This window comes from Erythrobacter sp. RANMB8, from assembly GCF_056848235.1.
Map to the genome: position 1 here is coordinate 1 of NZ_JBREHG010000014.1, position 54,857 is coordinate 54,857.

Here is a 54,857-nt window from a genome sequence, read left to right on the forward strand (position 1 = left end):
CTTCGACTTCGATAAGTCGGACATCACCTCGGAAGCAGCGACGATCCTCAACAACGCCGTCACCGCCTATGCCAACTGCGGCACGGCAAGCGTGATGCTGGCTGGTCACACCGACCGTGCCGGTAGCGTGAAGTACAACGTCGCTCTCGCAGAGCGTCGCAATGCTTCGGTTCGCAGCTACCTCACCGGCCGCGGCATCCCGGGTGCCCGCATCACCGGCGAAGCCTTCGGCGAATCGCAGCCGCGCGTCCCGACCGCGGACGGCGTGCGCGAAGCGCAGAACCGTCGCGTGGAAGTGACCTACGGTCCGGGTTCGGGCATGTAAGTCAACCCGCCAAGGGTATCGAAGGGGGGCCGGAGCAATCCGGCCCCTTTTTTGTTGGGCATGCGGCAGCGAAACAATGGGACGCCGGTAGGCGTAGCAGTAAAACCACGGTGCGATTGCATGATATGGCACGCACCCAGCGGCATGCCAGTGGCAAGAACCGGCAAAGGTCCCCAAAAGGTCTGTTCGGTGAACCCGGCGCGGCCAAACCGCTGTGCAGTTGAGCCGCGTCGGGCGGGTAGAAATCCCGATTACGCCTCGCTGGCTTACACGGTCCTCAGAGACCGCCTTCGCGCGCTGCTATTCCCCAGCGGCCGCGCGGGCGCGTTCTTCGATCGTGGCTTCCGCCTGCGGCAGGGCCCGATAGGCCCAGATCAGCAGCGCAAGCGAGATCGGAGCCACACCGATCAATGAAAGCACCCCGGTCCGCATGCTGCCGCTCAACTCGGATATCTGGCCGACCATGTACGGCCCGAGGCCGAGCCCCACCAGCGTCGTCGCCAGAAAGAACGATGCGGTTGCCGTCCCGCGCATCCGCGGCAAGACCAGATCCTGCGTGGTAGCCGCTGCTGCACCGAGAGCAGTGGCCGCGAACATTCCGGCAAGGAAGTTCATCGCGTAAAAGACCAGCGCATTTTCAGTCGTGAACCCGATCCAGATCGGGACCACCGGCGCCAGAATGCCGAACATGATCACCAGAATGCGCCCCGAGGGATTGCGCGAGCGAAGCCAGTCGGACAATCGCCCACCGAGAATAACCCCGAGGAAGCCGGAAACGGCGCCGCTCCCCCCAAGCACAAAGGCCAGTTCAGCTTTCGGCAGTTTCAGCACAGTTTCTGCATAGGGTGCCGACCAGAACGCCAGCGCATAGGCTCCAAGCGAGACAAGACCGTAGCCCAGTGCCGTGCAGATGAACGCCGGTGTGCCCCAGATCAGGCTGAATGTGGCAGGATCATGCCGACGCAAGGTGGCCGCCCAGGAAAAGACGGCATAATAACCGAAGGCGATCGCCGACCACTGCGGAATGTTGCCCGTCAGCTTGATCATCACCAGCGCGAAGCCGGTCATCCCTGCAGCCATCAGGACATTGATGAACAGCGCCATGGGTCCACGCAGCATGGCATGGATGAAGGTGAGCGGCGGCAACAGCATCGAAAGATCGATGAAAAAGTCGATCAGGGGGTGGCGCTCTTCAGGATTGCCCGCAGCCGGTCGCGCCGGTTCGCGCAGCGAGGCGACCCAAACGGCAAGCAGAACTCCGGGCAGACCCACCGCCATGAAGGCGGCCTGCCATCCGACCAGCCCTCCAATGCCTCCGCCCGGATAGGTTGCATCCCAGACCTGCGAAATCTTGGCGCCGATCAGCAGCGAGACCCCGCCGCCGATGTAAAGGCCGGACGAATAGATCGCCAGCGCCGTGCCGCGCTGGCGCGAAGGGAAATAATCGGAAATCAGCGAATAGGCGGTGGGGCTGGCCGTCGCCTCACCCACGCCCACGCCCATGCGGGCGAGCGACAAGGTCAGGTAATTGCGCGCGAGCCCCGACAGCGCGGTCATCGTCGACCACAGCACCAGCCCGATCGTCAGCAGCCGCACACGGTGCCAGCGATCCGCCAGCCGCCCAAGCGGCACCCCGAACAGCGCATAGAACACCGCAAAGGCGGCACCGCCCAGAAAGCCCAGCTGCCCATCGGTCAGCGCAAGATCACGCTTGATATCGACCGCCAGGATCGAGAGGATCTGCCGGTCGATGAAGTTGAGGATGTACACGACCACCAGCACGCCCAGCACATACCAGCTGTATGCCGATGCAGGACGCTCGCTACGATCCTGCGCCGCAGTCACTTCGTCACTCAATGATGATCCCCTATCCCGGATACCCGATCACGCAATGGCCCGATGGCCACTCAGGCTTTGTAGGCAGTGCTATCGACAATACCCGCTTCGGCAAAACCCTTTTTCCGCAAGCGACAGGAATCGCACAACCCGCAGGCCATGCCGTCGGGCGCGGGATCGTAGCATGACCAGCTCCATGCCGGATCGAGACCGAGCCGCGCGCACTCGCTCGCAATATCGGCCTTGGTCATGTGCTGCAAAGGCGCATGGATCGTGAAGGGCGCGCCCTCGACACCCGCCTTGGTACCAAGCCTTGCTGTTTCAGCGAAGCTGGCAATGAATTCCGGCCGGCAATCGGGATAGCCCGAATAATCCAGCGCATTCACCCCGATGAAGACATCGCGCGCGCCCGCAGCTTCCGCACAGGCGGTGGTCAGCGCAAGGAACACCAGATTGCGCGCCGGGACATAGGTGACCGGAATATCCTCCCCCACCCCGCCCTTGGGCACGTCGATCGCGTCGGTGAGCGCGGAACCGCCAAACGCTCGCAGGTCGAGCGCGATGCGGGTATGCCGTGCAAGCCCGAGTTGCCGGGCAATCCGGTCCGCCGATTCCAGTTCGAGCCGGTGACGCTGGCCATAATCGACTGTCAGCGCGTGAACCGCAAAGCCGCGTTCCTGCGCAAGCGCGGCGGTGACCATGGAATCCAGACCACCGGACAGCAGCACGACAGCTGTCGGCAAAACGGAATGATGTTCAGTCTTGGGCATCGCGCGGCCCTATCACGGGCGCTGGCAAAGGCAATCCGGCGCCCTCAGCACGATCCGGTGCGACGCGCCTCGGCCACCAGTTGGAACGGCATGCCTTCATGGATGCCCTGGCTTTCGAGCTGCACGAGCGAAGGCGTTTCGCGGCGGATGCTGGTGCGGCCATAGCCGTTGCCCGGGCAGGTATACTGCACGGTGACGCGCGCGGCGCCATCCTCCACCACAAATTGGTTGCACCCGCTGTCGCGATGCTGGAGCTGGATCAGCTCGGCCCCGGTCTTCACGCAAATCTTGCGATCCGGCGCGCCGCCGCGCTGCTTGATCGTCCATTCGCCCTTGGCGAGCGTCCCGAGCATGGCAAGCCCGTTGCCCTGCGCCTGCCCCGGCACTGATGACCACAGCACTGCCCCTACGGCCAGGCCGCCAAGCGCAAGTGCGCGTGCGAAGCTGTTCGAAGCGAAGTTCATGGTTCTCATCATGCCTGCTTTTGGCCTGTCCGAATTGCATATTTTCGCACTTCTGCGCGGTTCGCCGGAATTTTTCGACGAACCGTCAGATAGCGAGTGCAAATGTACGTGAGCAGAACGCGCAATCGACGGCGATGATGCCATCCTCGCCGCGCATCTCCTGCTGCTCCTCGGGCGGGAAGCGGGCGATGATCGTTTCGTAATGCGCCGCGCTGCAACGGCACCCGCGTGATAATGCCGCGCCCGCCTGAACCCGCACCTCGTCCTCCTCGTGAAAGAGACGCCAGGCGATGGCTTCGAGAGAGAGTGCGGGATCGAGCAGTTCATCGTGGCTGATCGAGCCGGTCATCACCGCGACATGCTCCCAATCGGGATGATCGAGCCGCGCATGCAGCCGCTCGCGCCCTTCCTCGCCATCGGCAAGGTGCTGGACAAGGATGCCGCCCGCTGCCTTGCCGCCGGCACCTGCGCGGCTGGCGACGCGGATCAGCGTCGGGATCTGTTCCGACTGGCTGAAATAGCTTTCGCAGGCTTCGGCAAGGCTCGCGCCCTCCAGCGGCACAATCCCCTGATAGCGCTGGTTGCCTTCAGTCTCGAAGGTGATCGCCAGATAGCCTTCGCCGAACAGCGCTTCGAGCGAGGGATTGGCACCCAGGGTGCCAAGCCGCTCCCCGTCGAAATCGACATAGCCGCGCACCGCACCGGCGCGGTAATCGCACACCAGCAGCTTCACGATGCCGCCCTGGGTCTGCGCCTGGATCGTCAGCTGCGCGGTATCGCCCTTGAGCAAGCCGCCCATCAGCGCGCCCAGCACCAGCGCTTCGCCAAGCAGGTGGGTAATCGGGGCAGGATAGTCATGCGCCGACAGCACGGCATCAAGCACGCCGTCCATCCGCACCATCCGGCCGCGGGCATTGCGTCCCGGCAGGGTGAAGCCCATCAGCTTGTCGGAAAAAGTCTCGGTCATTTCGGTCATGGGCGCGCATATGGGGACGGAGGGCACCCGGGCCAAGCCCTCGTGCCGCGATCCCGCCGTTCTAGTGGCCGCCGAGCAACCCGAAACTCCACAACAACACCGACTTCTGCGCATGGATGCGGTTTTCCGCTTCGTCGAAGACGACCGATTGCGGGCCTTCGAACACCTCCTCGCTGACTTCGTCGCCGACATGGGCGGGCAGGCAGTGGAGGAAGATGGCATCCGGCTTGGCTTCTGCCATCAGCGCCGCGTTGACCTGATAGGGTGCCATCGCCGCCTTTTTCTCTGCTGCGTCGGCCTGCCCCATCGAAATCCACGTATCGGTAACGAGCACGTCCGCGCCGCGTGCGGCGGCGGCTGCGTCCTGCGTCAGGGTGACAGTGGCACCGCCCGCCCGCGCCATTTCAACGAAAGCCGGATCGGGTTCATACCCCGCCGGCACCGCCACGCGCACGTTGAACTTGAATAGCCCTGCCGCCTCGAGGATCGAGTGCAGCACGTTGTTGCCATCCCCGAACCAGGCGACCTCCAGCCCCGGAAGCGCCTTGCCGTGTTCGATCACGGTCAGCAGATCGGCGACGATCTGGCAGGGATGCGACTGGTCGGTCAGTCCGTTGATCACCGGCACCGTGGCATGGCGGGCCATTTCCTCGATCTTGGCGTGATCATCGGTGCGCAGCATGATGCCATCGACCATCCGGCTGAGCACCCGTGCGGTATCGGCGATGGTTTCCCCCCGCCCCAGCTGGCTCGACGCCGAATCGAGGATCAGCACCGATCCGCCCAGCTGCCGCATTGCGATGTCGAAGCTGACGCGGGTGCGGGTCGAGTTCTTCTCGAACACCAGCGCCAGCACGCGGCCCGCCAGCGGCGCATCGGCATCGACCGCACCCTTGGGCTTGCCGGCACGCGCCGCCTTGCGATCGATCGCATCATTGATCATTGCCGCGATATCATTCGCGCCGGCATCTCCCAGATCGAGGAAATGCCGCAGCCGGGTGCCCGCGCCGGTCATGCTGCCTCGGGCACCTTGAAGCTGGCAGCGCCGGCCGACAGCTTGTCGAAGAACTCGTCGATCTCGGCATCGCCAATCACCAGCGGCGGGATGATGCGGATGGTGTTATCCCCTGCCGCAACGGTCAGCAGCTGGTGATGATCGCGCAGGTGGACGTAGAAGGGGCGGCTTTCCATTGTCATCTTGAGGCCCAGCATCAGGCCCTTGCCCCGCACCAGCTCGAACAGATCGGGATAGTTGCCGATGAACTGTTCCAGCCGCGCGCGCAGCCGCTCGCCCTTTTCGGCGACCGAATTGAGGAACGCCTCGTTCGCCACGGCCTCCATCACCGCCGTCCCTGCCGCCATCGCCAACGGGTTGCCGCCATAGGTTGATCCATGGGTGCCGAAGGTCATGCCGCGCGCGGCCTTTTCGGTGGCGATGCAGGCGCCCAGCGGGAAGCCGCCGCCGATGCCCTTGGCGGTCGCCATGATGTCGGGCTCGATCCCGTAATGCTCATAGGCGTAGAGCTTGCCGGTGCGCGCCACGCCGCACTGCACTTCGTCAAGGATCAGCATCAGATCATGCTCGTCGGCGAGCTTGCGCAGCCCCTGCATGAATTCGACCGACGCGGGACGGATGCCGCCTTCGCCCTGGATCGGTTCCACCATGAAGCCCGCGGTATGCGGCCCGATCAGCGCCCTGGCCGCTTCCAGATCGTCAAACGGCGCATATTTGAACCCTTCGAGCAGCGGCGAAAAGCCGTGGTGCATCTTGGTCTGGTTCGATGCCGAGATGGTCGCCATCGTGCGCCCGTGGAAGGCGTTGTGGAAGGTGATGATCTCGAACCGGCTGGCATCCCCCGCCTCGCCGGCGTTCTGGTGATAGGCGCGGGCGGTCTTGATCGCCGCCTCGCAGGCTTCCGCGCCGGAATTGGTGAAGAACACCGTGTCGCCGAAGGTCGTATCGACCAACATCTGCGCGAGGCGTTCTCCCTGCGGGCTGCCGTAAAGGTTCGAGACATGCATCAGGGTCGCGGCCTGCTGCTGGATCGCGCCGATCAGGCCTTCGTGCGAGTGGCCGAGCAGATTGACCGCAATGCCGCTGGCGAAATCGAGATAGCGCGTGCCGTTCTCGTCGATCAGATGGCAGTGCTCGCCGCGCACCGGCCGCACGCCGCAACGCGGATAGACGGGCATCAGCGGGGTAATCGACATGGGCATTTTCCTGAGTTGAGTGGTGTTGGGGACTGGAAACGCAAATGGCGGCCCTGAACCAGAGCCGCCATCTGCATTCCGTTTAATCTTCCGGCTCCCCCCGGTCAAACCGCGGGGAGCGGTCCGGGCTGGGTCAGCCTTCGATCGGTGCCAGATTGACGGCGGAATACTTTCCGCGTCGATCGACTTCGAGATCGAACTGGTAACGCTCGCCTTCGTTGAGGGCCGACAGCCCCGAACGCTCGACCGCGCTGATGTGCACGAAGGCATCGGGCTGACCATCATCGCGCACGAGGAAGCCGAAGCCCTTCATCGCGTTGAAGAACTTGACCGTGCCCGACACGCGCTCACCCGTCAGCTCGCGCTGGGGAGCGGCGGGCTTGGCCGCCACCGCGATCACATCACCCACGACCTGCAGATCCTGCGCCGACACCTTGCCGCCGCGATCCACGAGGTTGTACTGCAGCTCCTGCCCTTCGGCGAGACCTTCAAGCCCGGCACGCTCGACCGCACTGATGTGCACGAACACATCTTCGCCGCCGCCATCCTGCTGGATGAAGCCGAAACCCTTCTGGCTGTTGAAGAACTTTACCGTGCCCTTGCCGGTGCCGACGATCTGGGCGGGCATGCGCGGGGCGCCGCCACCGAAGCCACCGCCGCCGCCACGCGGACCGCCGCCGAAGCCGCCACCACGCGGAGCGCCACCGCCGCCACCGCCGCCGAAGCGATCACCGCCACCACCGAACCGGTCACCGCCACCGCCAAAGCGGTCGCCGCCGAAATCGCGCGGAGGCGAGTAACCATCGTTGCCGCCACCAAACGGATCGAAGCCATCTTCGCCAAACCCGTCACGCTTGTCGCGACCGCGCCGGCGTCCCCTATCGTAACCCATATATCAGAACGTACCTTGCCACACTGCCCGCCCTCCGATGCGCCGGTGGCGTGGACAGTGAGCCGCACCGGACACAGACGCGCCGAATGATTGGACCGGTGCGCACGTGTGCGAGGATATAGCGCACAAAGAGTTTCTTTGCGAACGATTTTACCGGCAGGCGCGGGGCCGCTCGCAAGCCATGCTGCGGCAGGTGCGAAAATGCCCGCAGGAATGCTTGTGCGCAAGGCGGCGGTTGGGCATGACAGGCGCGGGCACAGCACGAGGGAGCATCAGCGGCCATGGGCGAATTCCGCAAGCTGACAGAAAATATATCGGTAAGTCAGCAACTTGAAATTGAAGACGTGGCTGCCGCCGCCGCGCAGGGCGTGGCGCTGATCGTCAACAACCGGCCCGACGGGGAAGATCCCGGTGCGCCGCAAGGCGACGACATCGCGGCAGCCGCAGCGGCAGCCGGTCTCAACTATGTGGCCATTCCGATCGGCCATTCCGGCTTCAGCGAACCGCAGGTCGATGCGATGATCGCGGCGATGGAGCAGGCCGAGGGGCCGATTCTCGCCTATTGCCGGTCGGGCACCCGGTCGACCTTGCTGTGGGCGCTGGCGAGCGCGAAGCAGGGCATGACGCCCGAGACCATTGCCCGCACCGCCGCGCAGGCCGGTTACGATATCAGCCCGATTCGCCCCATGATCGACATGCTCAGCCAGCGCTGAGAGACCCCGGTGGAATTGCTGGTCCAGACGGCCGGATCGCTGGTCGCCATCCTCGCGCTGGCGGGCATTGCCTGGTGGATGAAGCTGGGCGGCGAGCCGCGCCTTGACAGCCCGGAGGCAGTCGCACGCGTTGCGGGCGAGGTGGAGGACGGCTTTACCCCCGTCACCATCGCCTGCGACACCGAAGGCGCGAGCGCGCTCGCCCGCGATGCAGCCGGCCGGATCATGGTCATCAAGCGGCACGGCAACCGCTTTGCCGGGCGCGTGCTCGGCCCCGGCGCGGCAGCGAGGGTCGCAGGAGGGCAGATCGAGGTCGCTCCGGGCGAGGCACGCTTCGGCACCGTCTTCCTGACCATCCCCGATGGCAAGGCTTGGGCTGACGCGATCAATGCGATAAACACACCGCAGCATGCCTGATTTCAACCCCACCCAATTCGCCGTGCCGCTGTTCGTGGCGCTGGTGCTGGCCGAGATGATCTGGGCGAAACTCCGCGCGCCGGAGGCCTACGAGCCCAAGGACACTCTCGTCAGCCTCGCCTTCGGGCTTGGCTCGACCGTGGCGGGCGCGTTGCTGGGCGGTTTTGCCGTCGCGGTGTTCATCGAGGCCTACGAATACCGGATCTTCGATTTCGGTCCCGAATGGTGGGCCGTGTGGTGGGCGTGGCCGCTGTGCTTCGTTCTCGACGATTGCAAATATTACTGGGTCCACCGCGCCGGACACCGCATCCGCTGGATGTGGGCGGCGCATGTGAACCACCATTCGAGCCAGCACTACAACCTCTCCACCGCGCTGCGGCAGACATGGACCGGCCCGCTGACCTTCGGCTTCCTGTTCGCGGTGCCGCTGGTGCTGCTCGGCTTCCATCCCGCGATGATCGCGATCTGCGGCGGGTTCAACCTGATCTACCAGTTCTGGATCCACACCGAGGCGATCAAGCGGATGCCCGCATGGTTCGAGGCGGTGATGAACACTCCCAGCCACCACCGCGTGCACCACGCCACCAATCCGCGCTATCTCGACCGCAATTACGCTGGCGTCTTCATCGTCTGGGACCGGATGTTCGGCACCTTCGAACCCGAGGTGGATGACGAGCCGATCCGTTACGGCATCGTCAAGCAACTCGGCAGCTTCAACCTCTTGTGGGCGGTGTTCCACGAATGGATCGGGATGCTGGCTGACATCTGGCGCGCTCCCTGGAAGCACAAGCTGTCCTACCTCCTGCGCGAACCCGGCTGGAGCCACGATGGCAGCCGCGAGACCAGCGACATGATCCGCGAAAGGTGGCGGGCGCGCACCGGACAGGCGACGCTACCTACAACAATGTCAGTGGCTGATCGAAACCCGATTGCAGGCGCGCACGAAGCTGCCTAATCTCGTCCCGTAAAGGGAGAGATCATGGAAAGTTTCGACTACATCGTCATCGGCGGTGGCAGCGCGGGCAGCGCTGTGGCCGGGCGTCTCGCCGTGGACGGCACCCGCCGCGTGTGCCTGCTGGAAGCGGGCGGGCGCAACGACAACGTCTTCATCAAGACGCCGGGCTTCATGCCCTTCATCCCCGAAAAGTCGAACTACCGCTACGAAACCGTGCCGCAGAAGGGCCTCAACGGCCGCACCGGATACCAGCCGCGCGGGCGCGGGCTCGGCGGCTCCTCGGCGATCAATGCGATGGTCTATATCCGCGGGCATCGCTGGGATTACGACAACTGGGCAGCACAGGGCTGCACCGGCTGGGCCTATGGCGACGTGCTGCCCTACTTCAAGCGCGCCGAATCCAATGAACGCGGCGCGGATGATTACCACGGAGCCGGTGGCCCGCTGTTCGTGTCCGACCAGACCGCCGCCAATCCTGCCAGCCATGCCTTCGTCGAGGCCGCAGCCGCGCTCCAGCTGCGCACCAATCCCGATTTCAACGGCGAGCGGCAGGAGGGCTTCGGCCTCTATCAGGTGACCCAGCGCAAGGGCGAACGCTGGTCGGCCGCCCGCGCTTACGTGGAGCCGATCCGCGAACAGGGCAATTTCGCAGTCCGCACCGATACGCTGGTCGAGAAGCTGGTGATCGAGACCGGACGCGTGACGGGCGTGCAGATCCGGCGCGGGGGCACATCCGAAACCCTGCTGGCCCGGCGCGGGGTCGTGCTCAGCGCAGGCGCGTTCAATTCACCCCAGATCCTGATGCTTTCGGGCATCGGCCCGGCCGACCACCTCAAGGCGCACGGGATCGACGTGGTGCTCGACCGGCCTGCCGTGGGCGGCAACCTGCAAGACCATATCGACTATGTCTCCGGCTGGGAGACACAAAGCGATGTGCCGATCGGCAGCACGCTGAAAGGCACGCTGCGGATGGCGGCGGCGGTGATCGAACACCGGCGCAAGCGCACCGGCGTGATGACCACGCCCTATGCCGAAGCGGGCGGTTTCTGGACCGTGATGCCCGATAGCCCTGCGCCGGACGTGCAATGGCACTTCGTCCCCGCCGTGCTGGAAGACCACGGGCGCGAGAAGGTAAAAGGCCACGGCTTCTCGCTCCACGCCTGTGTGCTGCGCCCCGAAAGCCGCGGCACGGTGCGGCTGGGCAGCAACGACGCCGCCGCCGCGCCGGTGATCGATCCCAACTTCCTCGACGACGAACGCGACATGGCGGTGCTGCGCGCCGGGGTGCGCCTGTCCCACCGTATCGCCGAGGCGCCGCCCTTGCAGGCTTTTGGCCCGAAGGATCGCCATCCGGTCGATCTCAATGACGACGCCGCATTGGACGCGCTGATCCGTTCCCGCGCGGATACGGTCTATCACCCCGTCGGCACCTGCCGCATGGGGAGCGATGCCGATGCCGTGGTCGATCCGACGCTCCGCCTCAACGGGCTGGAAGGCCTGTGGGTGGCCGATGCCAGCATCATGCCCAAGCTCGTCAGCGGCAACACCAACGCGCCCAGCATCATGATCGGCGAAAGGTGCGCCGATTTCGTGATGGCGCAGGAGCGGGCCTGAGCCCCAACTAGCCAAAAGCGCTGATCCGGCCCGCCGAAGGACGGGCTGCGAGGCCACGCGGCCGAGCCGCAGGCGCCCCGTAGCGAAGCGAAGGGAACAACGCCGAGGACGCTCGTCCGGAGGGGCGAGCGAAAAGCAAAAAAGGGCCGGAGCGCTTGCGCAGCTCCGGCCATATCAGTTTGTTCGTTCGCAGGAGGAACGTGGTGAGGCGGGAGGAGAGGAGAGGGAGAGAGAGGTCTCCCCCCGCCAAGCTTGGTGGAGAGGGGCTCAGTTGTAAGCCCGCTCCCCGTGTTCGGAGATGTCGAGGCCGTTGACTTCGCTTTCCTCGTCAACGCGCAGCCCCGTGATGGCCTTGGCGATGTACATGGCGATCGCGGTGCCGGCGGCGGAGATCACGATGGTCGCAGCCACGGCGGTAATCTGGGTCACCAGCTGCGCACCCATGGCGAAGTCTTCGCCGCCCGGGCCGCCCAGAGCGGGCGAGAACACGATGCCGGTACCGATCGCGCCGACGATGCCGCCCACGCCGTGGATGCCGAAAGCGTCGAGCGCATCGTCATAGCCCAGCTTCGGCTTCACCTTGGCCACGAAGAAATAGCAGATCACCGAGGCAATCGCGCCGAGCAGGATCGCGCCGAACGGGCCGGAGTTGCCCGCCGCCGGGGTCACGGCCACCAGACCGGCAATCACACCCGAGCAGAAGCCCAGCGCCGAGCCCTTGTGGCCCATGGCCCGCTCGGTCAGCATCCAGAACAGCCCGCCCGCAGCCGTGGCAACCAAGGTGTTGATCATGGCCAGCGCCGCCGAACCATTGGCTTCGAGCGCCGAGCCGGCGTTGAAGCCGAACCAGCCCACCCACAGCAGACCGGTGCCGACCATGGTCAGCGTCAGGCTGTGCGGCATCATCGGCTCGGTCGGGTAACCCTTGCGCTTGCCGAGGATGTAGGCGGCGACCAGCGCCGAGACACCGGCGTTGATGTGCACCACGGTGCCGCCGGCAAAGTCGAGCGCGCCCATCACGAAGAACACGCCGCGCGCTTCCCACACCATGTGGGCGATCGGGAAATAGACGATCGTCAGCCACACGAGGGTAAACACCATCGTGGCAGCGAACTTCATCCGCTCCACCACCGATCCCAGCACCAGCGCGGCAGTGATCGCGGCGAAGGTCATCTGGAAGCTGATGAAGATGTATTCGCTGATCACCTCGTCGGTGAAGGTCGCGGCCGTGGAGTCCGGCGTCACGCCCTGGAGGAAGAACTTGCCCCAGCTGATATATTCGTTGCCTTCCGGGCCGAACGCGAGGCCATAACCCCACATCACCCACACCAGCATCGCCAGCGCGGCAGCCGCGCCGACCTGGGTCATGGTGGACAGCATGTTCTTGGAACGGGTGAGACCGCCATAGAACAGCGCGAGGCCGGGCAGGATCATCAGCAGCACCAGCACAGTGGCGGTCATCATGAAGCCGTTGTTGCCCGGATTGGGAACAGCGGGAGCAGCTTCTGCTGCCACTTCGGCCACTTCGGCCACAACTTCGGCGGCTTCAGCCACCGGAGCGGCGAGCGCGGGCGCGGCGAGCAGCACGGCCCCCGTCATCAGCGCCGCAGCATTGAGGAAAATACGCTTCATTGCATGGGTCCCCTTACAGCGCGGTTTCGCCGGTCTCGCCGGTGCGGATGCGGGTGGCTGACGCGATATCGAGCACGAAGATCTTGCCGTCGCCGATGGCGCCGGTGTTGGCGGTCTGCTGGATCGTCTCGACCACCTGAGCGGCGATATCGTCGCTCGCGGCGATTTCGAGCTTCACCTTGGGCAGCATGTTGGTGGAGTATTCGGCGCCGCGGTAGATTTCGGTCTGGCCCTTCTGGCGACCAAATCCCTTGACCTCGGTCACGGTCATCCCGGCGATGCCGATCCCGCTCAACGCCTCGCGGACGCTGTCGAGCTTGAACGGTTTGATGATGGCGATGATGAACTTCATCTGTGGCCCCTGTTGCACCGGATCGTTCCGGCCAACGGAGTCACAGCAACAAGCGTGCCAGAATCGCAAAAGCGCGCTTTCGCGGGGCAAACAGCCCGTTTCTTCGCACCTGCGGGAGAAAACCTGCCTAAAAGTTAATCGCGTGATTACATTTTAGGCATTTTTCCGGGCCGCCTCAGAGGAAATCGCGCAAGGTCGCGATGAAGCGGTCAAACTGGTCGTGGTGCAGCCAGTGGCCCGCCTTCTCGAACTCGATCACCTTCGCCGTGCTGAAGTGGGCGATCCGCCCGTCCTTCTCGGGGTTCGAAGCCCAGCTGTCCGCGCCGTAGAGCAGCAGCGTCGGACACCGGATCGCGCCCCACAGCGCCTCGATGAATTCATCGCCGATATCCTCGACTGGCCACACATTGAGGTGCGGATCGAACTTCCAGCTATAGGTGCCGTCCTCGTTGCGATTGACCCCGTGAACCGTCAGATGGCGCGCCTGTTCCTCGGTGAGGTAGGCGTTCTCCTCGATCATGCGGGCGAACGCCGCCTCGATGCTCTCATACTTGCGCGGGGTGCGCCCGGCAGCCTTGCGCTTCTTCTCGATCCATTCGGCGAGGCGTTCGGGATAGGGCACGGACCGCTGCTTTTCGCGGTATTCGGGCGAAGGGCCGAGGCCTTCGATCGCCACCAGCTTCGTCACCATATCGGGGAAGGCCCCCGCATAGCGCAGCGCCACGTTCCCGCCCATCGAATGCGCCACCATCCGCACCGGGCCGACGCCGAGCTGGTGGATCAGCTGTGCCAGATCATAGACCATGTCGGCGGCCGAATAGACCCCGTCCGAGACCCAGTCGCTGTCGCCATGACCGCGGTGGTCCATGGCGATGACGTGGTAATCCTCGCGCAGCGCCTCGGCGGTCCAGTCCCAGCTGCGCGCATGATCGCGCCCGCCATGCACCAGCACAAGCGGCGGCTTTCCCCTGCCGCCCCAGTCGAGGTAGTTCAGGCGAAGGCGTTGCGAGATGAAGGTCTGCGAAGTGGGGCCGGTATCGTGCATGGCCCTTGCCATGCCGCGAACCCGCCCGTCCTGCAAGATTACCGTTCCCCCTAACGCTCTTTCGTAGCCGAGAAGGTCAGCTCGGGGTTCTTCTCGACCTGATAGCTGACGTCCCACGGGCTCTTGGCCATGAACACGAAATCGCCATCGCGGTCCTTGGCGAGATTGGCGCGGTTGAAGCTGACGAAATCGTCCAGCGCCTTGGCCTCCCCCTTGATCCAGCGCGCGGTGGCGAAGGGCGAGGGTTCGAGCACGGCTTCGACCTTGTATTCGGCCTCCAGCCGCGAAATCAGCACCTCCAGCTGAAGCTGCCCGACCACGCCGACGATGTGGGCCGAGCCGATCTCGGGGTAGAACACCTGGATCACGCCCTCTTCCGAGAGATCGTCGAGCGCCTTCCTCAATTGCTTGGTCTTGGTCGGGTCCTTCAGCTGCACACGGCGCAGGATTTCAGGCGCGAAGTTGGGCAGGCCGGTGAAGCGCACCTGATTGCGTTCCGACAGGGTATCGCCCACCCGCAGCGTGCCGTGGTTGGGAATGCCGATGATGTCGCCCGCCTCGGCGGTATCGGCCAGCTCGCGGTCCTGCGCGAAGAACAGGATCGGCGAGTGAACCGCGATGGGCTTGCCCAGCCCGCTCGGCGTCAGCTTCATGCCGCGTTTGAAGGTGCCCGAGACCTGTCGCATGAAGGCGATGCGGTCGCGGTGGTTGGGGTCCATGTTGGCCTGCACCTTGAAGATGAAGCCGGTGACCTCGTCGCGCTCCGGGCTGATCTGCTCTTCGCCCGCCGGCTGCGGGCGCGGCGGCGGGGCATAGCGGGCAATGGCGTCGATCAGTTCGGTGACGCCGAAATTCTTGAGCGCCGAGCCGAAATAGACCGGGGTGAGGTCGCCATGCCGGAAGGCTTCCAAGTCGAATTCAGGATAGCCCCCGCGTGCCAGCTCGATCTCGTCGGCGAAGCGTTCGGGGATTGCGGCGGTGTCCCGCGTGCCGAGGAATTCACGGCTCGGCCCTTCGGGGCGGCTGATGGTGCCGGTGGCGAAATCGAGCAGCCCCTCGAACTCGCCGCCCATGCCGATGGGCCACATCTGGGGGCTGACGTCGAGCGCCAGCATGTCGGCCACTTCGTCCAGCGTCTCGAAGGGATCGCGGCCCTCGCGGTCGACCTTGTTGACGAAGGTGATGATGGGCACGCTGCGCAGGCGGCACACCTCGAACAGCTTGCGGGTCTGCGGCTCGATGCCTTTCGCGGCGTCGATCACCATCACAGCCGAATCCACCGCGGTCAGCGTCCGGTAGGTATCCTCGGAGAAATCCTCGTGCCCCGGCGTGTCGAGCAGGTTGAAAACGATGCCGTCCTTCTGGAAGGTCATCACCGATGAGGTAACCGAGATCCCGCGCTGCTGCTCGATCTTCATCCAGTCCGACCGCGCCCGCCGCGCCGCCCCGCGCGCCTTGACCTCGCCCGCAAGGTGGATCGCCCCGCCCTGCAGCAGCAGCTTTTCGGTGAGCGTGGTCTTACCCGCGTCAGGGTGCGAGATGATCGCGAAGGTGCGCCTGTTGCTCTTGGGGTTGGAGGTCATCAATTGTCGCGCGCGACGCGGAAGCCCGCGAAGTCCTGATTGACCGGCATCAGTTCGATCCGGTTGATGTTGAGATGTGGCGGCAGGCTCGCGATCCAGCCGATGGTGTCGGCGATGTCCTCGCCGGTCATCGGATTGACACCCGCGTAGAGGCTGTCGCTCGCTTCCTGGCTGCCCGTGCGCACGAGGGTGAATTCGGTCTCGACCATCCCCGGCTCGATGCTGGTGACGCGCACGCCGGTGCCGTGCAGATCGGCGCGCAGGGCGAGGGTGAAGTGGTTCACGAAGGCCTTGGACCCGGCATAGACGTTGCCGCCGGGATAGATGTAGCTCCCCGCGACCGAACCGATGGCGATGATCGCGCCCTTCCTCTCGATCAGCTGGGGCAGGAGCTTGCGGGTCAGCACCACCATGGCGGTGATGTTGGTGTCGATCATCGTCTGCCAATCGTCGAGACTGGCTGACTGGGCGGGGGAAAGCCCCTGCGCGAGGCCCGCGTTGTTGACCAGCAGATCAATGGCGCGGAAGTCCTTGGGCAGGCTGGCCAGCGCGGCATCCATCGCGGCGGTGTCGCGCACATCAAAGCACAGCGGCAGCACCTTATCTGCGCCGAGTTCCGCGACCAGCGCATCCAGCCGCTCCTGCCGCCGCCCGGTGGCAACGCAGCGCCAGCCGTCCTTAACGAGGCGGCGGACCGTGGCGAGGCCGATCCCGGCGGTGGCGCCGGTGACGAAAGCGGTTTTCATCCGCGCAGCTCCCCGCCCAGCTTGGCCGCTGCGGCGACAATCTTCTCCGCGATGGCCTTGAGGTCGGCGTCCTTGAAGCTCGCCTCACCCGGCTGGAGCGTGACTTCGACCGCGATCGATGTCTTGCCCTCGGGCACGCCCTGCCCGGCGAACACGTCAAACACGCGCACGCCGGTGATGAAGGCCTTGTCCGCGCCCTGCACGGCGCGCACCAGATCGCCCGCTGCCAGTGTCGCGGGGACGAGGAAGGCGAAGTCGCGGGTCACGGCTTGCAAGGCTGGCGGGGTGAAGCCGGGGCGGGCGAAAGCCGCGCCCTTCTTCGCCGGGATCGCATCAAGGAACAGCTCGACCGCCGCAATCGGCCCGTCGGCGTCGAACGCCTTGAGCGTCGCCGGGTGCACCATCCCGAAGCGTGCCAGCACCACCTTGGGGCCAAGACGCAGAGTGGCCGACTGGCCGGGGTGGAACTGCGGCCCCGCATCCCCCATCACCATCAGATTGGCGACCGGCGCGCCCGCCGCTTCGAGCAGCTGGAGCGCCAGCGCCTTGGCATCATAGGCATCGAACGCCTTTGCCTTCCCGGACTGCCAGCCACGCTGCGTCTTCTCGCCTGCGAGCACGATGCCGAGGGTCGGCTTCTCGTCGCTGAGACCATCGGGGCTACGGAAATAGCGCCGCCCGATCTCGAACAGGCGCGAGGATGCCGCGCCGCGATCGGCATTGCGCTTGGCCGCCATCAAGAGGCCGGGAAGCAGCGAGGGGCGCATCGCCTTCAGGTCTTCGCTGATCGGATTGGCGAGCACCCAGAGGGGCTGATCCGAACCGAAATGCTCTGCGGCCCATTCGGGAAGGAAGGACCACGTCACCGCCTCGTTGAGGCCACTGGCCGCCGCCGCTCGGCGCAAGGACCGCTCCAGCTTCTGCTGCGGCGTGGCGGTGGGGCGGGCCACGCCTTCTGCGCGGGGCAGCGCGACGCTTGCCACCTTGTCGAGGCCGTGGATGCGCACGACTTCCTCGACGAGGTCAGCCGGGCCTTCGATGTCATGGCGGCGCAGCGGGCAGGTCACCTGCCAATTGGTGGCGACCGCGAAGCCGAGGCTTTCGAGGATGCGCTGCTGTTCGGCCTCGGGCACCTCCACCCCGCCGAGACGGAGCGTCAGACCGGGATCGAAGGCGACGACCTTCGCCTCGCTCGGCGGCGAACCGGCGCGGACAACCTCGCTCGGCGTGCCGCCCGCCAGATCGACGATCAGCCCGGTCAGCAGATCGAGGCCTTCGTCCAGAAACTCCGGATCGACTCCGCGCTCGAACCGCGTGCGCGCGTCGGACGACAGGCCGAGCTTTCGCCCCGTCGCGCCGATGCGGGCCGGATCGAAATAGGCAATTTCGAGCAGGACATCGGTGGTGCTCTCGGTGACGCCCGAATGCTCGCCGCCCATGATCCCGGCAATGTCGTGCACTTGGCTCTCGTCGGCAATCACCACCATCTCGGCATCGAGGGTGTAGGTCTTCTCGTTGAGCGCCAGCACTTCCTCGCCATCCTTCGCCCGCCGCGCCACGACTGCGCCTTGCAGCTTGGCAAGATCATAGACGTGCGCCGGACGCCCGAAGCCGAGCATCAGATAGTTCGTCAGATCGACCAGTAGCGAGATCGGGCGCTGGCCCGCGCTCTTGAGCCGCGCCTGAAGCCAGTCGGGCGAGGGGCCGTTTGTCACACCCTTCACCACGCGCCCGTAAAAAGCCGGACAGCCTTCCGCATCATCGGTGCGGATTTCGACAGGGCACGCGCCCGCCGCCGTGAACGCAGGCATGGCGATCGGTTTCAACGTCCCCAGCCCCTTGGCCGCGAGATCGCGGGCGATGCCGTAGACGCCCATGCAGTCGGGGCGGTTGGGGGTCACCGCGACCTCGATCACCGGATCGCTGCCGTGATAGTCCGAGAACGCCGTTCCGACCGGCGCATCGTCGGGCAGTTCGATGATCCCGTCGTGATCATCGCCCAGCTCGAGCTCGCGGGTCGAGCACATCATGCCGTTGCTCTCGACCCCGCGGATCGCGCTCTTGCGCAGCACCATGCCGTTGGCGGGCACCGTCGCACCGGGCAGGCCCAGCACGCCCTTCATCCCGGCCCGCGCATTGGGCGCACCGCAGACGACCTGCAGCGGCTGGCCATCACCCGTGTCGACGGTGAGCACCTGAAGCTTGTCGGCATCGGGGTGGCGCGCAGCGGTGAGCACGTGGGCGATGCGGAAGCCGGCCAGCTTCTCGGCCGGGTCCTCGACACCCTCCACCTCAAGCCCGATGGCGTTGAGCGCGTCGCAGATGTCCGCAACGGTGGCGTCGGTTTCAAGGTAGTCCTTGAGCCAGGTCAGCGAGAACTTCATGCGCGTGCTCCCACACCGGCAGACAGGGTCGGCTGATCGAACGGCGAGAAGCCGTAATGCGCCAGCCAGCGCGGATCGCCGTCGAAGAAGGCGCGCAGGTCGTTCATCCCGTATTTGAGCATGGCGATGCGGTCGATCCCGAGGCCGAAGGCGAAGCCCTGCCATTGCTTCGGGTCAAGCCCGGCGAATTCGAGCACGCGGGCATTGACCATGCCGCTGCCGCCGATCTCCATCCACGCATGGCCCGGCGCATCGCCGTGCCCGCCGACCACACGGCGGCCCCCTTCGTTCGAATAGCCGACATCGACCTCGACGCTCGGCTCGGTGAAGGGGAAGTAGGACGGGCGCAGACGCAGCACGATGTCCTCGCGCTCGAAAAAGGCCTTGAAGAAGGTCTCCAGCGTCCACTTGAGATGGCCCAGATGAATGTCCTTGTCGATGACAAGGCCTTCGACCTGATGGAACATCGGCGTGTGGGTCGCATCGCTGTCGCTGCGATAGACGCGGCCCGGCGCGATGATGCGGATCGGCGCGCCCTGATCCAGCATCGAGCGGATCTGCACCGGCGAGGTATGGGTGCGCAAAAGAACTTCCCTGCCTTCGGCTGTGCGGTCGGGGAAATAGAACGTGTCGTGCATTGCCCGCGCCGGGTGGGTTTCATCCATGTTGAGCGCGGTGAAATTGTGCCAGTCGTCCTCGATCTCCGGACCGGTCGCGACCGCGAAGCCCAGATCGGCGAAGATTTCCGCCAGTTCGTCCATGACCTGCGATACCGGATGCACCGAGCCCTTGGGCGCTGCGGACGCCGGGAGCGTCAGGTCGATCGTCTCGCGCGCCAGCTGCTCTTCCAGCGCCGCAGCTTCGAGTGCCGCCTTGCGGGCATCGAGCGCCCCGGCAATGTCGGCGCGGGCCGACTGGATCGCGGGCGCGGCAGCGGTGCGTTCTTCCGGGCTCATGCCGCCCAGCGTCTTCAGGGCGAGGCTGACCCAGCCCTTCTTGCCAAGCGTTTCGAGCCGCTGCGCCTCAAGCGCATCAAGGCTGTCGGCCGCTGCAATTGCGGCCAGCGCGGCCTTGGTCTGGGATGTGATGTCGGTCATGGTCTCGGGTGTTCTGCACGCGGGATTTCGCAGCCGCCCGCTAGCGGCAAATCACCGCGATTGCAAAGCGCCTGTCGGTGCGCGAGCCCGTGTGCTGTTGAGTTCAGGCCGCCACCCGCCCGTCCGGAGCATGCAACCCCTGCATCGCATGTCCGGCCACCGCCATCCGCGCGCGCGCTGCCGCGGCCAGCAACGGCTTGTCCCGCCGCGCATAGTCCGAAGGGCACATGCCCATGAAGCGCCTGAAATCGCGCACGAAATGCGACTGGTCGTGATAGTGGCAATCGAGCGCCCCCAGCCATGTCAGCGAGGGTTCGAGCATGAACCGCTCAAGACTGCGCAGAAACCGCTGGCGGCGCAGCAACAGCTTGGGCGCAAAGCCGAAAGCGCGGCGCGACAGCCGCTCGACGCTGCGCGGCGTGACCCCCAGCCGTGCCGCGACATCGGCCACCGCGACCATGTCGGGATCGACCAGCGCGGCATTGAGCGCGGCAATCGCGGGATCGGCGGGCGGGCTTGCCGCGAACAGGCGCTCCATATGCGCCTCGATCGCAGCCAATTCGCTGGCATAGTCGCCGGTGCTGGCCGCAAGGATCTCTGCCAGCGGGCGGAATGCGGCGAAAACGGGATCGGCGCAGCCATCGACAAAGCGGTCGGCGTAATCGGCGGCCTGCGCTCCGAACAGCGTCGCCCAGCCCAGCGGCAACAGCCCGATACCCCAGCTGCGCCCCGAACCGATGCGAAAGCGCATCGCCCGGCTGGTCGGGCCGGTGACCGCAAAGGCCGGGCTTGGCTGCACATCGCCCGGACCGATCACCGCCTGCGCCTCGGTCCCGTCGAGAAAGCGCAGATTGGCCCATTCGGGGAACAGCCAATCTTCGATCCACGGCTCCCTTGCCGAGCAAATTACGTCGGTACAATAATAGGTTGTGACAAACGGCCGCAATTCCGGGGACGGCAAGGCAAAGCGGACAGTAATCGAATTACCGGCTCTTGCGTGCATGGATCAGTGCCCCCCTGACATTTCCGGAAACCTCGGTCGTGTCCTTACAACGTGAAGCAACTTACGTGACTTACAATCCCCGGTTCGAGGGTATTGGGGAATATATCGATGAACACTATTGCACGTTTCGGCGCCTGCATCGCGGGTCTTGCCATGATTGCCACACCGCTCAGCGCCAAGGACAAGGAACCTGCGGCTGAACTGGTGCGCTGTTCCGAAAGCATCGGCACCATCGCGCTGGTAGAGGGCGATCAGGCCGGATGGACCGAATGGGGCCTGGGCTCTCCGCGCGCGCTGATCAATGCGCTGGCGACCGAAAGCGGCTGCTTCACCATCGACAACCCCAATGATGCCGCACCGGCGCGGTTCCTCGTCACCGCGATCGCCGGATCGGCGGAGGAAGTCGACAAGGGGATGGAACTGGCCAAGGGCGCGGCGATGGAAGGGCTGGTGCGCAGCGGCGCGGCCAGCGGGCTGCTGCGCGGCGTGCCGGGCGGCGGCGCAGTGCTGGGGATGCTGGGCGGCTTCGGCGGCAAGAAGAAAACCGTCGCCGCCGGTCTGCGCGTTGTCAGCCCGGCCAACGGGATGACCGTTGCGATGGGGCAGGGAACGGTCAAGAAATCCTCGATCAATTTCGGCAATGCCGGTGGCTGGGCCGGGACTGCGGCCAACGCCGCCGGCTATCAGGGCAACAAGAACGGCGAGATGCTGACCGAGGCCTTCGTGCTCGCCTTCAACCAGCTCGTCGCCCAGCGCCAGATGATGGAAGCGGCCCCTGCCGCCGCCGCAGCGCCCGCAGCCGAACCGGCTGCCGTGGTCGCGGTCGATACCGTCATGCGTTCCGCAGCAGCAGCCGATGCCGACGCGGTGCGATCGCTGCGCGCCGGAACCGAACTGGCGCCGACCGGCAAGCGCGAAGGGCTGTTCCTGGAAGTGAAGGACAATTTCGGCACCACCGGCTGGGTCTCGGTCGAAGACCTGCGGTAATACCGGAAACGGGCTCAGCGCGGCGGATCGAGGGTCTGCACCGCGCTGCCCCACACCCGCGCCCGCGCCTCCATGAAGGAGGTCAGGATCGGGTGATCGAGCGCGGCATATTCGCTCGGGTTCATGGTCATGAACTCGCGGAACTCGCGGGTGAACTGCGCCTGATCGTGATAATGCGCGTCCATCGCCTCGGTCCAGCGGCTGCCGCGGTGGAGCATGAAGGTCGAAAGGCTGCGCATGAAGCGCTGGCGGCGCATAAGCAGCTTGGGCGTGAACCCGAAATAGCGCATGCACATCCGCTCCAGCGTGCGGATGCTCATGGCGCAGGCATCGGCCAGATCGTGCACCGACACATGGTCGCCCTCGACCAGCTGCGCGTGAATGCGGCGGATGCGGGCATCATCGCGGGTCGGACGCATCAGCCGCGCCATGGTGGCGGTGATCGCGTTGAATTGCTCGTCGGGATCGGCCTCGGGATTGCAGAGCGTATCGGCGAGGCTGGCAAAATGGCGGAAGGCCGGGTGCTGCGCGCCGTCGCACACCGTGTTGGTGCAGCTTCGTGCATCGGCATGGAAGAAGCGCGCCCAGCCCAGCGGCAGGAAGCCCACCCCCCACATCCGCACCTGCGGCATCGAGAAACGGCACGGCAACGCGCTGGGCCCGGTGGCGACAAACGGCGCCCCGGCAAGGCTTGAACTCCCGATCTCGGCAGCAGGCGTGCCGCCGCAGAAAAAGCGGATATTGGCCCATTCGGGCTGAAGGTAATCGACGAGTGGACCGCCCCCCTCGTCAATCTCCAGCGTCATGCGGTAGAAGGTGGTGAAGCAGCCTTCGAACTGCGGCGGCGGCTCGCGGAATTCCGCTGTCAGCCGATAGCCTGCGGGCAGCTGTGCGCCCTGCGCGGCGCCATTGTGCGACATGTCCCCCATGCGTCGGACATGGCGCAAGTGGCGCAATCTTACAAGATTAATGACGCTTTCATACAATTGCGCATGAAAAAAGGCGGGTCCCCGCAGGAACCCGCCCCAATCTGTTTCGCCGTGCCGGACCGCTTACGCGGGCAGAGCGGCTTTCGCCTGCTGGATCACGGCCTTGAAGGCGCCGCCTTCGTTCATAGCGAGATCGGCCATCGCCTTGCGGTCGAGTTCGATGCCAGCGAGCTTGATGCCGTGCATGAACTGCGAATAGGTCAGGCCTTCCATGCGGACGGCAGCGTTGATGCGCTGGATCCACAGGGCACGGAAGGTCCGCTTCTTCACCTTGCGGTCGCGGTAGGCGTATTGCCCGGCCTTTTCGACCGCCTGACGGGCGATGCGGATGGTGTTCTTGCGGCGACCGCGATAGCCCTTGGCCTGGTCCAGAATCCGCTTGTGCTTGGCGCGGGTGGTAACACCGCGTTTGATGCGAGGCATATCAGTATATCCTTATCTTGAGATGGCGGGGCGCGAGGCCCGTCGCATCAATCGAGCCCGTAGGGCGCCCACTTCTTGATCGTCGGCGTATCGTTCGCCGACAGGACCGAGGTGCCGCGGTTGGTGCGGATATACTTCGCGTTGTGGCTGATCAGGCGGTGACGCTTGCCAGCGACGCCGTGCTTGACCTTGCCGGTGGCGGTGATCTTGAAGCGCTTCTTCACACCGCTCTTGGTCTTCAGCTTGGGCATTTTCATCTCCTGTTAGAGACACGTCGGAACCGGCCATGGCAGCCCTTGTCGCCAGGCTGGCTGATTGATTCGTGTCAGTGAAGTGCGCGCGCTTAGGCGGGAGAGGGGCGAAAGGCAAGGGGTTTGGGGCTCTTCGCCCTGCGCGCTTCAGCGCCGTTCGCGGAAGAAGGCGCGCAGCAGTTCCGCCGCCTCGGCCTCGGCGATGCCGCTGTAGACCTCGGGCCGGTGCAGGCATTGCGGCTGGTCGAACACCCGCGCCCCGTGCTCCACCGCCCCGCCCTTGGGATCGCCTGCCGCATAATAAAGCCGCGCGATTCGCGCATGGGCGATCGCGCCTGCGCACATCGCGCAGGGCTCCAGCGTCACCCACAGCTCGCAACCGGTCAGCCGTTCATCGCCCAGCGCCCTTGCTGCGGCGCGAATCGCCATGATTTCGGCATGGGCGGTGGGATCGTGATCGGTGCGGGGAGAGTTGTGCGCCGCCGCAATCACCACCCCATCCTTGACGATCACCGCGCCAATCGGCACCTCGCCCGCCGCCGCACTGTCGCGGGCAAGCGCGAGCGCGCGCTGCATCGGCAGGGGGATCGGCCAGGTCGTCATCATGTGCCGGGCTAGCCGGGGCGATGATGCAGCGCAACTTGCTTGACGATTCGGAGATGCCCCGTTATGCGCGCCGCTTTCCCGGATCACACCCGAACTTTACGAGAAGAGACACACCATGTCGCGCATCTGCGAACTGACCGGCAAGGGCCGCCAGGTTGGCCACAACGTGAGCCACGCCAACAACAAGACCAAGCGCGTGTTCCTGCCCAACCTGCAGAACGTCACGCTGATGAGCGAAAAGCTGGAGCGCAGCTTCAAGTTCCGCGTGTCGACCCACGGTCTGCGCTCGGTGGAACACAATGGTGGCCTCGACAACTGGCTGCTCAAGACCAGCGACGAAAAGCTTTCGGCCAACGCGCTGAAGGTGAAGCGCGAACTGGTGAAGGCGCAAGCCGCAGCCTGATAGTCCGCCGCCCTTTCCGGGCATTGGCGAAGTGATCAAGCGCTCGGGCAACCGGGCGCTTTTTCGCGTTCAGGCTTGCGGATCGAACTCCAGCTTGGCGAGCAACGTGCGCTGGATGATCGAGAAATTGTCGTCAGACATCACCCACACATCCACCCGCCCGTCATCCCGCGCCCGCACGGCGAGACCTTCGTAATTCTCGCGCGGGATCACGCCATCCAGCCGTAGCGCGATGTCGGGGGCGAAACGGCCACCTGCCACGGGCGGCTCGCCAATCGCCAGCAGCGCCGAAAAGGGCGGCCATGCCTCCCCCGAAGGCCGCACCACCTTGCGCATCAGCACCAGCAAGCGGCCATCGGGCAATTGCGCCAGATCGGTCGCGACATAGCCCTTCGCCGGTGCACGGAACGCGAATCTGGCAGGCTTTCCCCCTGCCACCGGATCGCTGGCGAACAGCAATCCGGTGCGCCCCGTTTCCGGCACGATCACGAAACGGCCATCGCCAAGGCGCACCATCGCCTCGATCCCGCCATTGCTGGGCCAGTCGACCAGTTCGCGCAGATCGCGCACCCCGTCCGGCATGCTGGCGATGGTGTTGCGCTGGATCGCGTGGACCTGCTCGTAACCGACCCAATAGGCCCCGCTTACCGAATCGCGGGTGGCGGATTCGATGTCGGCAAGGTCATTCTCCCAGCCGCGCGACACCTGCTGGCGGCTCATCCCGCCCGAGGGGCCAGGCAGATCGGGCGCGGTGAAGGTCATGCGGAAGCCGCGATCGGTAAAGGCGCGCAGACGCTCTGGCCCAAGCGTCAGCAGCGCGGAAAAGCCCCCGAAACGCAGGCCTTCGGCGTGGTATTGCCACACGCCCGCCAGGCTCCATCCCGGCGCAACCGCCGCGCTGGCGCCCGCCACCTGCATCACCGCCACCTCTTGCGGCGGCGCATCATCGACCGGCGATCGCAGCCATGTGCCCGGCGCGCACATCAGGGCGACGGCCAGCGCCGCGATACCTCGCCTTCTGCTGCGCATTGTCAGTCCATCGGCCCTGTAAACAGCAGCGGATCGAGCCGCGCATCGCGCCACTTGATGCTCCAGTGCAGGTGCGGGCCGGTGGCGCGTCCGGTGGCACCCACCCGCCCGACCGGCTGGCCCTGCCGCACATGATCGCCCTCTGCCACCAGCAGCGCCGATGAATGGAGGAAGGCGCTGTTCAGGCCGTTGCCGTGGTCGATAATCAGCAGCTTGCCTTCAAGGCTGTAGGGCACCTCGGCGGCGAGCACCACCACCCCGTCGGCAGGCGCGACATAGGTCGCGCCCTCGCCTGCGGCGATATCCAGCCCCGAGTGATAGGCCCCCGGCGCGCCGCGATAGACGCGCTGCGATCCGAAGCGGCCGGAAATCCGTCCGCGCGCGGGCCAGATGAAGTCCTGCCGCCAGCCCTGCGCCTGCGTGTCCAGCGCCCGCGCTGCGGCGATCCGCGCCAGTTCGGGCGCACGGCGTTGCATGAAGGCCTCGCTGGAACCGCCGGGGCGGGCGGCGGCGTTGACATGTTCGATCTGCCACTGGCGCGGCGCGATGGCGAGGCTGGTGGTGACTTGCGACCCGCTGTGCGTCACAGCCACCAGTTCGGCAGAGGCACCGGCATCGCGGTCGAAGGCGGCGAAGAAGTGGCCCTGGCTGTCGAACGACAACGCCTGATCGCCCAGCCAGGCCGAGACTGTGCCGGGCGGGGCCTGCCCCCTGATCCAGCCGCCCTGTGTCAGCGCGCCCGCAAAGGCAAATCCGCGTTCCGGCTGCTGGGCCGCCGGTTCGGCGGCATCATCGGCAGCGGTGCGCCCGCCCGCTACCGCAAAGACCATGGCAAGCAGGGCCAGCGCAGGGCGACGCATCGCGCGCCCGATCAATCCTGTCCGAGCAGGCGGCGCGTCGCGATCTCGCACGAGGCATAGGCCTCCTGCCGCTCGGCGCTCCAGTAGCGCAATTCGGCCAGTGCGATCGCTTCGCCGGTGACCGCGCAATAGACATGCGCGCCCGGCCGCAGCACACGGAAGCTTGAGGGGCCGTAATAGAGTTTGGCGGCTTTATCGGAAGAAGACATCAGCATGGCTCCCCTGATAGCACCACCGGGCTAGCCGAACAAATCATCTTGGGCCGGCGGCGGCGTGGCGGGGCGCGGCGGGCGTGGTTTGGGGGCGGCAGCAGGCGGCGCTCCGGCGGGAATGGCATCGAGCGTCCCGTCGCGGAACTGCACCACCAGCGCGGCCTCCCCCGCTGCCTCGGCCCGGGTGGTGAGCGCCTTTCCGCCGGCATTGCGGATGATGGCGTAGCCGCGCTCCAGCGGCTTTTCGGGGTGGAGCTGGCTCATCACCCGCGCCAGTGCGGCGAGGCGGTCGGTGCCTTGACGCAAGGGCCGCTCGACCAGCGCGGGGACCAGCCGGGCGCGGTCAAGCCGCCGCTGCGCTTCACCGGCATGGCGGGTCAGCAGCGTGGGCGAGAGCCGCGCCGCCACCCCCGCCAGCCGCTCGCGCCCCTTGGCCGAACGGTCGCCGAGGCCGCGCCGCAGCCGCTCGCCCAGCTCGTCGAGCCGCTGGGTCTGCGCCTGCAACAGGTTTTCCGGGCGGGGCAACAGCCGCGCCCGCGCCGCCAGCCGCTCGCGCCCCAGTTCGACCGGACGATACACCGCACGCCGCTGGCGGGCGGCGAGATCGGTGAGCGTGAAGGCGAGATCGGCGCGCACCGGCACCGCCATTTCGGCCGCAGCCGTAGGCGTGGGCGCACGGCGGTCGGCAGCGAAATCGGCAAGCGTGGTGTCGGTTTCATGCCCCACGGCGCTGATTACCGGGATCGAACATTCGGCGATGGCGCGCACCACCGCTTCCTCGTTGAAGCTCCACAGGTCCTCGATCGAGCCGCCCCCGCGGGCGACGATCACCACGTCGGGGCGCGGCACCGGGCCGCCGGGCGCGAGGCCTGAGAACCCGCGCACCGCTGCCGCCACCTGCTCTGCCGCGCCATTGCCCTGCACCAGCACCGGCCAGACCAGCACATGCGAAGGGAAGCGGTCGGCGAGGCGGTGGAGAATGTCGCGGATCACCGCACCGGTGGGGGAGGTGACGACGCCGATGGTGCGCGGCAGAAACGGCAGGCGCCGCTTGCGCCCGGCATCGAACAGGCCTTCCGCCGCCAGCCTTGCGCGGGTCTTCTCCAGCAGCGCCAGCAGCGCGCCCTCGCCCGCCAGTTCCAAGCTGTCGATCACGATCTGGTATTTCGAGCGCCCCGGATAGGTCGTGAGCTTGCCGGTGGCGATCACCTCCAGGCCGTCTTCCGCGCGGAAATTGAGGCGGGCGGCGTTGCCCTTCCACATCACCCCGTCGATCACCGCGCCTTCATCCTTCAGCGCGCAGTAGAAATGCCCCGACGCCGCGCGCTTCACCCCTGAAAGCTCGCCGCGCAGGCGCACGAAGCCGAAGCGGTCTTCGACCGTGCGCTTGAGCAGCGCGGAAATCTCGCTGATGGTCAGCGGCTGGGCGTTGTCGCCTTGCCGCTCACGCGCTACCAGCCCGGCATCATCAATGTCGTTGGGCGGAGGGGCCATGAATATCCTGCTTCTGGGGTCTGGAGGCCGCGAACATGCGCTGGCATGGGCGCTGGCGCAATCCCCGCGCCTCACGAAACTCTACGCCGCCCCCGGAAATCCCGGCATCGCGGAAGAAGCCGAATGCGTCGCGCTCGATGTCACCGACCATGCGGCGGTGATCGCCTTCTGCGAGGCGCACACCATCGGTCTCGTCGTCGTCGGCCCCGAAGCGCCGCTGGTGGACGGGTTGTCGGATGCCCTGCGCGCCGCAGGCGTGCCGGTGTTCGGCCCCTCGCAAGCCGCAGCGCAACTCGAAGGCTCCAAGGGCTTCACCAAGGACCTGTGCGCCCGCGCCGGGATCCCCACCGCCGGCTACGTGCGCACCTCCAGCCTTCAGGAAGCCCGCGCCGCCCTCGCCCGATTCCAGCCGCCTTACGTGCTCAAGGCCGATGGCCTCGCAGCGGGCAAGGGCGTGGTTATCGCCGAAACCCTCGAAGCAGCCGGGGAAACGCTGGCCGACATGTTCGGCGGCGGCTTCGGCGGCGCAGGCGCGCAGGTGGTGATCGAGGAATTCATGGAAGGCGAGGAGGCGAGCTTCTTCGCGCTTACCGATGGCACCGCGATTGTCCCCTTCGGCTCTGCGCAGGATCACAAGCGCGTGGGCGACGGCGATACCGGCCCCAACACCGGCGGCATGGGTGCCTATTCCCCCGCCCCCGTCCTCACCCCCGCATTGCAGGCGCGGGTGATGGCCGAGATCATCGAACCCACGGTGCGGACGATGCGCGAGGAGGGGAACCCCTATCAGGGCGTGCTGTTCGCCGGGCTGATGCTGACGGCGGAAGGTCCGAAGCTGATCGAATACAACGCCCGCTTCGGCGATCCCGAATGCCAGGTGCTGATGATGCGGCTCCAGAGCGATCTCGTCGGCATCATGCTCGCCTGTGCGCTGGGGGAGCTGGCAGGCACCGAAGTGTCCCTGCGCGACCAGACCGCGCTGACCGTGGTGATGGCGGCGAAAGGCTATCCCGGCACGCCCGAGAAGGGCGGCGCGATCGATCTGTCGGGTGTGGAACCGGGCGCAGCCAAGGTGTTCCACGCCGGCACCGCGCTGAAGGACGGCACGCTGGTGGCGAATGGGGGCCGCGTGCTCGCCGTCACCGCGACCGGAGCCAGCGTCACCGAGGCGCAGGCGAGGGCTTACGCGGCAGTCGATGCAATCCGCTTCGCAAGCGGCTTCTGCCGCCGCGACATCGGCTGGCGGGAGGTGGCGCGGGAAGGCAAGGCCTGACTGCCTCTATCGTCACCCCGTGCTTGACACGGGGCTTGGCTTGCCTGTTTCGTAAAGGGGAAAGACTAGCCGAACCCCGTGTCGGGCACGGGGTGACGGAAGGGGATATCGACGCCCATCGCAAATTTGATCCCGATCAAGGAATGCGGGGCGGATAGAGAGGATAAGACCAGCATGACCTATCGCCCCCCCTTCATCGCCGCAGCGGCGCTTGCGCTCACTGCCTGCCAGACTGCCGGAACCGACAACCCGCCGCCGATGGTGGGCAAGCGCACCTCGCCCTCTGCCGATACCCGTGCGCCTGCCTTTGTCGAGGCGGCCTGCGGGGGGTGCCATGCGGTGGAGCCGCCGTTCCTGTCGCCCAACCCGCAGGCACCCAGCTTTGCCGCGATCGCCAACCGGCGCGGGCTTTCGGAAAAGTCGCTGGCGGACTGGCTGGCCGAAGCGCACAATTACCCCGAGGACATGGACTTCACCCTCACCCGCCCGCAGATCGACCAGATCGCGCGCTACATGGTGACGCTGCGCGATGCGGGCTACGTGCCGGACGAGTGACTTTCCTACAGGCGGGCAGCGCGGATAGGCTTTGCCCCGCTCTTTGCCATCGTCAGCCAGCACGCAATCCGCGCAATCACGCCCGACAAGCGGACAAAAAGCGCCCCGTTCCCCTGTCCGTCCGGCTACACCGGAGCGGTGTAAAGCATTGACCGGGAATTATAAAAGCCGAAGCGCCCAAGGGTGACAGGGTGTAACCTTTGTCACCTACAAGACCGATTGCCGCGTCCCGCACCATCACCAAACGGCTGCAAAGCAGCCGCGAGGCCACGCGGCCGAGCCGCAGGCGCTCAAGCCCGCAGGGCTTGAAACCGCACCGAGGATGCTCGCCCGGAGGGGCGAGCGCAAAACCTAAAGCCTTTCGTTCATCAGCGCGATCATGTCGGCTTCGGGACGCGGGCCGTAATGCGCGATCACTTCCGAAGCGCAGATCGCCCCGCGCTTGAGGCACTGCGTCAGCGGCTCGCCCTTGACGTAGCCCGACAGGAAACCGGCCGCGAACTGGTCACCCGCGCCGGTGGTGTCGACCACCTTGATCACCGGAACCGCGGCCACTTCGGCGCGCTCGCCATGGGCAATCGCGACTGCGCCCTTTTCGCTGCGGGTGGCGACCAGCACCGGCACCTTGCCCGCGACTGCCGCAAGGCCCGTCTCGAAATCGTCCTCGCCGGTCAGCGTGGCGAGTTCGCTTTCGTTGACGAACAGGATGTCGATGATGCCTTCATCGATCATGGCGCGGAAATCGTCGCCGTGGCGGTCGATCACGAAGCTTTCCGAAGCGGTGAAGGCGATCTTGCGGCCGGCATCGCGGGCAACCTCGATCGCGCGGCGCATGGCGCGGCGCGGCTCTTCCGGGTCCCACAGATAGCCTTCGAGATAGAGGATCGCCCCGCTCGCGATCAGTTCCTCGTCGAGCGCCGCAGCGGGGAGGAATTGCCCGGCGCCGAGGAAGGTGTTCATCGTGCGCTCGCCATCGGGAGTGACGAAGATCAGGACGCGGCCCGTCGCCGGTTCGCCCTCACGCGCCGGGGTGTCGAAATCGATCCCGGTGGCGCGCATGTCGTGGCGGAACACCTTGCCGAGCTGGTCGTCGGCAACCTGCCCGATGAAGGCGCATTGCAGGCCCAGCGTGGCAAGGCCCGCCAGCGTGTTCGCCGCCGAACCACCCGAAAGTTCGCGCGCCGGGGGCATGGCTTCGTAAAGTTCCTCGGCCCGCGCCTCGTCGATCAGGGTCATGCCGCCGCGATTGAGCTGGAGCTCCTCGATCAGCTCCTCCTCGCAAGAGGCGATCACATCGACCACGGCATTGCCGATGGCGATAACGTCGTAACGGGCAGGGGTAGTGGCGGTCACGGGCAGGTTCCTTGGAAAAATGTTGCCCGCCGCCTAGCCGCCTTCAGGCGCTACGCCAAGCATCTGTGTGCGGTGCAGCAAGGGCGCGTTGACTTCGCGGGCGCGGCGCAGCATCTCCCGCGCCATGTCGTCTGTCCCCGCTGCCCTTGCCAAGGCCTTCGGCCAGCTTGCCGACCGCGCCGTGGTGGCGGTCCTGGCCAAGACCGTCACGCTGACGCTGGCGCTGTTCGGCGCGATGGGCGCGGGGCTCTATCTCGCGCTGGCCTCAGCGGGGGAGCGTTACGGGGTGGACGAGCGCTGGGCCGGGCTGGCTGCGGTGTTGCTGGTGCCGGTGGCGATGTGGCTCCTGTTCCGGATCGTGGCGCTGGCGGTGCTGCAATTCTTCGCCGACGAGGTGGTCGCCGCGGTCGAGGCGCGGCACTATCCGGCGCTGGCGGCGCAGGCAAAGGCGCTGCCGTTCCGCCGCGATCTGGCCAATTCGGTGAAGGGGCTGATGCGGGCGCTGGGCTACAATCTGCTGGCCCTGCCGGTGGCGGCGGTGCTGGCCTTCACCGCGATCGGCCCGGCAGTGGTGTTCCTGCTGGTCAACGCCGTGCTGCTGGGGCGCGAGCTGACCGACATGGCGTGGTTGCGGCACCATCAGGGGGACGAGCGCGGCAATCCCGTTCCGCGGACCGAGCGGGTGGTGATGGGCGCGGCGGTTGCGGGGCTGATGGTGGTGCCGGTGGTAAACCTTGTCGCGCCGGTGATCGGGGCGGCGGCGGGCACCCATCTGGTGCTGCGGCGGCTGGAACAGGAGCGCGGGGCGTGATGGCGGCGCGGCTTGTCCCGATCGTGCTGGCGGCGCTGGCGCTGGCCGGTTGTGCGGGCGGCGGCGCGCCCAGGGCCAAGCCGCGCCCCGCTTCTGCACCGCGCAGCAGTATCGTGGTGGTGCCCGAGGTGATGGCACCGGGCGGGCTTCAGGGCGTAATCGGATCGCCCGCCGGCGCGCTCACCCGCCGCTTCGGCACCCCGCGCATCGATCTGGCCGAAGGCGATGCCCGCAAGCTGCAATTTGCCGGCGCGACCTGCGTGCTCGACGTGTTCCTCTACCCCGTCAGCGCCGGGGCCGAACCCACCGCCACCCACGTCGAAGCGCGCATCCGGCAGGGCGGCGCGGCGACCGACGCGGCAGCCTGCATCCGCGAGGTGGAACAGCGGTAACCTGGTCTTAAGCCTGTCTGTGCGACAGCAGGCGCGAATATTCAGGGGATTGCTGCGCCATGACCACCCAATTCATCGCCGTCGCACAGGCCGCCGCGGCGGACGGACGGATCGCTGCCGAGGAACTGCTGGCGCTGCGCCGCGAAGGCTGGGGCGACGGGATCATCACCCGCGCCGAGGCCGAGGCGCTGTTCGCCCTCAACAATTCCCTGCGTGAACGCAGCCCGGAATGGTGCGACTTCTTCGTCGAAGCGATCGGGGAATTCGTGCTCAACGGCACCCCGCCGCGCCTGCAATGTTCGCTCGAGGAAGCCGAATGGCTGATCGCGCAGATCGACCATGATGGCATGGTCGAAAGCATCGTCGAGCTGGAAACGATGGTGCGGATCATCGAGCGCGCCGAAAACGTGCCCGAGCGGCTCAAGAACTATGTGCTCGATCAGATCGAGCGCGAGGTGCTGACCGGCACCGGCCCGACCCGCTGCGGCGGCGAGCTTTCGGCAACGCATATCAGCGCGGCCGAATGCCGGATCATCCGCCGGGTCATCTTTGCCAGCGGCGGCTGCGCCCCGGCGGCGGTCTCGCGGTTCGAGGCCGAATTGCTCTTCCGCCTCAAGGACGAGACCCTCGCCGAGGAAAACGCGCCCGAGTGGGACGATCTGTTCATCGACGGGGTGGCCAATTACCTCAAGGGCTTCACCCTCCAGAACGCGCAGGTCAGCCACGAACGCAAGCGCGAGCTGGAAGCCTTCATCGCCGATAACAGCGCGAGCGTCGGCCGGTTCATGGGCCGCGTTGCCCGCGAGGCACCGCAGGTGGCGAACCACTTCGGCAAGGTGTTCGGCAAGAAGCAGCCCACCGGCCCCGATTACGGCGCACTGGCAGCAGCGGGGGAAGTCATTACCGATTTCGAGCAGGAATGGCTCGAAAAGATGATCGACGCCGATGGCGAGGTGGACGAATTGGAAAGCCGCCTGATCGCACGGCTGGCGGCGGAGGTGTGACCGGTCAGCTGCCGGTCAGACCATGAAGCTCTCGCCGCAGCCACAGGCGCCCTTGGCATTGGGGTTTTCGAACACGAAGCCGGCGGTGAAATCGTCCTCGCGCCAGTCCATGATGCTGCCGACGAGGTAGAGCACCGAAGCGCCGTCGATATAGAACACGCCGCCCGGCGTTTCGATCTTCTCGTCGAACTTCGCCTCGGTGGTGACATAGTCGACCGAATAGGCAAGGCCCGAACAGCCGCGCCGCGGGGTCGATAGCTTGACGCCGATGGCATCCGCCGGGGCCTTGCCCATCAGCTCGGCAATGCGCGCTTCGGCGCTCGGCGTCAGGGTGACGGCCGCCTTGGGCGCGGGGCGAGTGGTGGTGGTCGTCTCGGTCATGTCAGCCTCTTCTGCCAGAACAGCGCGTGCCCGGTGGCGGGATCGAGCTGGTAGTCGCCATAGCCGCACGCGGCGTAAAGGTGCCGCGCCGGATTGCCGCTCAGCACTTCCAATGTGACCTTGCAGGCTCCGCGCTTCAACCCCTCGGCCTCGACAGCGGCGAGCAGCGCCTTGCCGATGCCGGTGCCGCGGTGACCGGGCAGGACCGCAAGATCGTGGATATTGACCAGCGGCGCAGCGGCGAAGGTCGAATAGCCCATGAAGCAATTGGCAAGGCCCACCGCCTCGCCATCCAGCCGCGCCAGCAGCGAGAAAGCCTGCGGGTTCGCTGCCAGATCGCCGGGCAGGCGCGCCTTGACCTCATCGCCCAGCGGCTCCCCGCCGCCCATCGGATCGCGGGCATAGGCATCGAGCAACGCCACCACATCCGCCGCATCGCGCGGGCTCCGGTAGTCGGCGAGCGTAATCGTAAGGGCGGGAGCCAGCGTCACAGCATCCCCAGCTCAAGCCGCGCCTCGTCGCTCATCTTGTGCGGGCCCCACGGCGGATCCCACACCAGGTTCACCTCGGCATCGCGGATGCCCGGCACGCTGGAGACGCGCAGTTCGACCTCGCCGGGCATGGACTCGGCGACGGGGCAATGCGGCGTCGTCAGCGTCATGGTCACGGTGGCATCGGCGTTGTCATCCACCTCGACCCCGTAGATCAGGCCGAGATCATAGATATTGACCGGAATTTCGGGGTCGAAAATTTCGCGCAGTGCCTCGATCACGGCAGCCTGAAGGTCGCTCCCGTCACCGCCCACGGCATCGGCGGGCGGCTTGGCGGCGAGGAAGCCGTCAAGATAGTCGCGCTGGCGGGGCGCATCGGTGTCGACCGCATCTTCGACACGGGCGCGGGGGGGCTTTTCGGTCGAGCTGTCCATCGCTCTCATCCTCTTCCAAAAATCTTGCGGGTGCGGGCGATCCCGGCGAGCAGCGCGTCGACATCGGCCTGGCTCGAATAGAGGCCGAAGCTGGCGCGGGCGGTGGCGGGGACGCCAAGGTAATCCATCAGCGGCTGGGCGCAGTGGTGCCCGGCGCGGATCGCGACGTTGCTTTCGTCAAGGATCGTGCCGAGATCGTGGGGGTGGATATCGTCCAGCGCGAAGCTGACGATCCCGGCACTGTCGGCAGGGCCGAACAAGGTGACATCGTTCATCGCCCCGAGTTCGCGGCGCAGGCGGGCGACAAGCGCCTGCTCGTGCGCATGGATGCGATCCGGCCCGATGGCGATGACGTAATCGGCAGCAGCGGCGAAGGCGATGGCTTCGGTAATCGCCGGGGTGCCAGCCTCGAACCTCTGCGGGCCGCTGGCATAGGTGGTGCGCTCGAAGGTGACGCGGTCGATCATCGCTCCGCCGCCCTGATAGGGCGGCATGTCGGCGAGCAGATCCTTCCTCGCCCACAGCGCCCCGATTCCGGTCGGGCCGTAGAGCTTGTGCGCCGAGAAGACGTAGAAATCGCAGCCCAGCGCCGCGACATCGACGCCCATGTGCGGCGCGCTCTGGCATCCGTCGAGCAGCAGTTTCGCCCCGACCTTGTGCGCCAGCGCGGCGGCGCGAGGCGCATCGAGCAAGGCTCCGGTGACATTGGAGACATGGCCCAGCGCGACCAGCTTGTGCGCCTCTGTCAGCATCGCTTCGGCGGCATCGAGGTCGATCCGGTGATCGGCAGTCAGAGGGCAGACGTCGATCTCAGCGCCCACCTCCTGCGCGATCATCTGCCAGGGCACGATGTTCGAATGATGCTCGGCCTGCGAGAGGAGGATGCGGTCGCCCGGCTTGAGGTTCGCCCGGCCCCACGTCTGCGCGACGAGGTTGATCGCCTCGGTCGCGCCGCGGGTGAAGACCAGCTCATCCTCGTGCCCGCCGATGAACTTGGCGACAGTGCGCCGCGCCGCCTCGTAAGCAAGCGTCATCTCGGCCGAGCGGGTGTAGACCCCGCGATGGACGGTCGCGTAATCCTCGCCCAGCGCACGCGCCATGGCGTCGATCACGGCGCGCGGCTTCTGTGCGGTGGCGGCGGTGTCGAGGTAGTGCCAGGGCTTGCCGTCATGGGTGACCATGCCGGGGAAGTCGTCTCGAAGCATACGCCCGTTCGCCTCGAGCGAAGTCGAGAGGCCGCCCTCAGGTGTCTCGACTGCGCTCGACACGAACGGATTGGTGGTGCCGCTCACAGACGCGCCCCTTCCAGCGCGGCGAGCGCGGCATCGAGCAGCGTTTCGCGCTCGGCTTCGTCCTCCAGCGCGACGAAGGCGTCGCCGATGAAGGCCTGCACCAGCAGCCGCTGCGCCGTTGCCGGATCGAGCCCGCGCGCCATCATGTAGAAGCGGGCAGCTTCATCGAGCGCGCCGACGGTGGCACCATGGGCGCACTTGACGTCGTCCGCAAAAATTTCGAGCTGCGGGACGGCATTGGCGCTCGCCCCGGCTTCGAGCAACAGGCCCTTGAAATCCTGCGCGGCGTCGGTCTTCTGCGCATGGCGCGCAACCTTGATTTCGCCGAGGAAATTGCCCGTCGCGCCCGCCCAGTGGACCGCGCGCACGGTCTGGTTGGAGGTCGCCTCGGGCTCGGCATGGACGACCTGCGTCACAAATTCGCGGGTGACGCCAGCGCCGCCGATTGTCACGCCGCCGAATTCGAAGTGTGCGCCCTTCGCGAGCCGCACTTCCACCTCGACGCGGGTGTAATCGCCGCCCGCATTGGTCACGAAAAACGCAGCGCGCGCGCCCTCACCCAGCGTCACGCGGAAGCGGTGGAGTTCGGGCGCATCCGAACCGACGACGAGGCAGCGCGTCACGCTCTCTCCCGCAGCAACATCAACCGCCTGACACTGGTCAAGCGCCGCGATGCCCAGCCGCGCGAGCCCGTCCATGTCGGCATAGCGCCACGCCTCGTCGCGGCGTGTGGGAAGGGTGGCTGTCGTCACGCCATCACCGCGTCATAACCCTCGGCCTCAAGCCTGAGGGCGAGTTCCGGCCCGCCGGTCTCGACGATCCGGCCACCGGCAAGGATGCTGACCTTGTCCGGCTTCACCACATCGAGCAGGCGCTGGTAGTGGGTGATGAGGAGCACAGCCTTGTCTGGGCTCCGCATGATCGCGTTGATCCCCGCGCCCACGATCCGCAGCGCGTCGATATCAAGGCCAGAGTCGGTTTCGTCCAGCACCGCGAAGGCCGGATCGAGGATGCCCATCTGCACCATCTCGGCGCGCTTCTTCTCCCCGCCGGAAAAGCCGACATTGACTTGCCTTTTCAGCATTTCCATGTCCATCTTGAGCAGGCCGGCCTTCTCCTTGGCGAGCTTCAGGAACTCGCCGCCCGACAGCGGCTCTTCCCCCCGCGCCTTGCGCTGCGAATTCAATGCCTCGCGCAGGAACTGGACGTTGGAGACGCCGGGGATCTCGACCGGGTACTGGAAGCCGAGAAACAGCCCCTTCGCCGCACGTTCATGCGGCTCCAGCGCCAGCAGGTCCTCGCCGCGGAAGGTCACGCTGCCCGCGGTCACCTCGTAACCCGGCTTGCCGCCGAGCACGTTCGACAGGGTCGATTTGCCCGCCCCGTTGGGGCCCATGATCGCGTGCACCTCGCCCGCAGGCACGTGCAGCGAGAGGCCCTTGAGGATCGGCTTATCGCCTACCTGTGCGTGGAGGTTTTCGATGGTGAGCATTATTGTCCGTCCTTGTCGGTTTCTGCGGCAGCTGCACTGGCATCGGTGCGCGCCTTGACCACGCTTGCATCGCGCAGTTCGATCACCAGCCCCTTGGGCTTGTTGGCCTCATAGGCATCGCTGGTGGCCTCGGCCCCGGCGAGGCGGGCCGAGAACTGCAGATCGAGATCGCGCCCGCGAGCGACGTGGATCTTGCCGATATTGTCGAACAGCTGTTCGGTCGCTTCGGGCGAGATCGCAGTGACCGCGCCATCCATCGCCGCATTGGACTCGGCCACTGCCTTGTCCCGCACCTTGGCGCAGCGGGTCACATCGCCCGCATGCTGCGCCTCGAAATCGGCTTTGCCCGCAATCCGCCGGTCGGTTGTGGCAAGGCAGCGCCGGTAATCGGCCACATAGGGCTGGATCAGGCGCGGATATTCGACCGTCCAGGTTTCCGGATTGTCGTTCTTGATCGCGACAACGGCCTCGCCGGCAGCCTGAAGTGCGAGGAGAGGGGCGATGATGCTGGCTGCAATCACGGTTTGCGGCTCCGGGGCTTGGGGGAATCGCCACGATCCTGAGCGCGTGGCTTGGGGCGATCATAGGTCTGTTTCGGATTGGCCGCCTTGTGGGCGCGGGCGGCGGCTTTGCGTTCCTCGATCCGCTCGCGCATCACCTGGGTGAGCTGCTTCAGCACCGCGTCGAGGTCTTCGAGGATGTCCTTGGCCGCGATCCGCATCACCTTGATGCCGACGCTTTCGAGGCTCTTGTCGCGGCGCTTGGCGAGGGTGTCGTTCTGCCCCTCCTCGTCGATCGCCAGCGCTAGCCCCAAGTTGTGGCAGTTGAAATCGACGATCGCCGAGCCGACCACCGCGTGGCGTTTGAAGGTGTAGCGGCCCATGTCGGCAGCGGCGAACTTGGCGGCCAGCGCCTTGTGCGCCTCGGACGAATGGCGGCGCAGCTCGCGCGCCTGTTCGTGCAGCGCATCGAGGCGCTTCTCCGAAATCTCCCACCCGCGCCCCTTCTTCTTGAGCGCGGGGGCTTCGGCGGAGGCAGCCTCGGGGTTGAGGGCGAGGGTTTTACGTTCTGTCATTAGTCGACCAGCAATATGAATGGGATGAAGGACAGAACGATCGCGATCATTCCAGCTAGTAAGCCATGACGTCCCCACTGACGGTTCGCACGAACAGCAGAAACAGCGCTGGCCGCCGCGGATGCCAATAGGGTCTGCGGAATGAGAAAGATTGCCTCCCGATTCCAGAAAGCAGCAAGGGCGACAACAAGTGTCGGGGCAGCCGCTAAACTAGCCTGCACCAAGGGGGGGCGGACGAGCGCGCTCACCCCACGCTCCCCTCAAGCGAAATCGCCAGCAGCTTCTGCGCCTCGACGGCAAACTCCATCGGCAGCTCTTTCAGCACGTCCTTGGCAAAGCCGTTGACGATCAGCGCCACGGCTTCCTCTTCGCCCAGCCCGCGCTGCATCGCGTAGAACAGCTGTTCGTCGCTGATTTTGCTGGTGGTCGCCTCGTGTTCGATCTGGGCGCTGGGGTTCTTCACCTCGATATAGGGCACGGTGTGCGCGCCGCATTGATCGCCCAGCAGCAGGCTGTCGCACTGGGTGAAATTGCGCACGCCGCTCGCGGTCGGGCCGACGCGCACCAAGCCGCGGTAGGTGTTGTTCGACTTGCCCGCCGAAATCCCCTTGGAGATGATCGTCGAGCGGCTGTTCTTGCCGTTGTGGATCATCTTGGTGCCGGTGTCGGCCTGCTGGTAATTGTTGGTGACCGCGACCGAGTAGAACTCGCCCACAGAATCCTCGCCGTTGAGCACGCAGGAGGGATACTTCCACGTTACCGCAGAGCCGGTCTCGACCTGCGTCCACGAGACCTTGGAACGGTCCCCCTGACACAGCGCGCGCTTGGTGACGAAGTTGTAGATCCCGCCCTTGCCCTCGGCGTTGCCGGGGTACCAGTTCTGCACGGTCGAATACTTGATCTCGGCATCGTCGAGCGCGACCAGTTCCACCACCGCGGCGTGCAGCTGGTTCTCGTCGCGCATCGGCGCGGTGCAGCCTTCGAGGTAGCTGACATAGGCGCCCTTGTCGGCGATGATCAGCGTGCGTTCGAACTGGCCGGTATTTTCGGCATTGATGCGGAAATAGGTCGAAAGCTCCATCGGGCAGCGCACGCCTTCGGGGACGTAGACGAAGGTGCCGTCGGAGAAGACCGCGCAGTTCAGGGCCGCGAAGTAGTTGTCGCGCACCGGCACGACCTTGCCGAGCCACTTCTTCACCAGATCGGGATATTCGCGGATCGCCTCGGAGATCGAGAGGAAGATCACGCCTGCGCGCAGCAGCTCCTCACGGAAGCTGGTGGCGACGCTGACGGAATCGAACACGGCATCCACCGCGACCTTCTTCGCGCCCTTGACCCCGGCGAGCACTTCCTGTTCGCCCAGCGGAATGCCGAGCTTGTCGTAGACCCGCTTGATCTCGGGATCGAGGTCATCGAGCGAATCCAGCTCGATCTTCTTCTTGGGCGCGGCGTAGTAATAGGCGTCCTGATAGTCGATCGGGGGATAGCCGATCTTGGCCCAGTCGGGCTCCTCCATGGTCTGCCACAGGCGGAAGGCCTTCAAACGCCATTCGAGCATCCATTCAGGCTCGTTCTTTTTGGCGCTGATGAAGCGGACGGTGTCCTCGTTCAGGCCCTTGGGGGCGAATTCGGTTTCGATGTCCGATGACCAGCCATGCTCGTAATCGGCAACCTTGGCGGCGGCCTCGCGAGCCTCACGGTCCTGAATGTCGATCTCTTCGCTCATGCCAGATGGTCCTCGGGGGTAGTCGCGCCAGTGAAGGGGGGATGGGCGACGGGGCCGCGCAGCTGGGCGAGAGTGATCCCCGCCAGCGCCCCGCGCAGCGCATTGTTGATGATGGGCCAGTGCGGCTTCATGTTGCACCCGGCCTCGTAGTCGCAAGGCGTGTGATCGACGCAGGCGGTCAGCGCAATGCGGCCCTCGATCGCCTCGACAATATCCGCCACGGTGATCGCCGCCGCCGGACGGCCCAGCTGCAAGCCGCCATGAGCTCCGCGCACGGAGCGCAGCAGGCCTGCCGCCGTCAGCCTCGAGACGAGCTTCTGCACCGTCGGCACCGGCAGGCCGGTCTCGGTGGCAAGCTCCGCCGCGCTCACCCGCCCGTTGCCGCAGTGAAGGGCAGCCTGGCACATCGTGATGACGGCATAATCGGCAAGGTTGGACAGGCGCATTTGCGAGCGGTTCTCAATTCGGACGGAATCAGTCTGAATTGCAATTAGGACCGAACCGTTCGCATTACAACCGCCAATCCGCGCCTATCCATCGTCACCGTTCAGCAGCGCGCCAGCGTCGCCGTGGCCTGCGGGGTCGAGCAGGCCGTCGCCCAGATACCTCTTGCGCAGTTCGGTCGGCGTGCGCCCGGTGTAGCGCCGGATGTCGCGGATAAGATGCGCCTGATCGAAGAAGGTCGCCATCAGCTCGTCGAACACCTTCTCGCTGATTCCGGGCTGGCTGAGCGCCATTGCGGCGCGGTGGGCACGGAAGCGTTTGAGCACCTGCCCCGGGGCAACACCGAAAAAGCGGCGCGAGATGCGCTGCAACTGGCGCGGCGACATGCTGACATCGGCGTAGAGCTCCGGCAGACCGGGATCGAAACCGCTGACCAGCCAGCGCAGGATCGTCTCCACCGCGGCGACATGATCGGGGCGCAGGCTATGCCGCCCGGAAGCGATCACCGTAGCCAGATGGGTGCACAGCTCTTCAGGCGCAATACGCCCTGCGGCGCAAGCCTCGACCGCCGCTTCGAGCGCGGCAACCTGCTCGGCCGCCAGGATGGCCGAGGCCGGAATAAGCTGGTCATGCACCGCGTCGGCGGGAAGATTGGACAATTTCTGCCAGGCGACGTGGGTCAGCGACGCGCCGACTTGCAGCACCGGGCCTTCCATCATGCAGTCGGCGCTGCGCATCTGCGGCGCGTTGAAGAACGCGGTCGCGGATGTTCCCTCGCTGCCGTCGGCAAAGGTGAAGCGGATCCGCCCGCGCACCATCAGCAGCAACTGGGCAGAATAGGCAGGCACCGTTTCGGGGATGTCACCCCCGTCGGTTTCGATGATGTAGAATGTGTTGATGAGGCCCGCCAGTTCGGCAGGCGGCGGGATCATCCTTGTGCGAACGTGCAACCCGGTTCTGCCCTGAAGGGCGCTCCCTTGTTCGGTGTGGTGCGACCAGCTTTTGGCCGAATGTGTGCCACCCGGCTGCGCTTGTCGATAGGCAAGATGTCAGGAGTTCAATTCGCGCAGGTTCCGCTGGTCGATCATCTCGGTCAGGTAAGGCGTGGTGTCGTCGGTCAGCCGTGCCGGAGTCCGTCCGACAAAATGCGCGATTTCGCGGATCATGTGCGGCTGGTCGAAGAACGCTTCGGCGATCTCGGCTTCGTCTTCCAGCGACACCTGCGGGGCCGAAAGCAAGGCCGCCGCCCGCAATGCGCGATATTTGCGGGCAAGAGCGCGCGGGGTGAGGCCGAAATACTGCTCAACCAGCCTTTGAACCTGCCGGGCGGAATAGCCAGCCACACCCTCAAGCTCGCCGACCTCGGGGTTGAACGATGCTCCGAGCCAGCGGGCCACGGCGCCGATCAGTTCGAGATGGCGAGGATTGACCGGGCGGACAGCCCTCTCGATGAAGGCCGCAATGGCAAGGGCGCATTCGCTTCCGGTCATCGTGCCCGCCCGGTAAGCCTCCAGCAGTCGCTCCCCCAGGGCATCGATCTCCGGGCCAAGCACCGATCCGGCCGGCAGCAGCCTGTCCCGGTGGACACCCGCATGCAGCCCGGTGAGCGCGGCCCATCCCAGCGGCGTCAGCGCTGCGCCAAAGGCATGAAACGGGCCCGCCACCTCGATCGGCGTGGCGCGTGACAGCGGCGTTAGCAGGCCAACGGGATGATTCGGATCGCGGTGCCCGTCAGCAAAATGCATCTCGCCCTTGCCGTGCGGGAAGAGGCAGACCTGCCCCACAGCGGCGGGCTGGATGTCGCGGATGAAAGGCTCGTCACAGCGGAAATGATACAGCGTGGTCACATAGGGCGCGACCGCCTGCGGGGGTGCAATGTAATCGATTGCAATCAGCGCAGGGGAGGTTAGACTGGTCTCGGCCACCTCGGTGCTGTCGATGGATCGGGGGAAAGAAGTTGTTGCGTCCATGGTCGGGGAAAAGATTTATTCCCGCTTTTGTGCCCGTGGTCAAAGCAACAAATCGCACCTTGCGTGCGCAAGACAAAAAAAGGCGGCGCATCCCGTGGGAGCGCCGCCTATCTGAGTTGAGGAACTCTTTGCATCACTGCTCCGAGCCCTTCGGGTCGCAAGACAGCCTATAGACCGTGATTCGCCACAAGCATTGTATGCAAGCGACAAGGATGATCCCTTGATCAGGGGGAGAGCCTTGTTAACGCGCTGCAACCGGACGCGAATGTGCAGCCCGTGGCCGGAACCTGCGGATGAATCGGGACAGGATCGCGCCGATGCGCTCGACAGGGGCAACGCGCTGCCATAGGCGCTGTGCCATGCTGTTCCGCCTTGCCAGACCCGCGCTGTTCGCGCTCGATTCCGAAACCGGGCACCGCCTCGCCATCACGGCCATGAAGGCGCTGCCGCTGCGTGCGCCCGTGCGCCAGTCGGATGCGCTGGGCATCACGGTGGCGGGCCTGCACTTCCCCAATCCGGTCGGTGTCGCTGCGGGCTTCGACAAGAATGCCGAAGTGCCCGACGCGCTGCTCGGCCTCGGCTTCGGCTTCACCGAAGTCGGATCGATCACGCCTCTGCCGCAGGCCGGCAACCCGCGCCCGCGCCTGTTCCGGCTGGTCGAAGACGGGGCTGTGATCAACCGCATGGGGTTCAACAACGAAGGCGGCGAAGCGGCGCTGGCGCGGCTGCGGGCGCGCAGCGGTCGGGCCGGGATTGTCGGGGTCAATATCGGCGCGAACAAGGATTCGGACGACCGCGTGGCCGATTATGCCACCCTCGCCCGCACAATGGCGCCCTTTGCCAGCTACCTTTGCGTCAACATCTCCAGCCCCAACACGCCGGGCCTGCGCGCGCTTCAGGATGAAAGCGCGCTGACCGGCCTGCTCGATGCTGTGATTGCAGCGCGCGACGAGGCGGGCTGCGCGGCGGTGCCGATCTTCCTCAAGGTCGCGCCCGATCTCGAACCGGCGGACATCGACGCCATCGCCCGCATCGCGCTGGACAAGCGGCTCGGCGCGCTGGTGGTTTCGAACACCACGATCAGCCGCCCCGCCCTGCGTTCGCACCATGCGGGGGAGAGCGGCGGCTTGTCGGGCGCACCCTTGCGGAGCCTCGCCACGCAGCGCCTGCGCGATTTCCGCAGGGCCACAGGCGGCGCCATTCCGCTAGTCGGCGTGGGCGGTATCGCCGGTGCCGAGCACGCCTGGGAGCGCATCCGTGCCGGCGCTTCGCTGGTGCAGCTCTATTCCGCGATGGTTTACGAAGGCCCCGGTCTCGGCGGGCGGATCGCCCGCGGGCTCGAGGCGCTGATGCGGCGCGACGGCTTTGCCAGCATTGCCGAAGCGGTCGGAACCGAATAGCGATAGGGCCATGCGTTTATCCTCTGCCCTGCTCGCTCCGCTGGCGCTGGTTCTTGCCGGTTGCGTCACCACCCCGACGATCGCCACAGTCGAACCCTCGCCCGTTTCGGCAGGCGCGGTGAGCAGCGCCGATCCGCGCGCGACCGCGGCGGGCGAGGCGATCCTTGCGCAGGGCGGCTCTGCCACCGATGCGGCGATTGCCGTGATGCTGGCCCTGACGGTGGTCGAGCCGCAAAGCTCCGGCATCGGCGGCGGCGGGTTCATGGTCCGCGCTGACGGCGCGACCGGCGCCTTGCAGACCATCGACGGCCGCGAAACCGCGCCTGCCGCAGCCACCCCGAACCGCTTCCTCGATGCAGACGGAAAGGTGCTTCCCCGCGAACCGCGGGTCTTTTCGGGCCTCAGCGTCGGGGTGCCGGGCAATATCGCGCTTGCCGCCAAGGCCCATGCCGAACATGGCACGCTGCCGTGGGCCAAGCTGTTCGAGCCCGCCATCGCGCTCGCCGAAGACGGCTTCGTGATGAACCGGCGGCTGTTCGAATCGCTCAATGGCAACAAGGGCCGTGCCGACAAGAGCCCCGCGGCCAAGGCGGTGTTCTTCGGCGCGGACGGCAACCCGCTCCCCATCGGCACCACCATCCGCGTGCCCGAACTCGCCGCCACCTTCCGGGCGCTGGCGCAGCAAGGCCCGCAGGCGATGTATGGCGCCGAGGCCGCCGCTTCGCTCGCCGCCTATGTCGCTGGCGAAACCCCGCAGGACGGGAGGATGACCGCTGCCGACATCACCGCCTACCAGCCCAAAGACCGTGCGCCCGTCTGCGCCCGCTACCGTGTTTACAAGGTGTGCGGCATGGGCCCGCCTTCATCGGGCGGGATCGCTGTGGCGCAGATGCTCGGCCAGCTTGAACGCTTCGACATCGCGGCGCTCGGCCCGGACAGCCCTGCGTTCTGGCACCTGTTCATCGAAAGCCAGCGCCTCGCCTATGCCGACCGCGAACTCTATTCGGGCGATGCCGATTTCGTGGCGGTGCCGGTTTCGGGCATGGTGGATGCCGGTTATCTGGCCACCCGCTCGGCGCTGATTTCGCCGGACACCGCCATCGCGAAGCCCGAGGCCGGCACGCCGCCGGGCGCGCCGCTCGCGCGCGGGGACGGGCCGGAGGAGCCGGAAAACGGCACCACCCATTTCGCGGTCGTGGACGCCAGCGGCAATGCCGTCAGCTACACCTCGACCATCGAGGGCGCCTTCGGTTCGGGGCTGCACTGGGGCGGGTTCTACCTCAACAACGAGCTCACCGACTTCACCCTGACGCCCGAGGCCGATGGCAAGCCGGTCGCCAACCGGGTCGAGGGCGGCAAGCGTCCGCGTTCCTCGATGGCGCCGACCATTGTCTACGATGCCGAGGGGCGGATCGTGCTGGTGATCGGCGCCGCCGGTGGCCCGACGATCCCGGTGACCGTCACCCGTGCGATCATCGGCGTGCTCGATTTCCGCCTCGGCGCGCAGGATGCGCTGGCGATGCCGTTTGCCATGTCTTTCGGCGACACCCTGCTGATCGAGCAGGGCAGCACGCTCGAAGCGATGAAGGATGATCTTGCCGCACGCGGCCACAAGACCATCCGCGTCGGGCCTGCCCCGATCAAGGCCAACGCGCTCGGGCGGCGCGCCGACGGGACGTGGGAAGTGGCAACCGAACCGCGGCTTGTCAGCGTTGTCACCCCCTGACATCGCCGCCGGGGGCATCACTATCGGGGTGCTTGCCGCTACGGATTTGACCCTCTAATCTGCGCAGGCCACGCGGGTCGCACCATGCCTCGCGAAAGATAATCTCGAAGGGATCAGGAGCCTTTGCCAGTGCATTCCCCCACCGTGCCCCACGCTGCCCGTGCCGTGGCCAACCCGGCTGACCACCAGCTGTTGCAGGACATCGACAACGCGCAGAATCTGGTCGAGCTGTTTCTCAAGCGTGCCGACGAGAAGGGCGATGCGCCGTTCCTCGGCCACAAGACCGGCGGACAATGGGTGACACAAAGCTGGCGTTCGGCGGCCGAGCATGTCTGCCTGCTGGCCGAGGCGCTGCGGACCATGGGCCTTGAGGATGGTGACCGCGTGGCGCTGGTCAGCGAGAACCGCCCCGAATGGTGCATCGCCGACCTCGCCATCATGGCCGCAGGGTGCATCACCGTTCCCACCTACACCACCAACACCCGCCGCGATCACGCGCATATCCTCGACAATTCGGGTGCGCGTGCGGTGATCGTCTCGAACGAGAAGCTGCTTGCCCCGCTGGTGGGCGCAATCGCGCAGACCGGGCTGGCCGAACACGTGATCGGCATCGACGACCTCAAGCGCCAGCAATCGGGCAGCTTCGAATATCACGACTGGGCAGCACTGGTTGCCGGCGATGCCGCAGCGGCGCGGGCCGCGGTCGATGCCCGCATCGCCCGGATCAAGCGCGACGAGACCGCCTGCCTGATCTACACCAGCGGCACCGGCGGCGCGCCGCGCGGCGTGATGCAGCACCACGGCGCGATCCTGTGCAATGTTGCGGGCGCGGCCGAAGTGCTGATCGAGGATTTCGGGATCAAGGACGAACGCTTCCTGTCGTTCCTGCCGCTTAGCCACGCTTACGAACATTCGGGCGGGCAATATCTGCCGATCGGGGTGGGCGCGGAAATCTTCTATTCCGAAGGGCTCGAAAAGCTCGCCAGCAATATCGAGGAAACCCGCCCCACCATCATGGTCGTGGTCCCGCGCCTGTTCGAAGTCCTGCGCACCCGGATCATGAAACAGGTCGAAAAGCAGGGCAAGGTCGCCAATTTCATGATGGACGCCGCGCTGAAGATCGCGGGCAACAGCAAGGAAGGCAAGAAGCGCCTGCGCGACAAGCCGATGGATTTTCTGGTCGAGAAGACCCTACGTCCCAAGATCCGCGCCAAATTCGGCGGGCGGATCAAGGCGATGGTTTCGGGCGGCGCGCCGCTCAACCCGGAAGTCGGCAATTTCTTCGACGCCATGGGCCTCACCATGCTGCAAGGCTATGGCCAGACCGAAGCCGGGCCGGTGATCAGCTGCAACCGCCCGAAGGTCGGCCTCAAGATGGACACCGTCGGCCCGCCGCTGCGCGGGGTCGAAGTGCGCATTGCCGAGGATGGCGAAATCCTCGTCCGCGGCGAGCTGGTGATGCACGGCTACTGGCGCAACGAGGCTGAAACCGCCCGCACGCTCCAGAACGGCTGGCTTCATACCGGCGACATCGGGCACCTCGACAACAAGGGCCGGATCGTCATCACCGATCGCAAGAAGGACATGATCGTCAACGACAAGGGCGACAATATCGCCCCCCAGAAGGTTGAAGGCATGCTGACGCTCCAGCCCGAAATCGCCCAGGCGATGGTGAGCGGGGACAAGCGGCCCTATGTCGTGGGCCTGATCGTGCCCGACGCCGAATGGGCGCTGGAATGGGCGCGGGCAAACAACGAGAAGTTCGATCTGAAGGCCTTGCAGGACTTGCCGGCCTTCAAGAAAGCCGTGAGCGCGGCGGTCGATCGCACCAATGCCGACCTGTCAGTGATCGAAAAGGTGAGGCAATTCACCTTCGCGGACGAGGCCTTCACCATCGAGAACGAGGAAATGACGCCGAGCATGAAGATCAGGCGTCACAAGATCCGCGAGCGGTATCAGGAACGGATCGACGGGCTGTATCGGGGCTGAGGGGCCACCCCTCGCCCTCCAGCGTCACCCCGATCCCTTCCATCACCGTCACCCCGGACTTGATCCGGGGTCGGGTCAGGTTGAAGCGTTCTTCGCAATAATCGGTTTGGCGGTGGGAGCGAAAGCCTTGATGCATCCCAGTTGCCCGTGGAGCGCGCGCTGTGCCTCGTCCAGCTCAGCGAGCAATTCCAGCATCTCGATCCTGCTCAACTGCTTTGGCGGCAAGGGCTCGCCGCGTTGTTTGCCATCAAACCGGTAATGATGCGCGACGATCCCCGATTGTCTCGCTTCAATGTGGCCATGGGCGAGGAAATTGCGTTCATGAACCAGTCTTTGCCAATTGGCGATCCGTCGACGAGCGACCTTTTCGTGCCCATTGAAGGAAAATCTCTCCATGCACTCATGCAGCGCTCGCAAGCGGGCGACAGCGCCTTGGTGCTGGGCATCATTGTGAATGGCAATGCCAACTTCCTGAAGCGTCAGAATACAATCCGCCACCGAATGCTCGGCACGCGAAAAGACTTCAAGACAGCACCCCCGCCATGCACAAACCGCGACGGACCAATCGTCCAGTCCGAAGAAACTGATCTTGCTGACATCGAAGTGCACCGACATGGTCTGACCATACAACACAATGCCTTAAGCCTTCGTCACCGCCCCCGCCCACCCAAAAAATTCGGGGTGTCCCGCCCCTCATTCGCGCCCTAAACCTCTCGCATGACCCCCGGCCCCGACACGCTGACCGACAAGGAGAAGCAGACCCTGCGGCTGATCCTGCGCGGGCATGATGCCAAGTCCTCGGCGCGCGAACTCGGCCTGTCGGTGCACACTATCAACGAACGGTTGCGCGATGCGCGGCGCAAGCTCGGCGTCACCAGCAGCCGGGAAGCGGCGCGGGTGCTGCTGGCGGCGGAAAGCGAGGCCCCCGATCCGCCCCCCCAATTTCATGCGGACAAGGTTTTGGGGGATGCGCCGCAGCCGCATGGCACGCCAGACATGACGGCATCCGCTTTCCAGCGGCGGGCAGGGCGCGGCCTTGCTCTCATCTTTGCCGGAGTTGCTGCCATGTCGCTTGTTCTTGCCGCCCTGTTCCTGCCCGCTTCGCCGCTGTCGGTCGTCACCCCGGCGCCTGCGGTTACGGTGGCCGCCGCTGCCGAAAGCGAAGCCGCAGGTGCCGCACGCGCCGCCGGGGATTTCCTCGATCTGATCGACAACAGCCGCTGGGCCGAAGGCTATGCCGTGACGAGCGCCGAGTTCCGCAGGCTCAACACGCTTGAGGTGTGGAGCGATGTGTCCGCCCGCCTGCGCCCGCCGCTCGGCAAGGTGCTGACCCGCGAGATCATCGGCAACGAGTATGTCCCCGCCCCGCCGCAGGGCTACCGGCTGGTGAGGTTCCGCTCGGCCTACGAAAACGGCACCGCGCAGACCGAGAGCGTCAGCCTCGCCTGGGAGGACGGCGCGTGGAAGGTGGCGGGGATCGTGTTTGATTGATGGTGGGGGGATGGGCCTGCCCCCGCGAAGGCGGGGGTCAGACGGGTTCGGCGGGCTTGCGCCGCCGTCCGTGCGGCGCGCTGCCGCCGCGCGGCACCGGCGGCCAGCAAGGCTGGCTGCCTGCGCGCCTCAGTACATGTGCTGCCCGCCGTTGATGCTCATGGTCGATCCGGTCATGAAGCCGCCGTTCTCGGAGGTGAGGAAGGCCACCCCGCGGGCGATCTCCTCGGCCATCCCCAAACGCCCGACCGGGATCTTGGCGACGATCTTTTCGAGCACCGGCGCGGGCACGGCGGCGACCATGTCAGTGTCGATGTAGCCCGGCGCGATCGCGTTGACCGTCACCCCGAACTTTGCGCCTTCCTGCGCAAGGGCCTTGGTAAAGCCGTGGATGCCGCTCTTGGCCGCAGCGTAGTTGACCTGGCCATATTGGCCCGCCTGCCCGTTGATCGAGCCGATGTTGACGATCCGGCCCCAGCCCCTTTCGCGCATCCCCGGGAAGGTCGCCTTGGCCATGTTGAAGCACCCGCCGAGGTTGATGCGCATGACATCGTTCCAGTCCTCGAAGCTCATCTTGTGGAGCGTTCCGTCGCGGGTGATCCCGGCGTTGTTGACGACGATATCGACCGGGCCGTGATCCGCTTCCACCTGCGCCACACCCGCCAGCGTCGCTTCGTGATCGCCCACATCCCAGCGGTAGGCTGGGATGCCGGTGGCTTGGGTGAAGGCCTTCGCCTTTTCCTCGTTGCCCGCGTAATTGGCGATGACCGTGTGGCCCTGCCGCTGGAGCCGCTTGCAGATCGCCTCCCCGATTCCGCGTGTTCCTCCGGTGACGATGGCTACCCGACCCATGGCATTTCCCTTCCCTGATGCTGCAACGTTTTGCGCAGCAAACCTAGCCGTGCCGTAACGGCAGGGGAAGCGGGGAATAGCTATGCGCGAGGGCCGCGCTGCAAGGGGTCTAAACGGGGTCTGGAGGGGGTCTAAACCGACCTAAAGGGGGTCTAGAATCGCCTGATTTTCAGTCAAGTGGTTGTTTTACAATCAGAACTTGATCTGGGTGCCGACATAAACCGCCTGACTGTCCTTGACCGAGTTGGTCAGCGGGTCAAGCCGTTCGCGCTCGCGCGAGTAACGCACGCCTGCCGTCACGTTGAGATTGGGAGAAAGCGAGAAGCTGCCGCCGAGACCCACGGTCTCCCGCCCGATCGCGTCGAGCGTATTGGGCGAACGCCCGGCAATCTCGCGGTCTTCAAGCTCGATGCGCGGTTGCAGCCGCGACGGCTTGCTTTCGGAGACCGGACGCGAGGGTTCGAACTGCGCCAGGTCGGGCAGGGTCATGCTGTTGACACTGCTGCCCAGATCGATGGTGCGGGCAAAGCTCTTGTAGCCGCGGGCCGCGCCCAGCTGGAACCGGCTCGCTTCGAGTCCGTTGACGCCGATGCCACGGCCCGGCACGGCTTCGATCGCCTTGCGCACCGTGATCGCCCGGGCATTTTCATCATCGACCCGCACCGCGACCGTCACCGTGCGCTTGCCGGCCACCGGAACCGCACGCGCCGGCGTGAACCGCAGGCCCCGTGCCCGCGCCTTTTCCGCCACGCGGGCAGCCAGCGCCGGATCGACCGAGGCGGGGGTGAAGACATCCATCCCCATCGCGACAAAGGAAGTGGCCCGGGTTTCGCCCGCAGTTCCGGCCAGCGCGAAACCCGCGCTCGGCACGGCCAGTGCCAGAACACCGCACAGCGCGAGGAGCGGCAGCGAACGCTGCTTCCCTGCTGTCCTGTCCGCCTTGGCGACCATTGTTCTGCCCGTTTCCCTGCAACCCGCTTTATGCGGAAGATTTATCAAGCCTGACGCAACCTTAACCGTAGCTGAGTCGCGTCCTTACCAGTCACAATCTGATAGGCCTGGACGATGACGTTGCAATGATATTGCGCATGCCCCTACGGATTCGCCGCAGACCTGTGGCGCGATGCACACAGAATCGGCGCAGGCTCCGGCCCTCTCCTGCCCGCACCCCGCGCCCATCCCTGCAACAGCACGGTTCAGCGGGGGTAAAGCCCGCCGCGTGCCTTGTGCGCCGCCACGAGGCGGTTGACGCTTGCCGCACGGTGCCTGCGGGCTATAGAGCGTCAGCAAGACAGACTTTGAGGATGATCCGGACGTGACACGCGCCAATTCCGCCCTTTTCCGCCGCAGCCTGCGCGCCGCCCTGATCGGCGGGGCGCTGATCGGGCTGGCCGCATGCGGCGGCAATGATCGTCCGCGCACCGAATTGCAGGCCGCGCAGCTCAACACCATCGGGGTGAACGCCTATCTCTGGCGCGCCGCGCTCGACACGGTCAGCTTTGCCCCGCTGCTTCAGGCCGACAGCAATGGCGGCGTGATCGTGACCGACTGGTATGCCAACCCCTCCAACCCGAACGAGCGGGTCAAGGTGACGGTGACGATCCTCGATCAGGATCTGCGCGCCGATGCCCTGCGGGTGGCCGCGAGCCGGCAGGTAAACGAGGCCGGCAACTGGGTCGAAGCCCCGGTGCAGGCCGCCACGGTGCAGAAGCTGGAGGACATCATCCTCACCAAGGCCCGTGATCTGCGTCGCCAAGCCCTCGCTTCCTGAAGCCGCTCGCTTCGTAACACCTTACCGCCCTTCCACGGATAGGCTCCAATGACTGACACCCGATTCGATCCGTCCGTCGCTGACGGGCGCTGGCAGCGCGCATGGGAAGCGGCGGGCACCTTCACCGCCGATTCCGGCAGCCCCAAGCCCAAGAGCTACATCCTCGAGATGTTCCCCTATCCTTCGGGGCGCATCCACATGGGCCACGTGCGCAACTACACCATGGGTGATGTGCTGGCGCGCTACCAGAAGATGCGCGGGTTCGAGGTGTTGCACCCGATGGGGTGGGACGCCTTCGGGATGCCGGCCGAAAACGCCGCGATGGAAAAGGGCGTGCACCCCGGCGGCTGGACCCGCCAGAACATCGCGCAGATGAAGGCGCAATTGCAGCGGATCGGCTTTGCGCTCGACTGGACCCGCGAATTCGCCACCTGCGATCCCGAATATTACGGCCACGAACAGGCGCTGTTCCTCGATCTGTACGAGGCGGGGCTGGTTTATCGCAAGGAATCGACCGTCAACTGGGACCCGGTCGACATGACCGTGCTCGCCAACGAACAAGTGATCGACGGCAAGGGCTGGCGCTCGGGCGCGGAGGTCGAAAAGCGCAAGCTCAACCAGTGGTTCCTCAAGATCACCGACTTTGCCGATGATCTGCTGGAGGGGCTGGGCAGCCTCGAGGACTGGCCCGAGAAGGTTCGCCTGATGCAGGAGAACTGGATCGGCAAGAGCCAGGGGCTCACCTTCAAGTTCGCGCCGCTGGTTCCGCTGACGGAGCCAATCGAGGTCTTTTCGACCCGGCCCGACACGATCTTTGGCGCGAGCTTTGTCGCGGTCTCGCCCGACCACCCGATTGCGCTTGAGGTTGCTTCGCGGGACTCCAAAGCCGCCGCCTTTATCGAAGACTGCAAGCGCGGTGGCACGACTGCTGCCGAGATGGAGAAGCAGGAGAAGCTGGGCTACGACACCGGCTACGAAGTCCTGCACCCATTCGACGACGGTTGGACGCTTCCCATTTACATCGCCAACTTCGTTCTCATGGAATATGGCACAGGCGCGGTAATGGGTGTGCCAGCCCACGACCAGCGCGATTTAGATTTCGCGAACAAGTATGGCTTGCCTGTCGAACCCGCACTGAAACCTCTGCACGCTAGATTGGCTTCAGCTGAAGAGCGAGTGAAGTATCAATTCGACTTCGCAGAAAATCCTTGGTTAGTTCGAGGCGAAGACGAAGAGTTTCAGCTCTTTGCGGTCACCGAAAAGGCATTCGACCAAACCTCTTACGAACCAAGATTTAGCGTCGAAGATAGCGAAGCACTCATCCGCATACGAAAAAGGTTGCAGGAAATCCGCACCGAAGGCGACTGGGAATATCTGAACTTCTTCGGAGAGAATCGTTGGATTTCTATCGAAGAAGCCAAAGCTGAAGTCGTTCGTCGCGCTGAAGAGGGCGGCTGGGGCAAGGGGGCGACCGTGTGGCGGCTGCGCGACTGGGGCGTTTCGCGCCAGCGCTATTGGGGGACGCCGATCCCCTTCATCCATTGCGATGCCTGCGGCGTGGTGCCGGTGCCCAAGGACCAGCTTCCGGTGACGCTGCCCGAGGATGTCAGCTTCGACATCCCCGGCAACCCGCTCGAACGCCACCCGACGTGGAAGCATGTCGATTGCCCGAAGTGCGGCGCAGCGGCGCGGCGCGAGACCGATACGCTCGACACCTTTGTCGATTCCTCATGGTACTTCCTGCGCTTCGCCAGCCAGCCCGCTGACCGTCCGTTTGACCCCGAAGAGGTCGCCAAGTGGATGCCGGTGCAGCACTATATCGGCGGCATCGAGCATGCGATCCTGCACCTGCTCTACGCCCGCTTCTGGACCCGCGCCCTCGCCCACACCGGCAAGATCGCGGTGCAGGAGCCGTTTGCGGCGCTGTTCACGCAGGGCATGGTGACGCACGAGACCTATAGCCGCATCGACGCGAGCCGCGGCGTGCCGGTGTTCTTCGGGCCCGAGGATGTGAACCGCACGTCCGAGGGCGCGACGCTGCTCGCCGATGGCGAGGCCGTTGAAGTCGGCCGCGTCATCAAGATGTCGAAGTCGAAGAAGAACGTCGTCGACCCCGATGCGATCATCGCCCGCCACGGCGCGGATGCGGTGCGCTGGTTCATGCTGTCGGACTCCCCGCCCGAGCGCGATCTGCCGTGGTCCGACGCGGGGATCGAAGGCTGTGCGCGCTTCGTGCAGCGCTTGTGGCGCTTGTTCTCGGCCTATGATGCTTCAGCCGAGGGCGAGGACAAGGCCCTCGACCGCAAGACCCACCAGACCATCGCGGCCGTCGCCGCCGATATCGAGGCGCTGGGCTTCAACAAGGCCGTGGCGCGCATTTACGAGCTGACCGGCGCGGTGGAGAAAGCCGCGCCCTCGGCCAGCCGCTCCGCGGCGATCCGGGCCTTGGTCCATCTCGCCGCACCGATGATGCCGCACCTTGCGGAAGAGGCGTGGCAGCGCATCGGTGAAGGCCTGATCGCCGATGCCGCATGGCCGGAGGTCGACCCCGCGCTGCTGGTCGATGACGAGGTCACCATCGCGATCCAGCACATGGGCAAGCTGCGCGACACCGTCACCGCGCCCAAGGGTGCCTCGAAGGAAGACCTTGAGGCGCTGGCGCTGGC

At 65.8% G+C, this 54,857-nt stretch carries 57 protein-coding genes (1 of these 57 running past the window's edge); 19 read left to right on the plus strand and 38 right to left on the minus strand.

Annotated features, from left to right (window positions below; all coding sequences use genetic code 11):
• The coding region (locus tag ACU0AG_RS13730) for an OmpA family protein (protein ID WP_482782844.1) at positions 1–325 on the plus strand (325 nt) is incomplete at its 5' end.
• A gap of 300 nt (positions 326–625) precedes the next feature.
• On the opposite strand, the gene ACU0AG_RS13735 is transcribed toward ACU0AG_RS13730, so the two are convergent.
• The 7 genes from ACU0AG_RS13735 to ACU0AG_RS13765 form a co-directional block, all read right to left on the minus strand.
• Positions 626–2,182, minus strand: a complete 1,557-nt coding sequence (locus ACU0AG_RS13735) for a spinster family MFS transporter (protein WP_482782845.1) — start codon at positions 2,180–2,182, stop codon at positions 626–628.
• Positions 2,183–2,232: 50 nt separating this feature from the next.
• Entirely contained in the window at positions 2,233–2,931 is a 699-nt protein-coding gene (gene queC, locus ACU0AG_RS13740; RefSeq protein WP_482782846.1) for a 7-cyano-7-deazaguanine synthase QueC, read from the minus strand.
• Positions 2,932–2,975: 44 nt separating this feature from the next.
• On the minus strand, positions 2,976–3,407 hold the full coding sequence (locus ACU0AG_RS13745; RefSeq protein ID WP_482782847.1) for a DUF3617 domain-containing protein: 432 nt from the start codon (positions 3,405–3,407) through the stop codon (positions 2,976–2,978).
• Between the two features lie 73 nt (positions 3,408–3,480).
• Positions 3,481–4,371: an Hsp33 family molecular chaperone HslO gene (hslO, locus tag ACU0AG_RS13750; protein ID WP_482782848.1), complete on the minus strand. Its 891-nt coding sequence runs from the start codon at positions 4,369–4,371 to the stop codon at positions 3,481–3,483.
• A 61-nt stretch (positions 4,372–4,432) separates the two neighbouring features.
• Positions 4,433–5,386 carry an ornithine carbamoyltransferase gene (argF, locus tag ACU0AG_RS13755; protein WP_482782849.1) on the minus strand — a complete coding sequence of 318 codons (954 nt, stop codon included), beginning with the start codon at positions 5,384–5,386 and terminating at the stop codon, positions 4,433–4,435.
• On the minus strand, positions 5,383–6,582 hold the full coding sequence (locus ACU0AG_RS13760) for an acetylornithine transaminase (protein ID WP_482782850.1): 1,200 nt from the start codon (positions 6,580–6,582) through the stop codon (positions 5,383–5,385). Before ACU0AG_RS13760 ends, argF begins: the two co-directional genes overlap by 4 nt.
• 133 nt (positions 6,583–6,715) lie before the next feature.
• Positions 6,716–7,474, minus strand: coding sequence for a cold-shock protein (locus ACU0AG_RS13765; protein WP_482782851.1), 759 nt, complete (start codon positions 7,472–7,474; stop codon positions 6,716–6,718).
• A gap of 281 nt (positions 7,475–7,755) precedes the next feature.
• Between ACU0AG_RS13765 and ACU0AG_RS13770 the strand changes: the two genes are divergently transcribed.
• Genes ACU0AG_RS13770 through ACU0AG_RS13785 form a run of 4 tightly spaced genes read left to right on the plus strand, consistent with a single transcriptional unit; the run spans position 7,756 to position 11,173 of the window.
• Positions 7,756–8,187 carry a protein tyrosine phosphatase family protein gene (locus ACU0AG_RS13770; protein ID WP_482782852.1) on the plus strand — a complete coding sequence of 144 codons (432 nt, stop codon included), beginning with the start codon at positions 7,756–7,758 and terminating at the stop codon, positions 8,185–8,187.
• 9 nt (positions 8,188–8,196) lie between these two features.
• Positions 8,197–8,604: a hypothetical protein gene (locus ACU0AG_RS13775; RefSeq protein ID WP_482782853.1), complete on the plus strand. Its 408-nt coding sequence runs from the start codon at positions 8,197–8,199 to the stop codon at positions 8,602–8,604.
• Positions 8,597–9,559: a sterol desaturase family protein gene (locus tag ACU0AG_RS13780; RefSeq protein ID WP_482782854.1), complete on the plus strand. Its 963-nt coding sequence runs from the start codon at positions 8,597–8,599 to the stop codon at positions 9,557–9,559. The genes ACU0AG_RS13775 and ACU0AG_RS13780 overlap by 8 nt, the downstream gene beginning before the upstream one ends.
• A 24-nt stretch (positions 9,560–9,583) precedes the next feature.
• The gene (locus tag ACU0AG_RS13785; RefSeq protein ID WP_482782855.1) at positions 9,584–11,173 is read left to right on the plus strand and encodes a GMC family oxidoreductase; all 1,590 of its coding nucleotides are present in this window, start codon (positions 9,584–9,586) and stop codon (positions 11,171–11,173) included.
• Between the two features lie 267 nt (positions 11,174–11,440).
• Here ACU0AG_RS13785 and ACU0AG_RS13790 read toward each other — a convergent pair whose 3' ends face one another.
• The 8 genes from ACU0AG_RS13790 to ACU0AG_RS13825 form a co-directional block, all read right to left on the minus strand.
• Complete coding sequence (locus tag ACU0AG_RS13790; protein WP_482782856.1) at positions 11,441–12,805, minus strand: ammonium transporter; 1,365 nt, start codon at positions 12,803–12,805, stop codon at positions 11,441–11,443.
• Between the two features lie 13 nt (positions 12,806–12,818).
• Positions 12,819–13,157 (minus strand): P-II family nitrogen regulator, encoded by a 339-nt coding sequence (locus ACU0AG_RS13795; protein WP_482782857.1) that lies wholly within the window; start codon positions 13,155–13,157, stop codon positions 12,819–12,821.
• Positions 13,158–13,332: 175 nt separating this feature from the next.
• A complete protein-coding gene (locus ACU0AG_RS13800; RefSeq protein ID WP_482782858.1) occupies positions 13,333–14,202 on the minus strand; it encodes an alpha/beta fold hydrolase in 870 nt (289 codons plus the stop codon).
• A 50-nt stretch (positions 14,203–14,252) separates the two neighbouring features.
• Positions 14,253–15,785 (minus strand): peptide chain release factor 3, encoded by a 1,533-nt coding sequence (locus ACU0AG_RS13805; RefSeq protein ID WP_482782859.1) that lies wholly within the window; start codon positions 15,783–15,785, stop codon positions 14,253–14,255.
• A complete protein-coding gene (locus tag ACU0AG_RS13810; protein WP_482782860.1) occupies positions 15,785–16,531 on the minus strand; it encodes an SDR family NAD(P)-dependent oxidoreductase in 747 nt (248 codons plus the stop codon). The genes ACU0AG_RS13805 and ACU0AG_RS13810 overlap by 1 nt, the downstream gene beginning before the upstream one ends.
• Positions 16,528–18,915, minus strand: a complete 2,388-nt coding sequence (gene pheT / locus ACU0AG_RS13815) for a phenylalanine--tRNA ligase subunit beta (RefSeq protein WP_482782861.1) — start codon at positions 18,913–18,915, stop codon at positions 16,528–16,530. The genes ACU0AG_RS13810 and pheT overlap by 4 nt, the downstream gene beginning before the upstream one ends.
• The gene (gene pheS / locus ACU0AG_RS13820) at positions 18,912–20,012 is read right to left on the minus strand and encodes a phenylalanine--tRNA ligase subunit alpha (protein ID WP_482782862.1); all 1,101 of its coding nucleotides are present in this window, start codon (positions 20,010–20,012) and stop codon (positions 18,912–18,914) included. The genes pheT and pheS overlap by 4 nt, the downstream gene beginning before the upstream one ends.
• A 103-nt stretch (positions 20,013–20,115) precedes the next feature.
• The gene (locus ACU0AG_RS13825) at positions 20,116–21,015 is read right to left on the minus strand and encodes a helix-turn-helix domain-containing protein (RefSeq protein WP_482782863.1); all 900 of its coding nucleotides are present in this window, start codon (positions 21,013–21,015) and stop codon (positions 20,116–20,118) included.
• Positions 21,016–21,123: 108 nt separating this feature from the next.
• Between ACU0AG_RS13825 and ACU0AG_RS13830 the strand changes: the two genes are divergently transcribed.
• On the plus strand, positions 21,124–22,002 hold the full coding sequence (locus ACU0AG_RS13830; RefSeq protein ID WP_482782864.1) for an SH3 domain-containing protein: 879 nt from the start codon (positions 21,124–21,126) through the stop codon (positions 22,000–22,002).
• Positions 22,003–22,016: 14 nt separating this feature from the next.
• On the opposite strand, the gene ACU0AG_RS13835 is transcribed toward ACU0AG_RS13830, so the two are convergent.
• The 4 genes from ACU0AG_RS13835 to ACU0AG_RS13850 form a co-directional block, all read right to left on the minus strand.
• Entirely contained in the window at positions 22,017–22,922 is a 906-nt protein-coding gene (locus ACU0AG_RS13835; protein ID WP_482782865.1) for a helix-turn-helix domain-containing protein, read from the minus strand.
• 132 nt (positions 22,923–23,054) lie between these two features.
• Positions 23,055–23,414: a 50S ribosomal protein L20 gene (gene rplT / locus ACU0AG_RS13840; protein ID WP_482782866.1), complete on the minus strand. Its 360-nt coding sequence runs from the start codon at positions 23,412–23,414 to the stop codon at positions 23,055–23,057.
• Between the two features lie 47 nt (positions 23,415–23,461).
• The gene (rpmI, locus tag ACU0AG_RS13845) at positions 23,462–23,665 is read right to left on the minus strand and encodes a 50S ribosomal protein L35 (RefSeq protein ID WP_026092007.1); all 204 of its coding nucleotides are present in this window, start codon (positions 23,663–23,665) and stop codon (positions 23,462–23,464) included.
• Positions 23,666–23,812: 147 nt separating this feature from the next.
• Positions 23,813–24,268 carry a nucleoside deaminase gene (locus ACU0AG_RS13850; RefSeq protein WP_482782932.1) on the minus strand — a complete coding sequence of 152 codons (456 nt, stop codon included), beginning with the start codon at positions 24,266–24,268 and terminating at the stop codon, positions 23,813–23,815.
• A gap of 118 nt (positions 24,269–24,386) precedes the next feature.
• Here ACU0AG_RS13850 and rpmB point away from each other — a divergent pair, with 118 nt between their 5' ends.
• Positions 24,387–24,674: a 50S ribosomal protein L28 gene (gene rpmB, locus ACU0AG_RS13855; RefSeq protein ID WP_482782867.1), complete on the plus strand. Its 288-nt coding sequence runs from the start codon at positions 24,387–24,389 to the stop codon at positions 24,672–24,674.
• A 69-nt stretch (positions 24,675–24,743) separates the two neighbouring features.
• Here rpmB and ACU0AG_RS13860 read toward each other — a convergent pair whose 3' ends face one another.
• The 4 genes from ACU0AG_RS13860 to xseA are packed head-to-tail and all read right to left on the minus strand — an operon-like array spanning position 24,744 to position 28,269.
• A complete protein-coding gene (locus ACU0AG_RS13860; protein ID WP_482782868.1) occupies positions 24,744–25,703 on the minus strand; it encodes an esterase-like activity of phytase family protein in 960 nt (319 codons plus the stop codon).
• A 2-nt stretch (positions 25,704–25,705) separates the two neighbouring features.
• Positions 25,706–26,563 (minus strand): M23 family metallopeptidase, encoded by an 858-nt coding sequence (locus tag ACU0AG_RS13865; RefSeq protein WP_482782869.1) that lies wholly within the window; start codon positions 26,561–26,563, stop codon positions 25,706–25,708.
• An 11-nt stretch (positions 26,564–26,574) separates the two neighbouring features.
• A complete protein-coding gene (locus ACU0AG_RS13870; RefSeq protein ID WP_482782870.1) occupies positions 26,575–26,778 on the minus strand; it encodes a DUF2093 domain-containing protein in 204 nt (67 codons plus the stop codon).
• 24 nt (positions 26,779–26,802) lie between these two features.
• The gene (xseA, locus tag ACU0AG_RS13875) at positions 26,803–28,269 is read right to left on the minus strand and encodes an exodeoxyribonuclease VII large subunit (RefSeq protein WP_482782871.1); all 1,467 of its coding nucleotides are present in this window, start codon (positions 28,267–28,269) and stop codon (positions 26,803–26,805) included.
• Here xseA and purD point away from each other — a divergent pair.
• Together purD and ACU0AG_RS13885 are read left to right on the plus strand one after the other, a co-directional pair.
• Positions 28,268–29,542, plus strand: coding sequence for a phosphoribosylamine--glycine ligase (gene purD / locus ACU0AG_RS13880; protein ID WP_482782872.1), 1,275 nt, complete (start codon positions 28,268–28,270; stop codon positions 29,540–29,542). The genes xseA and purD overlap by 2 nt on opposite strands.
• Positions 29,543–29,716: 174 nt before the next feature.
• Entirely contained in the window at positions 29,717–30,097 is a 381-nt protein-coding gene (locus ACU0AG_RS13885; RefSeq protein ID WP_482782873.1) for a hypothetical protein, read from the plus strand.
• A 351-nt stretch (positions 30,098–30,448) separates the two neighbouring features.
• Here the strand turns inward: ACU0AG_RS13885 and ACU0AG_RS13890 are convergent, their stop codons facing one another.
• On the minus strand, positions 30,449–31,450 hold the full coding sequence (locus tag ACU0AG_RS13890; RefSeq protein ID WP_482782874.1) for an adenosine kinase: 1,002 nt from the start codon (positions 31,448–31,450) through the stop codon (positions 30,449–30,451).
• A gap of 124 nt (positions 31,451–31,574) precedes the next feature.
• On the opposite strand from ACU0AG_RS13890, the gene ACU0AG_RS13895 reads away from it, so the two are divergent.
• The 3 genes from ACU0AG_RS13895 to ACU0AG_RS13905 are packed head-to-tail and all read left to right on the plus strand — an operon-like array spanning position 31,575 to position 33,657.
• Positions 31,575–32,261 (plus strand): EI24 domain-containing protein, encoded by a 687-nt coding sequence (locus ACU0AG_RS13895; protein WP_482782875.1) that lies wholly within the window; start codon positions 31,575–31,577, stop codon positions 32,259–32,261.
• Entirely contained in the window at positions 32,261–32,653 is a 393-nt protein-coding gene (locus ACU0AG_RS13900) for a hypothetical protein (RefSeq protein WP_482782876.1), read from the plus strand. The genes ACU0AG_RS13895 and ACU0AG_RS13900 overlap by 1 nt, the downstream gene beginning before the upstream one ends.
• Before the next feature lie 59 nt (positions 32,654–32,712).
• On the plus strand, positions 32,713–33,657 hold the full coding sequence (locus ACU0AG_RS13905; protein WP_482782877.1) for an SH2 domain-containing protein: 945 nt from the start codon (positions 32,713–32,715) through the stop codon (positions 33,655–33,657).
• 15 nt (positions 33,658–33,672) lie between these two features.
• Here the strand turns inward: ACU0AG_RS13905 and ACU0AG_RS13910 are convergent, their stop codons facing one another.
• The 12 genes from ACU0AG_RS13910 to ACU0AG_RS13965 form a co-directional block, all read right to left on the minus strand.
• Positions 33,673–34,038: a HesB/IscA family protein gene (locus ACU0AG_RS13910; protein ID WP_482782878.1), complete on the minus strand. Its 366-nt coding sequence runs from the start codon at positions 34,036–34,038 to the stop codon at positions 33,673–33,675.
• On the minus strand, positions 34,035–34,529 hold the full coding sequence (locus tag ACU0AG_RS13915; protein ID WP_482782879.1) for a GNAT family N-acetyltransferase: 495 nt from the start codon (positions 34,527–34,529) through the stop codon (positions 34,035–34,037). Before ACU0AG_RS13915 ends, ACU0AG_RS13910 begins: the two co-directional genes overlap by 4 nt.
• Positions 34,526–34,963, minus strand: a complete 438-nt coding sequence (locus ACU0AG_RS13920; protein WP_482782880.1) for an SUF system Fe-S cluster assembly protein — start codon at positions 34,961–34,963, stop codon at positions 34,526–34,528. Before ACU0AG_RS13920 ends, ACU0AG_RS13915 begins: the two co-directional genes overlap by 4 nt.
• Positions 34,964–34,968: 5 nt before the next feature.
• Entirely contained in the window at positions 34,969–36,168 is a 1,200-nt protein-coding gene (locus tag ACU0AG_RS13925; RefSeq protein ID WP_482782933.1) for an aminotransferase class V-fold PLP-dependent enzyme, read from the minus strand.
• Positions 36,169–36,251: 83 nt separating this feature from the next.
• Positions 36,252–37,007, minus strand: coding sequence for a SufD family Fe-S cluster assembly protein (locus tag ACU0AG_RS13930; RefSeq protein ID WP_482782881.1), 756 nt, complete (start codon positions 37,005–37,007; stop codon positions 36,252–36,254).
• Entirely contained in the window at positions 37,004–37,747 is a 744-nt protein-coding gene (sufC, locus tag ACU0AG_RS13935; RefSeq protein WP_482782882.1) for a Fe-S cluster assembly ATPase SufC, read from the minus strand. Before sufC ends, ACU0AG_RS13930 begins: the two co-directional genes overlap by 4 nt.
• Positions 37,747–38,268 carry a hypothetical protein gene (locus tag ACU0AG_RS13940; protein WP_482782883.1) on the minus strand — a complete coding sequence of 174 codons (522 nt, stop codon included), beginning with the start codon at positions 38,266–38,268 and terminating at the stop codon, positions 37,747–37,749. The genes sufC and ACU0AG_RS13940 overlap by 1 nt, the downstream gene beginning before the upstream one ends.
• Positions 38,265–38,822, minus strand: a complete 558-nt coding sequence (locus ACU0AG_RS13945) for a DUF559 domain-containing protein (RefSeq protein WP_482782884.1) — start codon at positions 38,820–38,822, stop codon at positions 38,265–38,267. The genes ACU0AG_RS13940 and ACU0AG_RS13945 overlap by 4 nt, the downstream gene beginning before the upstream one ends.
• 244 nt (positions 38,823–39,066) lie before the next feature.
• On the minus strand, positions 39,067–40,548 hold the full coding sequence (gene sufB, locus ACU0AG_RS13950; RefSeq protein ID WP_482782885.1) for a Fe-S cluster assembly protein SufB: 1,482 nt from the start codon (positions 40,546–40,548) through the stop codon (positions 39,067–39,069).
• A complete protein-coding gene (locus ACU0AG_RS13955) occupies positions 40,545–40,994 on the minus strand; it encodes an SUF system Fe-S cluster assembly regulator (protein WP_482782886.1) in 450 nt (149 codons plus the stop codon). Before ACU0AG_RS13955 ends, sufB begins: the two co-directional genes overlap by 4 nt.
• An 84-nt stretch (positions 40,995–41,078) precedes the next feature.
• Positions 41,079–41,924, minus strand: a complete 846-nt coding sequence (locus tag ACU0AG_RS13960; RefSeq protein ID WP_482782887.1) for an AraC family transcriptional regulator — start codon at positions 41,922–41,924, stop codon at positions 41,079–41,081.
• Positions 41,925–42,041: 117 nt separating this feature from the next.
• A complete protein-coding gene (locus tag ACU0AG_RS13965; protein ID WP_482782888.1) occupies positions 42,042–42,962 on the minus strand; it encodes a helix-turn-helix domain-containing protein in 921 nt (306 codons plus the stop codon).
• Between the two features lie 359 nt (positions 42,963–43,321).
• On the opposite strand from ACU0AG_RS13965, the gene ACU0AG_RS13970 reads away from it, so the two are divergent.
• The 5 genes from ACU0AG_RS13970 to ACU0AG_RS13990 all read left to right on the plus strand — a co-directional run bounded on the left by ACU0AG_RS13970 (position 43,322) and on the right by ACU0AG_RS13990 (position 49,568).
• Positions 43,322–44,362 carry a quinone-dependent dihydroorotate dehydrogenase gene (locus ACU0AG_RS13970; RefSeq protein WP_482782889.1) on the plus strand — a complete coding sequence of 347 codons (1,041 nt, stop codon included), beginning with the start codon at positions 43,322–43,324 and terminating at the stop codon, positions 44,360–44,362.
• A 10-nt stretch (positions 44,363–44,372) separates the two neighbouring features.
• A complete protein-coding gene (gene ggt / locus ACU0AG_RS13975; RefSeq protein ID WP_482782890.1) occupies positions 44,373–46,088 on the plus strand; it encodes a gamma-glutamyltransferase in 1,716 nt (571 codons plus the stop codon).
• Positions 46,089–46,277: 189 nt separating this feature from the next.
• Entirely contained in the window at positions 46,278–48,077 is a 1,800-nt protein-coding gene (locus ACU0AG_RS13980; RefSeq protein ID WP_482782934.1) for an AMP-dependent synthetase/ligase, read from the plus strand.
• A 147-nt stretch (positions 48,078–48,224) separates the two neighbouring features.
• Positions 48,225–48,785: a hypothetical protein gene (locus ACU0AG_RS13985; protein ID WP_482782891.1), complete on the plus strand. Its 561-nt coding sequence runs from the start codon at positions 48,225–48,227 to the stop codon at positions 48,783–48,785.
• 9 nt (positions 48,786–48,794) lie between these two features.
• Positions 48,795–49,568 carry a helix-turn-helix domain-containing protein gene (locus tag ACU0AG_RS13990; RefSeq protein ID WP_482782892.1) on the plus strand — a complete coding sequence of 258 codons (774 nt, stop codon included), beginning with the start codon at positions 48,795–48,797 and terminating at the stop codon, positions 49,566–49,568.
• Between the two features lie 129 nt (positions 49,569–49,697).
• Here ACU0AG_RS13990 and phbB read toward each other — a convergent pair whose 3' ends face one another.
• Positions 49,698–50,420: an acetoacetyl-CoA reductase gene (phbB, locus tag ACU0AG_RS13995; RefSeq protein WP_482782893.1), complete on the minus strand. Its 723-nt coding sequence runs from the start codon at positions 50,418–50,420 to the stop codon at positions 49,698–49,700.
• Positions 50,421–50,612: 192 nt separating this feature from the next.
• Entirely contained in the window at positions 50,613–51,371 is a 759-nt protein-coding gene (locus tag ACU0AG_RS14000) for a hypothetical protein (RefSeq protein ID WP_482782894.1), read from the minus strand.
• A gap of 364 nt (positions 51,372–51,735) precedes the next feature.
• Here ACU0AG_RS14000 and ACU0AG_RS14005 point away from each other — a divergent pair, with 364 nt between their 5' ends.
• Both ACU0AG_RS14005 and ACU0AG_RS14010 read left to right on the plus strand, forming a co-directional pair.
• The gene (locus ACU0AG_RS14005; protein WP_482782895.1) at positions 51,736–52,191 is read left to right on the plus strand and encodes a DUF3576 domain-containing protein; all 456 of its coding nucleotides are present in this window, start codon (positions 51,736–51,738) and stop codon (positions 52,189–52,191) included.
• 48 nt (positions 52,192–52,239) lie between these two features.
• Positions 52,240–54,857, plus strand: the 5' portion of a protein-coding gene (locus ACU0AG_RS14010; RefSeq protein WP_482782896.1) for a leucine--tRNA ligase. The gene runs 88 nt beyond the window's last position; the window shows 2,618 of its 2,706 coding nt (coding positions 1–2,618); the start codon lies at positions 52,240–52,242; its stop codon lies off the right edge, out of view.

Bases quoted from the DNA above. Each gene is read 5' to 3' on its own strand.
- queC (WP_482782846.1), bottom strand. From the start codon at position 2,931: ATGCCCAAGACTGAACATCATTCCGTTTTGCCGACAGCTGTCGTGCTG.
- ACU0AG_RS13745 (WP_482782847.1), bottom strand. From the start codon at position 3,407: ATGATGAGAACCATGAACTTCGCTTCGAACAGCTTCGCACGCGCACTT.
- hslO (WP_482782848.1), bottom strand. From the start codon at position 4,371: ATGACCGAAATGACCGAGACTTTTTCCGACAAGCTGATGGGCTTCACC.
- argF (WP_482782849.1), bottom strand. From the start codon at position 5,386: ATGACCGGCGCGGGCACCCGGCTGCGGCATTTCCTCGATCTGGGAGAT.
- ACU0AG_RS13760 (WP_482782850.1), bottom strand. From the start codon at position 6,582: ATGTCGATTACCCCGCTGATGCCCGTCTATCCGCGTTGCGGCGTGCGG.
- ACU0AG_RS13765 (WP_482782851.1), bottom strand. From the start codon at position 7,474: ATGGGTTACGATAGGGGACGCCGGCGCGGTCGCGACAAGCGTGACGGG.
- ACU0AG_RS13770 (WP_482782852.1), top strand. From the start codon at position 7,756: ATGGGCGAATTCCGCAAGCTGACAGAAAATATATCGGTAAGTCAGCAA.
- ACU0AG_RS13780 (WP_482782854.1), top strand. From the start codon at position 8,597: ATGCCTGATTTCAACCCCACCCAATTCGCCGTGCCGCTGTTCGTGGCG.
- ACU0AG_RS13785 (WP_482782855.1), top strand. From the start codon at position 9,584: ATGGAAAGTTTCGACTACATCGTCATCGGCGGTGGCAGCGCGGGCAGC.
- ACU0AG_RS13790 (WP_482782856.1), bottom strand. From the start codon at position 12,805: ATGAAGCGTATTTTCCTCAATGCTGCGGCGCTGATGACGGGGGCCGTG.
- ACU0AG_RS13795 (WP_482782857.1), bottom strand. From the start codon at position 13,157: ATGAAGTTCATCATCGCCATCATCAAACCGTTCAAGCTCGACAGCGTC.
- ACU0AG_RS13800 (WP_482782858.1), bottom strand. From the start codon at position 14,202: ATGCACGATACCGGCCCCACTTCGCAGACCTTCATCTCGCAACGCCTT.
- ACU0AG_RS13805 (WP_482782859.1), bottom strand. From the start codon at position 15,785: ATGACCTCCAACCCCAAGAGCAACAGGCGCACCTTCGCGATCATCTCG.
- ACU0AG_RS13810 (WP_482782860.1), bottom strand. From the start codon at position 16,531: ATGAAAACCGCTTTCGTCACCGGCGCCACCGCCGGGATCGGCCTCGCC.
- pheT (WP_482782861.1), bottom strand. From the start codon at position 18,915: ATGAAGTTCTCGCTGACCTGGCTCAAGGACTACCTTGAAACCGACGCC.
- pheS (WP_482782862.1), bottom strand. From the start codon at position 20,012: ATGACCGACATCACATCCCAGACCAAGGCCGCGCTGGCCGCAATTGCA.
- ACU0AG_RS13825 (WP_482782863.1), bottom strand. From the start codon at position 21,015: ATGCACGCAAGAGCCGGTAATTCGATTACTGTCCGCTTTGCCTTGCCG.
- ACU0AG_RS13830 (WP_482782864.1), top strand. From the start codon at position 21,124: ATGAACACTATTGCACGTTTCGGCGCCTGCATCGCGGGTCTTGCCATG.
- ACU0AG_RS13835 (WP_482782865.1), bottom strand. From the start codon at position 22,922: ATGTCGCACAATGGCGCCGCGCAGGGCGCACAGCTGCCCGCAGGCTAT.
- rplT (WP_482782866.1), bottom strand. From the start codon at position 23,414: ATGCCTCGCATCAAACGCGGTGTTACCACCCGCGCCAAGCACAAGCGG.
- rpmI (WP_026092007.1), bottom strand. From the start codon at position 23,665: ATGCCCAAGCTGAAGACCAAGAGCGGTGTGAAGAAGCGCTTCAAGATC.
- ACU0AG_RS13850 (WP_482782932.1), bottom strand. From the start codon at position 24,268: ATGACGACCTGGCCGATCCCCCTGCCGATGCAGCGCGCGCTCGCGCTT.
- rpmB (WP_482782867.1), top strand. From the start codon at position 24,387: ATGTCGCGCATCTGCGAACTGACCGGCAAGGGCCGCCAGGTTGGCCAC.
- ACU0AG_RS13860 (WP_482782868.1), bottom strand. From the start codon at position 25,703: ATGCGCAGCAGAAGGCGAGGTATCGCGGCGCTGGCCGTCGCCCTGATG.
- ACU0AG_RS13865 (WP_482782869.1), bottom strand. From the start codon at position 26,563: ATGCGTCGCCCTGCGCTGGCCCTGCTTGCCATGGTCTTTGCGGTAGCG.
- ACU0AG_RS13870 (WP_482782870.1), bottom strand. From the start codon at position 26,778: ATGCTGATGTCTTCTTCCGATAAAGCCGCCAAACTCTATTACGGCCCC.
- purD (WP_482782872.1), top strand. From the start codon at position 28,268: ATGAATATCCTGCTTCTGGGGTCTGGAGGCCGCGAACATGCGCTGGCA.
- xseA (WP_482782871.1), bottom strand. From the start codon at position 28,269: ATGGCCCCTCCGCCCAACGACATTGATGATGCCGGGCTGGTAGCGCGT.
- ACU0AG_RS13885 (WP_482782873.1), top strand. From the start codon at position 29,717: ATGACCTATCGCCCCCCCTTCATCGCCGCAGCGGCGCTTGCGCTCACT.
- ACU0AG_RS13895 (WP_482782875.1), top strand. From the start codon at position 31,575: ATGTCGTCTGTCCCCGCTGCCCTTGCCAAGGCCTTCGGCCAGCTTGCC.
- ACU0AG_RS13900 (WP_482782876.1), top strand. From the start codon at position 32,261: ATGGCGGCGCGGCTTGTCCCGATCGTGCTGGCGGCGCTGGCGCTGGCC.
- ACU0AG_RS13905 (WP_482782877.1), top strand. From the start codon at position 32,713: ATGACCACCCAATTCATCGCCGTCGCACAGGCCGCCGCGGCGGACGGA.
- ACU0AG_RS13910 (WP_482782878.1), bottom strand. From the start codon at position 34,038: ATGACCGAGACGACCACCACCACTCGCCCCGCGCCCAAGGCGGCCGTC.
- ACU0AG_RS13920 (WP_482782880.1), bottom strand. From the start codon at position 34,963: ATGGACAGCTCGACCGAAAAGCCCCCCCGCGCCCGTGTCGAAGATGCG.
- ACU0AG_RS13925 (WP_482782933.1), bottom strand. From the start codon at position 36,168: ATGCTTCGAGACGACTTCCCCGGCATGGTCACCCATGACGGCAAGCCC.
- sufC (WP_482782882.1), bottom strand. From the start codon at position 37,747: ATGCTCACCATCGAAAACCTCCACGCACAGGTAGGCGATAAGCCGATC.
- ACU0AG_RS13945 (WP_482782884.1), bottom strand. From the start codon at position 38,822: ATGACAGAACGTAAAACCCTCGCCCTCAACCCCGAGGCTGCCTCCGCC.
- sufB (WP_482782885.1), bottom strand. From the start codon at position 40,548: ATGAGCGAAGAGATCGACATTCAGGACCGTGAGGCTCGCGAGGCCGCC.
- ACU0AG_RS13955 (WP_482782886.1), bottom strand. From the start codon at position 40,994: ATGCGCCTGTCCAACCTTGCCGATTATGCCGTCATCACGATGTGCCAG.
- ACU0AG_RS13960 (WP_482782887.1), bottom strand. From the start codon at position 41,924: ATGATCCCGCCGCCTGCCGAACTGGCGGGCCTCATCAACACATTCTAC.
- ACU0AG_RS13965 (WP_482782888.1), bottom strand. From the start codon at position 42,962: ATGGACGCAACAACTTCTTTCCCCCGATCCATCGACAGCACCGAGGTG.
- ACU0AG_RS13970 (WP_482782889.1), top strand. From the start codon at position 43,322: ATGCTGTTCCGCCTTGCCAGACCCGCGCTGTTCGCGCTCGATTCCGAA.
- ggt (WP_482782890.1), top strand. From the start codon at position 44,373: ATGCGTTTATCCTCTGCCCTGCTCGCTCCGCTGGCGCTGGTTCTTGCC.
- ACU0AG_RS13990 (WP_482782892.1), top strand. From the start codon at position 48,795: ATGACCCCCGGCCCCGACACGCTGACCGACAAGGAGAAGCAGACCCTG.
- phbB (WP_482782893.1), bottom strand. From the start codon at position 50,420: ATGGGTCGGGTAGCCATCGTCACCGGAGGAACACGCGGAATCGGGGAG.
- ACU0AG_RS14000 (WP_482782894.1), bottom strand. From the start codon at position 51,371: ATGGTCGCCAAGGCGGACAGGACAGCAGGGAAGCAGCGTTCGCTGCCG.